This window comes from Acidovorax cavernicola, assembly GCF_003581445.1.
In genome coordinates this window covers 56178-112891 of sequence record NZ_QXMN01000005.1, presented here as the reverse complement: position 1 = coordinate 112891, position 56714 = coordinate 56178, and the positions used below count along the sequence as shown (strand labels likewise).

The following is a 56714-nucleotide window of genomic DNA, read 5'->3' as shown; positions in this document are numbered from 1 at the left end:
AAGGTCAGGTCGGCCGAGGGATTGAACGCCAACCTGTCGTACAGCAGCGGCAGCAGCGGGTCGCTGGTGCCACCGACACCAACGGTGTAGCCATCGGGACGGGACCGCGCCAGTTCGCCAAGGCCGATGGTGGTGCCGGCGCCGGCCTTGTTGTCAACCACGAAGGGTTGCCCCATGAGCGTGGAAACACGCTCGAACACGGCGCGGGCCACGGTGTCGGTGCCGCCGCCGGGCGGATACGGCACGATCAGGCGCACGGGCTTTGACGGGTAGTTGTCTGCCCGCACGGATGCCGCCGTTGCCAGCAGCGCGGCGGCAGCTGCCAATGTGAACTCTCTTCTTTTCATGTTGTCTCCTTTCTTGCGGGGTCGGTGTCAGACCGATGCGCTGCTCAGGCTGCGCCCGCCGCACACGTACAGCACCTGCCCCGTCACGTAGCTGGACGCCGGCGACGCGAAGAAACGCACCGCGTTGGCGACATCTTCGGCCTGACCGATGCGCTGCATGGGAACAGTGCGCTTGAGGTCTTCCTGGGCCTGGGCTGCGAGCGTGCCGAACAGCGGGGTTTCCACGATGCCCGGCGCAATGGCATTGGCCGTGACGCCGCTGCGCGCGAATTCCAGCGCCAGGCTGCGGGTCAGGCTGACGACGCCGCCCTTCGACGCCGAATAGCTGGCCTGGCCGCGATTGCCCAGCCAGGCGCGCGAAGACAGGTTGATGATGCGGCCGAACTTCTGCGCGACCATCGTCGGAAGCACCGCCTTGCAGCAGATGAATTGCGAGGTCAGGTTGGTCTCGATGACACGCTGCCAGAAGTCGAGCTCCATCTTCGTGACCAGCTTGTCGCCGCCGATGCCCGCGTTGTTGACGAGCACGTCGATGCGGCCATTGCGCTCCAGGAGCTCGGCGGTGGCGGCCTGGACATCCTCTGGCGACGTCACGCTCACGCGGCGTGCGGAAACCTCGGCACCCTCGGCCCTCAGCGCTGCGGTCGCGGCATGGAGTGCGTCTGCGTCGATGTCCCAGAGCGCGATGCGGCACCCGGCTTCGGCCAGGCTTCGGGCGATGCCCAGGCCGATGCCGCGGGCGCCACCCGTCACGATGGCGGTCAGGCCGGTGAGTCCACTGGGGATGATGTTGTCTGTCATGCGGGCTCCTTCGTCAGGCAGCGAGGATGTGAATGGAACACGCGGCATGGTCCACACCCCAAATGCCGCCGCCCGTCACCTGGCTCAGGCCGATGCGGGCGCCCTGCACCTGCCGCTTGCCGGCCCGCTGCTGCAGTTGCTCGCACAGTTCGACGATCTGCGCGACACCCGTGGCGCCCGGTGGATGCCCCTTGGCCAGCAGACCGCCGCTCGCGTTCACGGGAATGCGCCCGCCGAGCGCCGTGGCGCCGCTGGCCAGCAACCCCGGCCCTTCCCCGGGTTCGCACAGGCCGAGTGCCTCGTAGTACAGCAGCTCGGAAATGGTGAAGGCATCGTGCAGCTCGATCAGGCTGAGATCGCCGGCGCCGACACCGGCCTGCTCATACGCCAGTCGCGCCGCGCGCCGCGTGATTTCCGCCTCGGTCATGTCCACCTGGTGGATCTCGAACAGGCCCGACTGGACCACCGAGGCCAGCACGCGCACCGGCTTCGCCGCGCCTCGGGACGGACGTGTGCTGAGCACCAGCGCGGCAGCGCCGTCGACCACGCCCGGGCAGCACTGCAGCAGCGTCAGCGGATCGGCCACCATGCGCGAAGCCAGCACCTCTTCGCGCGTCACGGGGCGGCAGAAGGTCGCGATGGGATTGAGCATGCCGTGGCGCCGGTTCTTCACCGCGACGTCGGCCAACACTTCGGCCGGAACGCCGCGCTCGTGCATGTAGCGCTTGGCGCGCATCGCGTAGAGCGCGGGCATGATCATTCCGCGCCGGTTGTTCCAGTCGCGCTCGTTCATGGGCAGCGCGCCACCACCGAGACCGCTCAGGTGGTCCATGCCGAAGACCAGCACCGTCTCGTACTGTCCTGCGCGCAGTGCCTGCAATGCCAGCTGGAAGGCGGTGGCGCCGCTCGAGCAGGCGTTGTCGATGTTGTAGACGGCTTCGCCGCCGGTGCCCAGTTCGCGCAGCGCACGCTGGCCGGGCAAGTGGCCGCCGAGGGCGTTGCCGCAATAGAAGGCCTGGACATCGCGCACGCCCACACCCGCATCCTTCAGGGCGGACAGGATGGCGGCTTGCGCGAGCGCCTCTTCGTTGAGGTGGGGAAAGCGGCCGAAGTCGGAAATGCCGACGCCGGTGATCAACGGCGCGTTCACGCGGCGGCTCCCTTCAGCGGCGCGAAGGCGTAGTCCGGCGTGCCATCCGGGAGCGCGAACGCGACGGCGTGCACCACGTCGCCGATGGCGGGCCCTGCGCCCTCGGGCCAGGCCAGCCGACCGAACACCCGCAGGCCGTTGTCGAAATCGACCATGCCCAGCGCGTACGCGGGCGCCTTGGCGGGATGCACCGTGGTGAAGGTGTACAGGCGCCCGCTGGCGCCCATCGAGACCGGCTCCGCGACTTCTCCGGCCTGCAGGAACTCGGGGGGCGGGAAGCGCAACCCACCGGTGTCGCGGTAGCGCGCCCCCAGCAGCGTCATGCCGTTCGCGTCGTTGCGCACGTGTGGTTCCGGGTACTTGGTGATTTCCATGTATTGCCTCGTCGTTTTAGATTGGCTAGATTTCAGTTTAGGTAGCCTCCCCTCCAGTAACAAGGCAGTTTTTTCCTCGATTCTTTTTAGAAGCACTAAACAAAATGAACCGTAGCCGCCTCCCCCTGCTCGGCCTGCGCGCCTTCGAAGCCACGGCGCGCCATCTGAGCGTTTCGAATGCGGCGGCGGAGTTGTTCGTCACGCCCGGCGCGGTGAGCCAGCAAGTCAAGCTGCTCGAGGAAGTCGTGGGCGTACCGCTGCTGCGGCGCAAGGGCCGCTCGGTCGAGCTGACGGACGCGGGCCAGGTGCTGCGGCCCGCGCTCACGCAGGCCTTTCAGACAATCGAGCTGACGCTCAACGCCATCGCGCGCGGGCCGCGCCACGACACGCTCAAGCTGTGCCTGCTGCCCACGCTCGCGGAGAAGTGGCTGGTGCCCCGCCTGTCCCGCTTCCACGGGGCACATCCCGAGCTGGACATCCAGCTCATGACGAGCTTTCGCGAAATCCGCTTCGAAGCCGAAGACGTGGACATGGCCTCCTTCATGGGAACCGATGTGCCTGCGGGTCTCGACGGCCTGCGGTTGTTCGACGACGCGTTCCAGCCCGTCTGCAGCCCCGCGTTCCTGCGCGACACGTGCCCGCTCGCGACACCCGCCGACCTGTCGAAGGCGACGCTCCTGCACTCCGTGCGCCGCATGGACGACTGGCAGCGCTGGCTCGACCACGCCGGATTGACAAAGCTCAAGCCCAAGCGCCGCCTGTCGTTCGAGAACTCCTCGCTGGCGATCCAGGGGGCCATCGACGGACTGGGTGTGGCCATCGTCCAGCGCGCCTACGCTGCAGAATTGCTCAAGGTCGGCACACTCGTCGCGCCCTTCGACCTGGTCGCGCGCAGCGACAACGGCTACTACCTCGTCTGGTCCACCGCGCGCGCGGCCACACCAGCCTTCGCGTCCTTTCTCCAGTGGATCCAGCAGGAGATACGAAGCAGCGCTCTTTGAGTGCTAAGGCGCGATCGTCCGGGTGATGGCAGTGAGCATCGCCTCGCGATGGCGATCCAGCAACCGGTCGTGGTTGGCGTTGAAGTTGCGCAGCGCAAGCGCGAGCAACCGGGGTGCATCGGCCACGGGGATTGCGCAGTCGTGCAGGTCGGTCCGCCACCCTTGCGCCTGGAAGTTGCGCGCCACTTGCGCTGCGACCTGCGCGGCCAGGTCGGCACCGCCACCGTCCGCCGGCAATTGAAGGCCCAGCGCCTCGCCCAGCGCGCGCGTCACCTCGGGCACCGCCGCGCCCAGTTCACGGATCATGGCAGGCGCAAACGCGGCATAGCCTCGCGACTGCGTCACACCTTCGTAGTGGTTGAAGACACCGACGGCGGACGCATAGGCCGCGCGCGCCAGCAACTGGCATGACCAGGGCCGACCGCCATCTTCCTCGTCGCGGTTCTGCAGCAGCGCGGCGGCGCACAGGTCGATGCGGGCGGCGGCGTCATCCGCTTCACCCAACTTCGGGTAGGCAAGCCGCGCCAACTCCCATGCATGACGGCGGCTGGCCTGGACCAGCGGGTTGGCTGTGCGCACGGCCCCCATGCACATCAAGGCCCACCAATAGACCTCGAAGCTTGTGGAGCGCGCCAGCGTCGCGGGCGCCGTGGCCAGCGCCCGCGTGTCCCAGAACACCGCGCGCGGGCGGGTCTTCGGATCGAAGAACTCCAGGTGATGCGCGGACCCGCGATAGCGGGCTGCAGAACCACCACGGTTCTGCGCCGAGGTCGGCGAGGTCAGCACATTGAGGATCGGCATCTTCGGCGCAGCCAGACGCCGGCTCATCGGTGGTTCGTCATCGCGATGGACCGTTGCCATGTCCAGCAGGGAACGGTTCTCCCCGAGCAGCATGGCAACGATGCGCACGCCCTTGATCACGCTGCCAGCACCGACGGCAATGAGCGCGTCGGCCTGCACCTCGCGTGCCTTGGCGGCGGCCTCCTCCAGGCATTCCGCAGGCGCGCCTTCGGAGATGCCCGAGAAGATGCCGACGATGCGGCCTCCCGCCAAGGTCTCGATCACCTGAGTGAGCCCGGTGCGCTCGCGGACGCTGCGCCCGCACAGGATCAGCGCACGCGAGGCGCCGGCGCGCTGGAGTTCCCGGGGAAGTTCAATCAGCGCGTCCGTCCCAGAGTAGATTCGCAGCGGATAGGTTCGGGCGCGGAAGTCATGAATAGCAGGTTCGTCAAAGGACATGTTGGAGCTTTGGGCAGTAGAGGGTTTCGCTCGAGGTTAGAGACAGTCATGCAGGGCCACAATGCATATTCCATCGCCGGATCATTGAGTTCATCTAAGGATTGCCTGGCGGTCCGGCCTTAGATGCGGATGGCAGAACGGCACGGAGTGCGGCAGTTGCCTATGCCGAAACTTTCCATCTCCGCTGAGCCGCCTGACATCAACTCGATATTTCGGCGCAGCGTCGATCTTCGCGAAAGCACCGGGCATCACAGACGTTGACGGCCAGAGAACTGAACTTCTGGCGAGGGATCGTTCCAGTTTCTCGACTGGAATGGCCGCTTTCGCGATACGCTGATGTCGGCCATTGGCGCGTTAAGGTCGTCCAAGACTTCGATAAGCGGTCATTCAACATGCCCAAGCCGACCGACTGGTTTGGGGAAGAGCGGCTGGCGGCTACGCGCCCGAAGCGGCCATCAGGTTTTCTCGTGAGCGGTCATTCGAGCATCTGGAAATCGAAGATTCGGGAGGCGTACCCACCGCTGTCGGATGCCTGACCCACGGCAACTGCCATTCGGGCATCGATGGGCAGCCGGGTCTCAGTCATTGGCGTGCTTCTAGCGCTCGTTGAGCGTTTTCGACGACAAACTTGCGACCATCCTCCTTGGCCAATCGCACGTATTGGTCGAGTTTGCTAGGTGCGACATCTTTGAGAACCCACAACGCAGCGATGCGTTGGTATTCGTGTCCTGTGAGCCATGCCCTCTCTGCAAGGGACTCGGCATGCACCGACTTCAAAGTTCCAAGCGCAAGCAACGAACGCCTGCTGACGTACTCGTCTTCATCATGTACCAAGCGCAGCAGGAGCGTTTCTGCTTCCTCTTTGCCCGTAGCAAGTGCACCGAGTTGAACAGCCAGTTGCCACTTTGCATCTCGCTCTGATGACTCAATCGCTAGCCGTGCGAGTTCAAGGAGGGCATCTGGTCTACCCGCAAGTTCATCTGCGATGCGCTCCACCTCATTGTCGCGGGCGATTGCGTAGAGCAGGTTCTCACAACACTTCTCGGTCCACGCGCTTGACGGAATGGATTCCAATACCGCAATCGCGGCGGCCCACAATGGTTGCCACTGCTCATAGTCACACTCCCATTCACCGGTCCGCTGATGAGCTGGGTATGAGGCCGCCCACTCTTTGAATCTTTCGACTTCTTCGTGCAGTGAATCAGATGCATTCATGGGGATGTCTTTTGTCGGCTGCCGGATTGTTGATGCTACCGAGGTCGAGAACCTGCGACCGCTTCTGGTTGCGTGCGCTGCAAGGTCGGCTATGGGGAGAACTGGACGCGTCAGCCGAGCGTCGGCTTGTTGGCCGACTGTAGCCGGTCACACAGCCGCCGCGACGAACTCGTTGCCAACTTTTTCTTCGCGCAAGAGCAGCACCCGCTCGGAGCGTCAGCGTAGCCGTTGCGCACTACACGAGGCGCAGAAACTTGCAGCCGGTGTGCGAAGCGGTTTACCGCACTCATGGCACGGTGGGCCGTAAAGACTCACCCGGTGATGAAGAAGGGCATTGGGATTAGTCTCCTTGAAACCGGTGATGCGCTCATACGCGGCCAAGGACAGATAGCCAAGACCGGCTTTCTGCGCCTCCGCCAATGTGCATCCCGTCTCTTCTCGATACCTCTTCACCTGCTCGATGTAGCTGATCGGGTTGACTGCTTGCCATTCTTCCTCGGTCAGCATGGGCATGTCAGCCTTGCAGCGCCAACAATACATCGTGATCGCCATTGAATCCCTCCCTAACCGTTCTCGAAAGTCTGCTTGGGAGCAATTGGGGCGCCCCAGCGAGCAGCTGCTCTTGGCCGAACTGCGCCACATGCGCAGGCGTTCGGCACGCGCCCAAAGCAGCCCCCCACCAACCGCACCGAAAGAATTTGAGAGGGAAAAGCTCTTCCTCGGCAATGAGCACGTGCTCAACCGACGATAACGACAGGCACGTAAACGCCCAGTTATCGGCGGTTGCACGGCTGGCAACAACGCAAGGCAGCAGCCCGGGGTCACCCTGCCCCTCCTCTTCAATCATGATCGCCAGCGAATTCGCCTCGAGGAAGATGTAGTGCGTGGCATGACAAAAGCCCACCACAACCTGGCAAGTCACCTACGCCGCGCTCGCGCATCTTTTGGTCCAACGCGGCCATGCCGTGAGCGACGATACCGCTGGGCTTCTCGCCTACACGATGTCGAATTGCACGAGGCCTCGAGAAGACTCCTTGCCTGCACGCTGTCCCCCGGCTGCAATTGTTTTCACCCGTTTTAGCGAAACTCAACGGTAGATCGATGGAATATGCATTGCCGTAGTGGGGGACCGCTTCTACCCTCAGACAGGCATCCAGGCACCTCTTGGGCGCCTTCAAGAATCCGCCGACCACGCCATGCCCGAACTTCTACTGCACCAAGAACTGCGCCCCGGCCGCGGTCCGTTTGCTCTTCTCATCCATGGGTTACTGTCCAGTCACGTGCAGTGGCAGCCGAACACCGAGGCACTGTCCCGTCACATTCGCCCGGTGCTGATCGATCTGTGGGGACATGGACTCTCTCCCTCCTCGCCCCATGACGAAGCCTACACCGTCGAAGCCTATATGGAGCAGTTCGAACGGATTCGCCAATCACTGGGCGCATCTCAGCTCGTGCTCATCGCGCATTCCTTTGGCGCTGGGCTTGCGATGCAATACGCCATCCGCTACCCGCAGCATGTCAGTGCGCTCGTCGTCACCAACTCCATAACAGCCTTTGCCGACCCGGACGACCCCAGCATGCGCGAGGCCCGCGAACGCATGGCGCAAGACATCTCAGCTCACGGCCTTGAAGCGCTCCAAGCACTCCCGATGCACCCGCGTCGCGGCAAGCGGCTGCCGGCGAATCTCCGGCATGCGCTGACAGCTCAGGCAGATCAAATCCCGCCTGCATCCATCGTCCGTGCCACACGCATCACGGCCTCGGGGCTCTCTGCACGACACGACCTCACACGCATCCTGTGTCCGATGTTGCTAGTCAACGGCCGTCGGGAAGCCGCCTTCCAGAGGTACCGAGACATCGCCAAAGACAAGATCCCATCTTGCGAAGTCGTGGATCTCGACGTCGGCCATGCGGTCAACCTTGAGGACCCTGCAGGGTTCGACCGAGCCGTCACGATCTTCCTGGCCCGAGTTCTAGACGGCGCGAATCCGTTCGTACGTCCGACCGCAGGCCCGTAGGCACTGTCCATTTGTCTGTTCGCAGATCTCCGGTCGCTTTCCAAGCCATTCCGTCAATCACTTCACCGGTCGTATCCAAAGCTCACGTAGCTACCCCATCAAGGAGATAAGTATGCAAATCAAGAACAACTGCTTCATCGTCACAGGCGGCGCTTCGGGCCTCGGCGAAGGCACGGCGCGCATGCTGGCCGCCAACGGCGCCAAGGTGGTGATCGCCGACATGCAGGCTGAAAAGGGCGAAGCCGTTGCCAAGGAAATCGGCGGCGTTTTCGTCAAGTGCGACGTGAGCCAGGAAGCCGACGGCCAGGCAGCCGTGGCCGCCGCGCTCAAGCTGGGCAAGCTCGTCGGCCTCGTGAACTGCGCCGGCATCGCGCCGGCCGAAAAGACCGTGGGCAAGAACGGCCCGCACGCGCTGGCCACCTTCAGCAAGACCGTCACGGTCAACCTGATCGGCAGCTTCAACATGATCCGCCTGGCGGCCGACGCCATGGGCAAGAACGAGCCCGAAGCCACCGGCGAACGCGGCGTGCTGATCTCGACCGCCTCGGTCGCGGCCTACGACGGCCAAATCGGCCAGGCCGCCTACAGCGCCTCGAAGGGCGGCGTGGTCGGCATGACCCTGCCCATCGCCCGCGACCTCGCGCGCAGCGGCATCCGCAACATGACCATCGCCCCCGGCATCTTCGGCACGCCCATGCTGTTCGGCATGCCGCAGGAGGTGCAGGACGCGCTGGCCGCCAGCGTGCCCTTCCCGTCGCGCCTGGGCACGCCCGAGGACTACGCCAAGCTGGCCAAGCACATCATCGAGAACGACATGCTCAACGGCGAGGTGATTCGTCTGGATGGCGCCATCAGGTTGCCGCCCCGTTGAGCATAAGTAGACGCAACATGTTGGAAGCTTTCGCTCGTCAGCGCTGCTGCACGAGCCTGTGGCGTATCAACAGCCGCAATCAGTCACGAATGAATACGACGTCTGCCAGAGATGCTCGCTCGGTACGGGCGCGATTCACCGGAGCCGTCGTGTCCGAATAGCCGAACGACATTCCAAAGAGAATGCCAAGCTGGTCCGATACATTGAAGGCCATCCGCACGGGAGCCGAAAAACTCCCCAGTGCTCCCTGCATGCAGCTCGAGATCCCCCGCTCCGCCATCAGCAACGCCAATGTCTGGGCATATATCCCGACATCCACGGCGGGCATCAGACCGAATCGCCGGTCCATGGCAAAAAAGGCCACATGCGGGGCGCCAAAGAAGCGCCAGTTCGCGAGCATCGCATCGACGCGACCTTGCATGTCGGCTCGCTGCACGCCGAGTGCACCATAGAGAGCCCGTGCAGCGCCGTACTGACGCTCCTTGTAGACGCCATCGAGTTCGACATATCTGCCCGGGAAATCTCCCTGCATATTCGGATCGCTTCCGTTTCCGCGAACAGCTTGCAACGACGTTGCAGCCATGTCGACAAGTTGAGCCTCCAGTTGAATGCGCGTCTCCCCTGATGCGATAAAGACATGACAAGGCTGGCCATTCTTGTTGGAAGGCGCGCGTTGCGCGTCCTCCAATACTTTGCGCAGAATCTGAGGATCAACGGGCTGCGGCAGAAAAGACCTACAACTGATCCGCTCACGCAGTATTCCGGATATTGGCAATGAATCGCCGCGGTTCATGTCTTCTTCGTTGCGCATGACAGCATTCTGCGTATCCTGAGTAGCGGGACACGACCTCCAACTCGAATATCACACACATGATCTCCTGATGATGTCCCCGGGATCCGTACACCGACGCGCCTCTCAGGTCAGCTTCACGTTGGCCTGCCGAATGATGCGGCCCCACTTCTCGAACTCCGCCGACGCGTAGGCCTTGGCAATCGAAGGTGTCGAGTTCGGCGTGGGCTCTATGCCGGATTGAATCAACCGCTCTCGCATCGACGGATCGAGCTGGCACTTGCCAAGTTGCAAGGCGAGCTTGTCGACGATACCCCGCGGTGTTCCCCGCGGCACTGCAACCGCAGCCCACGCGGTGGCGTCAAATCCAGAGTAAAACTCCGCCACGGCGGGAACGTTGGGCAGCTCCGAATAGCGGGTGGGCGAGGTCACGGCCAACGCGCGCAAGCGCCCGCTGCGCACATGAGTCAACGCGGCCGAGGTGGTTTCGAACAACGTATCGATCTGCCCACCCATGAGGTCATTCAACGCGGGAGCCGCGCCCTTGTAGGGCACATGTACCAAGCTTATGCCCGAGACGATCCTGAACATCTCCAACGCCAGGTGATTGGTCACGCCGTTGCCTCCAGAGCCGCAGTTCAGCTCTCGCCGACCGGCAAGTGCCACAAACTCGGGCAGTGTCCTGGCCGGCGAATCGGATCGCACCAATAGGATCAACGGCGAACGGCCCACCAGAGCCATGGTGTCCAGTTCCCTCATCGGATCGAACCCGAGGTTGGCATACAGATGCGGAGCGACCGTCAATGGGCCACTCGACGTGAACAGCAAGCTGTAGCCATCCGGTGGTGCCTTCGCCACATCGCGCGCGGCCAGCGTTGCGCCGGCCCCCGGCCTGTTGTCCACCACGAAAGGTTGGCCCAAGGCCTTGTTCAATTCGGCCGCGTAGAGGCGCGCGGCCACGTCGCTGCCTTGCCCTGCCGGGAAACCCAAAATGATCTTCACGGCTCTGTGGGGCCAGTCAGCCGCTCCGTCGTCAGCCCGGGCTCCCTGCGAGAGCGCCCCCACTGCTGCTGCGAGCATGTGCCTGCGATTCAACATGTGCTTTTCTCCATTCAATGCCAGTCATCGCACGGGCACATTCAACATCCCGCACGTCGCGTCGTCATTACAGAACCGGTAATCAAAGACCACAAGAGAACTGACCGCCCATGATCAGAACATCATGGACGTGATGCCGGAACCAGCAACCGACATCAGAACCATGATGGATATGCACGCCGCATTGCGATCCGGCGCTGGCCCCAGACAATGTCGCGATGACCATTCCAGCCCTTCTTCGTAGCGCTCTCTATGCCCCCGGCGCGAACTCCGCCGTCCTGCTGAAGTCCGCGCGCTCCGCGGCCGACGTGCTGATCTTCGACCTCGAGGACGCCGTGGCCCCGGAAAGCAAGACCACCGCGCGCGCGGCCGTGAGCCGCGCGCTGGCGGACCCCGTGGTGGCCGCGCGGACCGTGGTGGTGCGCGTCAATGCCATCGGTTCGCCCTGGTGCGAGGACGACGTGAGCGCCGTGGCCGCGTTGCGCCCTGCGGGCATCCTCTTTCCAAAGATCAACACACCCGCCGACGTGAAGCTGGCCGAGGCGATGCTGAGCTTCTACGGCGTGCCGCGCAGCACCGCCCTGTGGTGCATGATCGAAACGCCGCAGGCCATCCTCAACGCGCAAGCCATCGGCCAGCTCGCGCAGCAGCCCAATGCACGCATGACCACCTGGGTGCTGGGCACCAACGACCTCATCAAGGAAATGCGTGCACAGCACACGCCGCTGCGCGAAGGCGTGGTGCCGATGCTGGCCATCGCGCTGATGGCCGCGCGCGCCTGCGGGCTGTACGTGCTCGACGGCGTGCACAACGACATCCAGGACACGACCGGCTTCGCCGCCACCTGCGCGCAAGGCCGCCAGATGGGCTTCGACGGCCGCACGCTAATCCACCCCGCACAGATCGAGGCCTGCCACCATGCGTACTCGCCCTCAGCCCCAGAGGTAGAGGAAGCGCGCGCGGTGATCGAAGCCTTTGCCCAACCCGAGAACCAGGGCAAGGGCGTACTGCGGGTCGGGGGCCGGATGGTCGAGCTGCTGCACGCGCAGATGGCGCGCCAAACGCTGGCAATGCACGAGGCCATCGCGCGGGCACAGGCCTGAAGCCTGCGGGCGCCCCCACGCCCCTCACCGGGGACTGAGGCCGCTGCGCGAAACCTCAGCGTCGCATCACAACCGCACCGTCACGCACTTGAGGTGCGTGTAGTGGTGCAGCGCCTCCAGTCCCTTCTCGCGGCCATAGCCGCTGTGCTTGTAGCCGCCCAGCGGCGTTTCCACCCCGCCGGCCATGTACTCGTTGACGTAGACCTGCCCGGCCTCCAGCTGCGCCGCCACCCGATGCGCTCGAGCGAGGTCGCGCGTCCAGATGCCAGCCGCTAGGCCGTAGTCGGAGTCGTTGGCAATGGCGACGGCATCGGCCTCGTCGTCGAACGGAATCACGCAGGCCACAGGGCCAAAGACCTCCTCGCGGGCGATGCGCATGCGGTTGTCGACGCCGGTGTAGATCGTGGGCGAAACGAACCATCCCCCGGCCAGCGCCGGATCGTCGGGCAGGCCGCCACCAACAAGCGCCACCGCGCCCTCCGCGTGCGCGATCGCGTAATACGACTGCACCTTCTCGTACTGGGCCTGCGTGGTCATCGGCCCTATGGTGCCGTCGGCGGCACCGATGCGATACGCCCCCATGGCCTCCTTCAAGGCCTCGACGAAAGAGTCGTGTATCGAGCGTTCGACCAGGATGCGCGTGCCGGCCAGACAGACCTGCCCCGCATGCGTGAGAAAACCCTTGAGCACGCCGGGCGCGGCCTGCGCGAGGTCAGCATCGGCGAACACGATATCGGGCGACTTGCCGCCCAGTTCCAGCGTCAGCGGCAGCACGCGGTCTGCGGCCAAGCGCCCGATTTCCTGCCCCGCGCGCAGCGACCCCGTGAAGGCGATCTTGCGCACCGCAGGATGCAGCACCAGCGCCTCGCCGGCCTCCTTGCCCAGGCCAGTGACCACGTTGAACACGCCGGCCGGCACGCCGCAGTCCACCATGAGCCGCGCGAGCGCGAGCACGGAGCCCGAGGTTGCCTCCGAAGGTTTGACCACGACGACGTTGCCCGCCGCCAGCGCCGGCGCGCACGCCCTTCCCGCCTGGTTGAGCGGTGCATTCCACGGCAAGATGGCACCCACCACGCCGTAGGGCTCGCGCACCGTGTACGAGTGATACCCCCCGCCCAGCCCGATCGTCTCGCCCTGCAGCGCGGTCGCCAGGCCGCCGTACAGCTCAAAGTACTGCGCCACGCCCTCGATTTCCCCCAGCGCCTGCACCGGCGACTTGCCGGTCTCGCGCGACTCGATGGCGGCAAGGTCGCGCGCGTTGCTGCGGATCGCGAGTGCCACCTGGGTCAGTAGGCGGCCGCGCGCCAGCGGGCGCATGTCGCGCCACGCGGCGAACGCACGCTGCGCCGCATCAACGGCCAGGGCCACATCTTGCGCGTCACCGCGCGGCACCCGCGTGATGGCCTGGCCGGTGCGCGGGTCGAAGCCCTCGACATGACGTCCCTGGAGCGGCGCGCGCTCGGCGCCGTCGATGAAATGGTGAAGTGTCTGCAGGCTCATGGATGATTTCCAGAAGGAGAAGGACGCTCAGCGTCGGGCGTCTTCGAGGATCAGGTCCGAAGCCTTCTCCGCGATCATGATGGTGGGCGCATTGGTGTTGCCGCTCACGATAGTGGGCATGACGGAGGCGTCGACCACGCGCAGCCCTTGCACGCCATGCACGCGCAGCCGCGCATCAACGACTGCGTCGGGCCCGCGCCCCATGCTGCACGTGCCCGCGGGGTGGTAGAGCGTCTGGCTGTTGCGGCGCACAAAGGCCATGACCTCCTCATCGCTTTCCACCTGCGCACCGGGCAGATCTTCGCGCACCACGAGGTCGCCCAGCGGCTTGGCCGCGGCGATGCGACGTATCCAGCGCAGCGTGGCGATCATCACGCGTTCGTCGTCCGCATCGGATAGGTAGTTCGCATGGATGGCGGGCGGCGCATGCGGGTCCGCCGAGCGCAAGGCGATATGCCCGCGCGAACGCGGCCGCAGCATTGCGCTGGCGAACTGCACACCCGGAAAAGGATGCATGCGCAGCTGGTTCTTCGAGTCGAACGCGAAGCTCAATGGCCGGAAGCTCAGCTGGATGTCGGGCACCGCCACGGCAGGATCGCTGCGCACGAAAGCCACGGCGTGCGAAGCGCCCACAGCCAGCGGTCCGCGCCGGTTCAGCAGATAGCCCGCACCATGCACGAACTTGCGCCAGCCCGACAGCGCGGCGTTCATTGACGCGCCGGCGCGCACCTCGTAGCCCGCGTTCATCGCCAGGTGGTCCTGCAGGTTGGCGCCCACGCCGGGCAGCGCCTGCACCACAGGCAAGCCATGGGCTTGCAGCTGTGCCGGGGCACCGATGCCCGACAGCATGAGCAACTGCGGGGAGCCGATCGCCCCGGCGCACACCAGCACCTCGCGGCGTGCCCGCGCAACCTGGCGCGTGCCTGCGCGGAAGAACTCCACGCCCGTGGCACGTCCGTTCACGACGTCGATCCTCGCAGCCGTCGATTCACCCGCAACGCTCAGGTTGGGCCGGCTGCGCACCGGTGCGAGGTAGGCACGTGCGGTCGACGAACGCATGCCGCCGCCGATCGTGTGCTGCAGGTAACCCACACCTTCCTGCGTGGCGCCCGCAATGTCCGGATTGCGCGGAATGTCGATGGTCGTGCCGGCCTGCACGAAGGCATCGGTAGTCGGATGCTGTTTGTGCGGGAACGACACGCGCAGCGGGCCGGCGCCGCCGCGGTAGGTGCTGCCGCCGCTGTCGCTGGTTTCCGATCGCTGGAAGTACGGCAGCACGTCCCGCCACGACCAGCCCTCGTTGCCCAGTGCCTGCCAGTGGTCGTAGTCGGCGTCGAAGCCCCGCACATAGACCATGCCGTTGATGGCGCTTGAGCCACCCATGACCTTGCCGCGCGGCCAGTACAGGCGTCGCCCGTCCAGCCGGGATTCGGGCTCGGTCGAGAATTTCCAGTTGATGCGTTCGTCGAAGAAGACATTGCCCACGCCGGCGGGCGTGCGCACCCAAAAGGGTTCCCTGTCGGGGCCGGCCTCCAGCAGCAGCACGCGGATCTCCGGGTCGGCGCTCAGGCGATGCGCCAGCACGCAGCCGGCAGAACCGCCGCCGACGATGACGTAGTCGTATTCGAGGCTCGATGTATCCATGGATGTGGTGGTAGTTAACGAAAGGTCTCAGACCGCGAGGTAGCGGCTGGCGACTTCGGGGTTGGCGCGAAACTCCTGCAGGCTGCCCGTGAAGACGATGCTGCCGTGGTCGATGACAGCCACGCTGGAGGCGATGTCCAGGCAGAAGCGCATGTTCTGCTCGGCCACCAGCAGCGTCATGCCCTGGGCACGCAGCTGCAGGATCAGCGCCTGAATCTGGTCCATGATCACCGGCGCCAGGCCTTCGCTCGGCTCGTCAAGCAGCAGCAGCTCGGGGTTGCCCGCCAACGCGCGCGCAATGGCCAGCATCTGCTGCTGGCCGCCCGACAACAGGCCCGCCGACTTGTGGCGCGCCTCGGCCAGCAGCGGAAAGAGTTCGTACAGGCGCTCCAGCGGCCAGTCGTCGCGCCCCTGTGGCCCCTTCTTCATGCCCAACCGCAGGTTGCCTTCCACGGACTGCAGCTTGAAGACCTGCCGGTCCTCGGGCACGTAGCCCAGGCCGATGTGGGCGATCTGGTCGGGCCGCAGGCGGCTCACCTCCTGCCCCGCCACTGCGACCGTGCCATGCCGCGGCGGCGCAATGCGCATGATGGATTTCATGGTCGTGCTCTTGCCCGCGCCGTTGCGGCCCAACAGCGCGACCGACTCACCTCGGGCAACCTCCAGGCTCAGGTCGAACAGGATCTGGCTGCTGCCGTAGAAGGTGTCCAGCCCGCGCACGCTCAGAAGCGGTGGTGATGATGATCTCGTCATGCGGCCTCCTTCGCGTAACTGCCCAGGTAGGCCTGGATCACGCCGGGGTCGGCGCGCACCGCGGCAGGCGCACCGCGCGCAAGAATGGCGCCGTACGAGAGCACGGTGACGTCCTGCGCCACCGAAAACACGATGTCCATGTCGTGCTCGATGAACAGCACCGTGAGCCCCGTCGACTGCCACAGCCTGCGCACCGTGTCGACCATGTGCCAGCGCTCTTCCGGCCCCATGCCGGCTGTCGGTTCGTCGAGCAGCAGCACCTGCGGGCGGGCGCACAGCGCGATGCCGATGTCCACCATCTTCTGGTCGCCGTGACTAAGCTGAGCCACCGGCGTGCGGGCAACGGCGCCCAGCCCCAGCAGCGCGATCACCTCGTCCGCGCGGTGGCGGGCCGACGCCCGCGGAAAGCCCGAGAACAGGCCGGCGATGCCCAGGTGGGCCGGGGCGGCGGCGGCGCAGAAGCTCTCCCACGGCGTGAAGGTCGGGAACAGGCTCGCGACCTGGAAGGCGCGGGCCAGCCCGCGCGCGGCCACATGGCGCGGCGGCAACCCCTGCAAAGCGCGGCCCTCGAGCACGATCTCGCCGTGGTCGGGCCGCACGGTGCCGCAGATCAGGTTGAACAGCGTGGTCTTGCCGGCGCCGTTCGGGCCGATGATGGCCGAGAGGCTGCCCTTGGCGAATTCGAGCGACACGTCCTGGATGACGTGGTTGCCGCCGAAGGACTTGGACACATGGCGCAGCGCCAGCATCACGAGGCCTCCTTCAGCACGACGGCGCTCGGTGCGTGGCGCGAGTGGGCGCTGCGCCGTGCCTTGCGCGCCTGCCACCGCTCGGCCAGCAGGTCGACCGGCCCCTTGCGCACCAGGAGCACGATCGCCAGGATCAGCACGCCCAGCACCAGGCTGGTATTGCCGGTGTAACGCACCGTGCCGTCGGTCAACAGGCGCAACAGCAGCGCACCGGCCAGCGGCCCATAGAACACGCGCGAGCCGCCAAGCAGGATCGCGAAGATCGCATCGCCCGAGGTCGACCAGAACGCCATGGTCGGGTAGGCGCCCGACACCAGCAGCGTCGCCAGCACACCGGCCACCGCCGCAAACAGCGCCGACACGACAAAGGCCGCGAGCTTGGTGAGGTACACGTTCACGCCCAGGTAGCCGCAGCGCGGTTCGTTGTCGCGCACCATCCGCAACGTGGTCCCGAAGGACGAACACACCACCGCATACATCGCGAACACCGACGCGCAGAACACGGCCGCAATGAACTGGTAGCGCGCCACGCCCGCCGACAGATTGGCGCCGAACAGCGTGGCCTGGCGAACCATACCGGTCAGTCCCTGGTCGCCGCCGGTGAGCGGCGCCCAGATCTCGATCATGTTGTAGAGCAGCATGGCCATCGCCAGCGTGATGAACGAGAAGTGCGTTTCGTGCAGGCGCACGCAGACCGCGCCTACCAGGCAAGCCAGCAGCCCAGTCGCGCTCACCGCCGCGAGCAACGCGGGCAGCGTGCCCCAGCCCGCCTGCAGCGCCAGGCAAAAGCCGTAGGCACCGAAGGCGAAGAACATTGCATGGCCAAACGACACCAGCCCGGTGTAGCCCACCAGCAGGTTCAGCGACATGGCAAACAGGCCATACACCAACACGAAGGTGATGAGGTCCAGCATGCCGCCGGCCGTGGTGAACCACGGGACTGCCAGCAACAGAAGCGGCAACAGGTGCAGCGCCGGCTGCAAACGCGAAGCGCTAGCGGAGGAAGAAGACGTCGTGGTCATCATGCGTCTTCCCTCAGTGTGTGCGCACGGCTCGTGCAAACAGGCCCTGGGGCCGCAGCACCAGCACCGCCACCATAAAGAGGAACATCAGTCCTTCGGTGAACAGAGGAAAGCCGATCGAGCCGAACGAGCGCGTGAAGCCCAGCAGCAACGCCGCGACCAGCGCCCCGGGGATGGAGCCCATGCCGCCTATCACCACCACGACGAAGGACTCCAGCAGCACGGACAGTCCCGTGCCCGGCAGCACAGCGCGCATCGGCGCCGCCAGCGCGCCCGCCACGCCGGCCAGCCCGCAGCCCAGCGCCAGCACCACGCCGGCATAGAGGTTCACGTTCTTGCCGAGCGCAGAGGCCATCAGCGGCAACTCGGCCACGGCGCGCATGGTACGGCCGAAGGGAGTGTGCGCTAGCAGCAGCCAGATCGCCAGGCCGATGCAGGCCGACAGCGCCATCAGCGCGAGGTAGAACACCGGGATCACGCCGCCCTGGAACTGCACTGGCGGCACGCGCATTGAGGCGGGAATTCCTAGCGAAACCGCGGCCGGCCCCCAGATCAGCTTGGCGGCGTCGTCGATGATCAGCACCAGCGCGAAGCACGCCACCAGCTGCATCATCACGTCAGCGCCCTTGAGCCGGCGCACGATCCAGCGCTCGAACACCGCGCCACATGCCGCCGCGAACACCGCCGCGGCAGCCACGGCCAGCAGGTAGCTGCCCGTGTTCGCATAGACCGTGTAGGCCATGTATGCGCCCAGCATGTAAAACGCGCCGTGCGCGAAGTTGGCGATGCCCAGCACACCGAACACGAGCGTGAGCCCGGACGCAGTGAGGAACATCAGCAGGCCGATGACCAGCCCGCTCGTGGCCTGCGTCACGACGCAGGAGGCGGATGAAAAGCACTGCTGCAGTGCGTCGAATTCCATAGGATGCTCCGAGAGAAGAGGCGTTCTGCGGCTCAGGCGTAGCCCTGCTTCTTCTTCCAGGCAGCTTCCTGCTCAAGAATCAGCTTCCAATCGGCCGTCACCCAATCCTTGACGAAAGGCTCCGCCGCGATGGCCACGCCGTAGGCCATGGGGTAGTTGATGAGCGTGTTGTCCTCGGCGCGCAGGCTAACCTTTCCGTCCAGACCAAAGGGCACCCGCACCGTGCTGCCGCGCACCGCCGCCGCGACCTTGGTTGCATCGGGGTCACCCTTGGTGGCGCGCAGCCCGTCGACGATGAACTGCGCGGTGGCGCCGGTCTGCCAGGCCCAGTTGTGCGGCTTGGCGCCGCCGCCGAGCTTGCGGTAATCGTCGTACCACTTGCGGTTGTCCGGCGTAGCCGGATAGCTCCAGTTGTAGCGGTTCTGAACGATCACGTTCGGCGGCTGCTGCTTCACCGTGTCGATCACGCCGTAGTCGGAGTACAGGGGTAGCACCGCGAGCTTGTCCTTGAACAGGCCGTAGAGATTGCCCTGCTCCACCAGCGAGATGAGGTCTCCGCCGAAGCACAACGAATAGACCGCCTGCGGGTTGGACGACAGCAGCCGCGTCACGACCTCGGTGAAGTCCGGCGCGCCGAACTTGGGCCAAGCCTGGGCCACGACCTCCATCTTGCCTCCGAAATGCTGGAAGTAGTCGATGAATTGCTGCGTGGTCTCGCGGCCGAAGGCATAGTCTGGCGCGGCGGTGGCCCAGCGCGTGATGCCGCGCTCCTTCGCCATGCGCGAGACGATGGCACCGCCGGCAATTGCATCGTGAATGCCCTGGCGCGCCACGCGGAACACCAGCGGGTTGAATTTCTTCGGATCTGCGGTGAGCGACGAGGCTTCGGAGTTCATCTGGAAGCACGCCACCTTGGTGTCGCGCAGCCCCTCGTTGATGGCCGCGGCGGCGGACGACGACTCCGCGCTCATGATGATCGTGCAGCCGTCGGCGCTGATGAGGCTGCGCACGTTCTTCACGGCTTCCTCAGGCAGGTTGCGCGAGTCGCGAACGATCAGCTCGAGCTTGCGGCCCTCGATGCCACCAGTTGCATTCACCTGCTCGAACAGCAGCTTCGTCGCAACCACCTGGCCCAGGCCCGCGTAGGCGAAGCGCCCGGTGGTGACGGCGCTCATGCCGATCTTGATGGTGCTCGGCTGTGCGCGCAGCAGGCCGGGCGCGCTGGCCATCGCGGCCACTGCGCCGGCCGATTGCAGCAGCGTGCGCCGCGTGAAGGAATGGGATCCGCGTGCCGATGGGCGATTCATTCTGTGTCTCCGTTTTCTTGGACGCATCCGAGGCCGGATGCGTTGGTTCGTGCGCGCCATGACGGGTCAGCCACGTTGCGCCGGGCTTTGAAAGCCGCGCAATGTTCCAAGCCGCAAGAGGGCCTGTAAAGCGGCTGCGGCAAACAACACATACGTGATGCGCAGGCATCGCGCGGCGCGGCATCACGTACGTGCTATCTCCACACGAACGGCCCGTGTGCGGGTCTTTTGCCGCATAGTCAACAGCACAAAAGACACGGAGACACGTCAGCGTGACAAACGATCCGAACGAGACATCGCAGCCCACGGCGGGCGTCCCCCTCACGGCAAGCCTGGTAGCCCGCGCCGCATCGCTGGCCGAAGCGCCGCTGCCCGACGACGTACGCGAGCTGGCACGCCAATGCGTGCTCGACTGGGCGGGCGTGGCTCTGGCCGGCGCCAACGAACCGCTGTCGCGCATCCTCCTGGCCCAGGCCCGCGAAGACGGCGGCGCCCCCATTGCCTCGCTGGTGGGAACACCCTTACGGCTGAGCGTGCGACAAGCCGCGTTGCTCAACGGCGCAGCCGGTCATGCGATCGACTATGACGACGCCAACATGGCTGCGCAAGGCCACGTCACAGCGGCAGTGTTGCCGGCCGCGCTCGCGGTGGGCGAGTCGCGCGCGGCGAGCGGCGACGTGCTGTTGCGGGCCTTCGCTGCGGGCTACGAGATGACCGGCATGGTCGGGCAGTACCTGGGCCGCGCGCACTACGAACGCGGCTTCCATGGCACGGCCACCGTGGGAAGCTTCGGCGCGGCATGCGCGGCGGCCGTTCTGATGGCGCTGGATCGCGATTCCACTGCCGTGGCGCTCGGCATCGCCGGCACACAAGCCGGCGGGATGAAGGCGCAGTTCGGCACCATGTGCAAGCCACTGCATGCGGGCAAGGCGAACGAGAACGGCGTGACGGGCGCGCAGCTCGCGGCGCGCGGCTTCACCGGTCGCGCCGATCTGCTGGAAGCCGCACAAGGGTTCGCTCTGGCGACCTCGCCAGCGCCCGACGCACAGGCTGCGTTGGCTATGCCGCCAGGCGGCACGCATCTGCACAACAACCTCTTCAAGTACCACGCCGCCTGTTACGGCACGCATTCCTCGATCGAGGCCGTGCGCACACTGTGCGAGGCGCACCAGCTCACCGCCGCGGACATCGAACGCATCGACCTCGATGTAGAGCCCGGCGCACAGCGCATGTGCGACATCGTGCAGCCCGCCACCGGCCTGCAGGCCAAGTTCAGCCTGCGCCTGAATGCCGCGCTCGCGGTGGCCGGAGCAGACACCGCGTCGCCCGCCACCTACATCGATTCCACAGCGCAGCGCCCCGATCTCATCGCCCTGCGCGAACGCGTCGCCGTGCACTTCATGCCCGACGGCTGGCCGCTGATGCAGGCCGCGGTGCGCATCTTGACGCGCGACGGCCGCACCCTGAGCGCGCGCCACGACAGCGGCGTACCCGAGCGCGATCTCGCACGCCAGCGCGCACGCCTGGCGCGCAAGTTCATGGCGCTGGCCGCACCGGTGGTCGGCCCCGACCGCGCCGCCGCCATCGAACGCGCCATCGGTGCGCTCGACCATATTGAGGACATCGGCACGCTGATGTCCATGCTCAGCCAACCCACGGGAACCACTTCATGAGTCAAGACGTCATCGCGCGCGCCAAGGTGCGCGACAAGGGCCACTGGTACGAGGACTTCGAGCCTGGCCGCGTGTTCGTTCACCACTGGGGCCGCACCCTCTCGCAAGCCGAGAACGCGCTGTTCACCACGCTGACGCTGCACTTCAATCCGCAATACACCAATGTGGAAGTGGCGCGCGCCATGGGCCACCCCGACACACCGGTCAACCCGCTGCTAGTGTTCAACACGGTGTTCGGCCTGTCGGTGCAGGACCTGAGCGAGCACGGCACGGCCTTCCTCGGCGTCAACGCACTGAAACACGCGGCGCCCTTCTATCCGGGCGACACGCTGTTCGCGCGTTCCACCGTTCTGGAGCGACGCCTGTCCGGCAGCCGCAAGGACATGGGCATCGTCGGCTGGCACACGCAGGGCTTCAACCAGCGCGACGAGCCGGTCTGCGAGTTCCATCGCTCCAACCTCGTCTTCCTGCGGGGAGACGCGGCATGAGCGCGTCGTACATGACCGACGAGCGCCGAATGATCCAGGAACAGGCGCGTGAATTCACCATGCGCGAGGTGCTGCCGGTTGCGAACAAGCTCGACCCCGAAAAGGGCGACATCCCTATGTCGTTGCGCGAAAAGATGGCCGAGATGGGCTACTTCGGCATCCTGATCGACGAGGAGTACGGCGGCCTGGGCCTGGGCGTGTTCGAGTACTGCCTTGTCACCGAGGAGCTGGCACGCGGATGGATGAGCGTGGCCTCGCTCATCGCCCGCGCCAACAACCTTCCGGGCATGGAGAAGCTCTCGAAGGAGCAGAAGAAGGAATTGATGCCGCGCGTCGCGCGCGGCGAGTGGCTGGGCGCCTTCGCGCTGTCGGAGCCCAACGCGGGCTCAGACGTGGCCAACATCAGCTGCCGCGCCCGACGTGTCAGTGATGGCGACGGCGACGGGTGGGTGATCCACGGCAACAAGTACTGGTGCACCTTCGCGGACGGCGCCGACTACCTCGTCGTGATTGCACGCACCAGCCCGCCACAACCAGACAAGAAGCACAAGGGTCTGTCGGCCTTCATGATCCCCAAGAATCGTGGCGAACTGCCCGCCGGCGTGCAGGGTGCGCCCATCCCGAAGATCGGCTACTTCGGCTGGAAGACCTGGGAGCTTTCGTTCGACGAATTCCGCGTGCCCACCGATGCACTGCTGGGCGAGGAAGGCGAAGGCTTCTACCTCGCCACGCAGGGGCTGGAGAAGGCGCGCGCCCACACGGCCGCGCGTGCTATCGGCCTGGCGCGCGGCGCGCTGGAAGACGCCATGGCCTACGCCAACGAGCGCGAGCAGTTTGGCTCTCCCATCGGCCAGTTCCAGGCGATCCGCTTCAAGCTCGCGCAAATGGCGACCGAGATCGAAGCCGCGCGCCAACTCAACTACCACGTGTGCACACAAATCGACAACGGCGGGCGCTGCGACCTCGAGGCCTCGATGGCCAAGCTGTTCGCCACTGAGATGGCCGAGCGCGTGACGACCGAGGGCCTGCAAATTCACGGTGGCGCCGGCTACACCACGTTGCACGCGGCAGAGCGCTACTGGCGCGATGCGCGGCTGACCAAGATTTTCGAGGGCACCTCCGAGATACAGCTGCGGATCATCTCGGACCGCCTGCTGGGCAAGTGAAGAAAGACAGGCCATGCAATTGAACCAACTGACTGAACGCGACAACTACTTCGAGGACTTCACCGTCGGCGAGGTCATGAAGCACGTGCGCAGCAAGACACTGGAGCCGCTGGAACAGGTGCTGATCACCAACATGGTGATGAACACCGCCTCGGGCCATTTCGACGAAGAGGTGATGAAGTCGCACCCCATGGGCCGACGCCTGTCCTTCGGCGGCGTGAACATCGCGATGTTCGTCGGTCTCGCCAGCCAAGACACGGCCGAGAATGCCATCGCCGAACTCGGCATGGACAAGATCCGGCTGCAAGGGCCAGTGTTCCACGGCGACACGCTCACCGCCTACACCGAGGTGCTGGAAGTCGGCCCCGCCGAGCGCGAGGACGCGGGCGTCGTGCGCTTCAAGCACTACGGCACCAAGCAGGACGGCAGCATCGTGTTCGAAGGCGAGCGCACCGTGCTTATGAAACGCCGTTCGCACTGGGGAGCGCGCTGATGGCCGCGAGCGGATTCGGCGCGCTTGAAGGTGTACGCGTGGTCGACTTCACGCAGATGCTGGCTGGACCCTACTGCACGCAGCTGCTGGCCGACCAGGGCGCGGAGGTCATCAAGGTCGAGCCGGCCGAGGGCGAGGAAACGCGCATTGCCGGCCCCTTTCGGCCTGAAGACGAGCTGCGCGCCTTCGGCGGCTACTTCGCCTCGGTCAACCGCAACAAGCGCTCCATTGGCCTGAACCTGAAGGACCCGAACGCTCGCGAGCTCGCGCTGCGCCTGGTTGAGACAGCCGACGTGGTGGTGGAGAACTACCGCGCCGGCGTGATGGAGCGGCTGGGCCTGTCGTACGAGACGCTACGCGAGCGCAACCCGAAGCTCGTGTACGCAGCCATCCGCGGCTTCGGCGATCCGCGCACCGGCAAGAGCCCGTACGCGGAATGGCCCGCCTACGACGTGGTGGCGCAGGCCATGGGCGGCCTGATGCAGATCAACGGCCCCGACCGGGCCACGCCGCTGAAGGTCGGCCCGGGTGTGGGTGATCTGTACCCCGCAACGCTGTGCGCCTTTGGTATCACGGCGGCACTGCTGCGCGCGGCACGCACTGGACAGGGGCAGTTCGTCGACGTGTCGATGGTCGATGCCGTGCTGGCGCTGTGTGAACGCACGGTGCACCAAAACTCCTTCCAGGACCTGATCCCTCATCCCGAGGGCAACCGTCATCCACTGCTGTCGCCTTTCGGTCTCTTCAAGGCCAAGGATGGCTTCGTCACGCTGGCCGCGCACTTCGACGCCTGGTGGGCCAAGCTGTGCGGTCTGATCGGCCGGCCCGACCTGGTGACCGACCCGCGCACCGCCACGGCCGAGGCCCGCGTGACGCACCGCGACTACGTGTACGACCAGTTAGAGCTGTACACCTCGGTCCACACCAAGAAGGAACTGGCGGCCGTGCTGGGCGGCAAGATTCCTTTCGGCCCGGTGAACAACGTCGCCGAGATCGTGGCTGACCCGCACTTCGCCGCGCGCGAGATGGTGGTGCATGTGGACCACCCCGGCGTCGAGCGACAGATGGCCATCGCCGGTATTCCGGTGAAGATGAGCGAGACACCCGGGCGCATCGTGCGCCGCGCGCCGCTGGTCGGCGAACACACCGACGAGATCCTGCGCGAGATCGGCATGGCCGATGCGCGCATCGCCGAACTGCGCGCAAAAAGCGCCATCGGCTGAACAGCCCTACTCCAGCATCCGGGTATTGATACGAGGAAACGAACATGAGCATCCCCCCACGTCCGCGCCGCCCACGGCGCATCCAGCTGTCCACTCCCGGCTCGTCGGAGAAGATGATGGCCAAGGCCGCCGCGAGCGAGGCCGACCACGTCTTCCTCGACCTGGAGGACGCGGTCGCGCCCAACCAGAAGGTGGCCGCGCGCCAGAAGATCGTCGAGGCGCTCAATACGCTCGACTGGAACGGCAAGGTGCGCTGCGTGCGCATCAACGACCTCTCGACCGAATACGCCTACGAGGACATCATCGAGGTGGTCGAGGGCGCGGGCCGCAACCTCGATACGATCATGATGACCAAGGTTACCAGCGCAGCCGACATCCTGTTCGCCGACCGGTTGCTGAGCATGATGGAGAAGAAGCTCAAGCTCGAGCGGCGCATCGGGCTGGAGGCACTCATCGAAGAAGTCGAAGGCATGCAGAACATCGAGTCGATTGCGCACGCGAGCCCCAGATTGGAATGCCTGGTCTTCGGCATGGGCGACTTCTCGGCCTCCATGGGCATCAGCCTCGACGCGGCCATCGGCAGCGACGGCGGCTACCCAGGCGACATGTGGCACTACGCACGCTTTCGCCTCGTCATGGCCTGCCGCGCCGCCGGGCTCGACCCGGTCGACGGACCGTATGCCGACTTCCGCAACGAAGCCGGCTACCGCGAAGAATGCCGCCGCGCCAACACGCTGGGCATGGTCGGAAAGTGGGCCATCCACCCGAGCCAGATTGCCGTGGCACGCGAGGTCTTCAGCCCAGACGCCGCGCGCGTCGAAAGCGCGCGCCACCTAGTACTGGCCTACGCACAGGCCGAGGCTGAAGGCCTGGGCGCGATCAGGGTGGACGGCGTCATGGTCGACGTCGCCACCGTCCGGCTACTGCGCAACGGCATCCTGCGCAAGGCCGAACTCTACGGAATGTGAACATATGAGCACGGGCAAGAAGGCACAGGTCACCGACGGCACCTCGGCGCGCGAGATCGAAGGCGTCATCAAGTCCGCCAAGCGCGTGCTCGAGCTCTTCGAGTACTTCGCGGAATGCCGTCGTCCCTTGTCCGTGACCGACCTAGTACGGGGGCTGAACTACCCACAGTCCAGCGCGTCGGCGCTGCTCAAGAGCCTGACCCGGCTGGGCTACCTCGACTACGACCGGCAAAAGCGCTTGTACGTACCCACGCTGCGCGTGGCACTTTTCGGCGGCTGGGTGCAGGACCAGCTGTTCAGCCAGACGAGCCTGTCGCACCTGATCGACGAGTTGCATGCCGCCAGCGGCGGCGAAGCAGTGATCCTGGGTATGCAGAACGACATCTACGTGCAGTACATCCATCTCGTACAAGCGCCTCAACAACAAGTACCGTCGTGGTACATCAAGCCCGGCTCACTGCGGCCGCTGTGCCGCTCTGCAGCAGGGCGCATCCTGCTCAGCCGAAAGACGGACGTAGAGGTTCAGCAACTTCTGTGGCGCATCAACGCAGAAGAGGAGCCGCACCTGCGCATGCAGGTGAGCGATCTGCTCAAGGAATTGGACCGCATCCGACAAGACGGCTACGCCTACACCGAAGGCACGGTGAATCCAGGGGTCGGCGTGCTGGCGGTGGAAATGCCCACGCCGCCAAGCCAACCCCCCATGGCGTTGGGTATCGGGGGAAGGATCGACACCCTGCGCATGGACCGCGAACGATATCTCGCGCTACTCAACGAGGCTTTGCAACCCTATCGCGCACGCACACCCTCTGGCAGGCCTTGAACTTTCCCCTGCGCCGGATGGCCCGCACGACTCACCAAACGACCGCAACCAAGGAGACACCATGTCAGCGCTCAGTCAATACTCTGCGAACGATCTTTCCGCTCGATGCCGTGCCGATGGCGAGTTCGCGCTCTGTGCCCGCCACTGGACCGGTGGCCTGCGATTGGAAGGCGATACCGATGCGGTGGCGATATTTGTCGATGACGGGAGACCGTCAGCCGATGGCGCCGACGAGAAATTTCCGACCATCACGCTGCGCGCGTCGGACGAGGTCTGGACGGCGCTGCTCAAGCCTCTACCGCCCAGATTCATGAACGACATCTGGCCCTTGATCCAGACAGGACAGATGCATCAAGGTGGTGATGCACTGATCTTCGCTCAGTATCTGCCGGCCATCACTCGCGCGGTCGAGCTCATGCGAGCGTCAGCTACGCTGCGCCCGACGCCTCCGGTGGTAGAGGCAAAGCCGAACGGCACGTACGACAGCCCTGTCGGGCGCTACATTCATCTGACGCTCGAAGGGCAGGACTACCGGGTCTATTTCGAGGAAGCAGGCTCGGGCATTCCGCTGCTACTACAGCACACGGCGGGCTGCCATGGCGGGCAGTGGCGCCATCTCTTTGAGTGCAAGGAGATCACAGATCATTTCCGTCTCATCGCCTATGACCTGCCCTTTCATGGCAAGTCCATTCCTCCCGTTGGTCCTCGGTGGTGGGCCAACGAATACAAGCTTGCCGGAGGGTTCCTGCGGTCGGTGCCGCTCGCCTTATCACGCGCACTGGAACTCGATCGACCCGTATTCATGGGCTGCTCGGTGGGAGGGATGCTCGCGCTTGATCTAGCGCGCTACCATGCAGACGAACTGCGTGCCGTCATCTCCCTGGAAGGCGCACTGAAAGTGGACTTTGATGTCAATAGTCCGGCGCTACGACCATTCTGGCATCCACAGGTTAGCAATGAACACAAGGCCAGGGTCATGGATGCTTTGATGTGCCCTGCTTCGCCCGAGGCCTATCGCAAGGAAACAACACAAGTCTATGCAGCAGCTTGGCCTCCAGTTTTTATCGGTGACCTGAACTACTACATGAGCGACTATGACTTGCGCAATGAGGCATCGAAGATCAACACGCAAAAGGTCGCAGTGCACATCCTTTCCGGCGAGTATGACTGGAGTGGCACGATGGAAAAGGGCAAAGAAGCGCACGAAGCGATCATTGGATCGACTTGGCAGGGGATGGAGGGGCTAGGTCATTTTCCGATGACCGAAAACCCCGAGAAATTCTTGAAATACCTGCTGCCTGTGCTCGAGAGCCTGAGATCTTCAGATACTGCAATCAGGTCCACATGACGCACCAGTTAGGGCTCCGAGACTGGCGAGGCGGACCTGACTGTAACCATGGTCTCAACGATCGACTGCGAGTAGCGAGGCGACCAACTTCGCGTGCTCCGCCGTCGCCTGTGTGCATTGCGTACTCTCACGAGCAGCCCAGGCGTTGAACTTGGCCCAGCTGACAACACCCATTGCGCCAAGTTGCCGGCTATGTGCATCGCCGGCACTGACCTGCTTGTAAAGCATCAGCAAGCTATCGTTGTCCGGCCCCCTTTCTGCGTCCTTGACGCACCGGCCGCGTCTTCAAGGGCCCTCCCCCCAATGGTCGGTTTTTCTGGCACGGGCTTCCCATCGAAATGCGCCTCCTGCAGCTTCATGGTATCGGCAAACCAAAGCAGTTCAGTAAGGCGGGTGCCGACGAGCACCTGGGTCATGCGGCGGATCTTCAAGTTCGCTCAGCGCTGAAACATGTCTCGATCACGTCGACCTGCTGGCAGCATTCATCTATTCATGCGCCGGGAAAAATTCAATGCCCCAGCGGCTTAGGCGCCAAATATCCGATCTGCGGTCGAACGGTCTCGTTAGTGAAGCAATCCCCGGTGGGGGCATAGCGAATGACCTTGCCTCCCTGGATGTAAAAAATGTTATTGCACACGATGCGGCTCTCGGAACACGAGGTGAAAGCACTGTGGCTCACGTACTTGCTGTCGTTTCTGTGGGCGCCCATGCGAGTAAAGCATTGCTCCACTTCCTGACCATTGACGTAGTTCCGCGTCTCGATACCGCTCTCGGTCTGCGTGCGATACATGGGCATCGTGAGAAAAAGCGGATGGATTTCCAAGGCGTTTACAGGAACGCCGACCCATGCATCCAAGTCTTGCTGACGTACCGTCGCGCATCCGCCGATGGTGCCAACGATGATCGCTGCGGAAGTGACAGATCGGAAGATCGACTTCATTTCCCTCTCTCTTTCATGTTTGATTTTGCGAGCCACATAGCAGTTGTCGGGCAATGACATGCCACGATTCGACGAATTTAGCGTGACTGACCATAGTCACCAACTACAGGCATTGCATCAGCAGTGCCAGCCTAGAGATAGAGGGGAGTTCCCAGAGCCAGCTAAATTTTCAGCACCGATCGCAAGTTACATCCCAAGCAACTCTTTCCCAACCAGATTTTTCGAAATCAATCAAAAAGCCCAATCCAATATGAATGCATTGAGCAAACTCTTCAATCAGGCTTCTTTAATTCAATCAGCCGCCCCTGATTCTCCCACCCCCAACATCGAAAGACAATGTAGATTTTCTTCCAGATTCTTATAGTTTCCCTAAAGTATTCTAATTTTTCGAGCCATGCGCGAGAATGCTGAGACACGAAAATTTTTGACGCCAGGCCCACTCCCCGAAGAATGTTGATAGTCTGCTCAACTTTTCGTACCGCGCAATTTGATTTTTGCTCTAAGATTTTTTGAATCTTCTTGAGAAAATTTGGAGGTGAGCGTTGCTCAGGAAACCTCTGGACGCTTGCTTCGATCGACGATCAATCGCCGTAGTCATCCCAAGAACTCAATGCGTATCGCTATCCTCGAAGACGACCCCCACCAGTTGTCGCATCTGATGCAAACACTGGAGCACGCCTTGATCGCAGGCGATTCAATCGTGACCATCATCGCGTTCTCGAATGGGACTGCTATGCAGCAGGCACTCCGAAGCGAGACCTTCGATCTTCTAATACTCGACTGGAACGCACCGGGATTGACGGGCATCGACCTCCTGCAGTGGCTACGCAAGTGGCAAACGGACCAAGTGCCAGTGCTCATGCTAAGCGCTCTCACTTCAGAGCAGGATGTGGTCCGGGCGCTCGACCTTGGAGCTGATGACTACATCGTCAAGCCATTTAGGCCCATGGAGCTTCGAGCGCGCGTGCAGCGCCTTATGGCTAGACGAAGGCCGGTCGCGAAGTCGTATCGCGAGCGCTTCGGTCGATGCGAATTCGATCACCTTTCACAAAGCGTACGGATACATCCCGCCCCAGGGGACGACGAGACAGCAGAACGCCCCACCCTGACGGACCGAGAATTCAGGCTCGCGCTGACCTTGTTTCAGCATATGGGCGATATCGTGTCCCGCTCGCATCTGCTGGAGAGTGCTGGATACAGTGATCAGGAGGTGTCGTCCCGCACATTGGACAGTCACATCTATCGATTACGCGGCAAACTTGGACTTGAAGCGGAAAAAGGGCTGAGCCTGCGCGCAGTCTATGGACGCGGCTACAGGCTCGAATCCTCTCAGCAAGATTGCACCTGAGCAACTGCTTCAGTAGCTGACTCGTCTGGATCGGCGGATGCCACCAACTAAGGATCTCTGACTCAAAGAATGAATGGCCGCAATGTCAGCCCAGCGTGTCGAAGAACCGGAAGATCCATGAAAGCTGATAGCTCAGCATAGCGGCCACAAAGGCGACGTGAAAGCGCGAGCTCTTCGTCCGAGCCGCCACGACACACAGGGTAACCAGGATCGGCGTCCGAATCAGGTACTCGAATGCGAACTTCGCGAAGTGTGCTTCTCCCTTGATCAACGTATCAACCACATCCAACAGGTAGGTCGCCGCCAGCAAGCCGAAGAACCACGCGCGACGCGCATAAAAATAGTCTTCGTAGCTCGCGTAGTCTTGCATGCTGTCGGGGAAAAGCAATGCGCACAGCAGAAACAATACGATCGCATAGCTGACGATAAATGCGTAGGTCCCGAAGGTCCAAGCCTCAATCTGATACAGACCAAACTCCCACCACCAGAAATGCACCAGAGCCAGCAGAACAGAAGCGACCCATGCCAGATGTACAGCATAAAGCCGGTACTGTTTCGGGTGTTGCACGATGCGCGCGACGCCCGACAGCAACCGCGTGACGCCGAGGCCGATCACCATGCCCATGACGACGCGGATGTGCGGAAAAATCTCGTGTGCGGAGAGAACTTGTTGTTGCATTCTGAAGTTTGGAGAGAGCAAAACCAGGGAGTCTCTGCGTTTCTGAATGGATACGCACTGACATCATCGAGCAAGCAGGGAGCAAATTCGAGTCTATGGCAATGTGCGTCCGTTGCATTCCGCGGGAGAGATTCCGATAGCGGTTCTCAACAAAACGCCGATGGCGGCCCGAATTGTGGAGCACCCCATCTCTTCTTGTTTTTCGAAGTGGACGCCACAACCTCTCGTTGTGGTATTGCCTCCTCGCCACGACATGGGACCTGAATTGCGATGACTGCATTCGCTTCCACATCGAAAGCGGCGCGAGCTCCGCGGGTCACCACAACGCTACTGGGCCGCGTCCGATCAGGAGGGCTTCAATATCCCCTTCTGGAAAAGGTTCGCGCTGGTTTGTTTCCCGCAACCCGCAGCACCATCCGATCTGCGTCGCCGCCAAGCCTCACCCCACGGCTCTGCCGCTGCTTGAGTGCAGCCCTCCTTGCCCTTCTGTTGACAGCTTGCGCCGGCTTGCCGTCGCCAGTGCCGCGCACGCTCAGCACAGCCCTGACGAATACCGGTGATACCGCAATCGGCCGCGCGGTGGCCCCCATGGCCGCACCGCACCCTGGCCTGTCCGGCTTTCACCCTTTGACCGAGGGCCCCGATGCCTTCGCCGCCCGCATCGCTCTGGTGCAGGCAGCGCAGCTCAGCGTGGACTTGCAGTACTTCATCTGGCACCACGACACCACCGGTCTGATGCTGTGGGAGGCACTGTGGCAGGCCGCCGAACGCGGCGTTCGGGTACGTGTGCTGCTGGATGATCATCACACCGTGGGTCAAGACGCCTTGTTGGCTGCGATGGACGCACACCCGAACATCGAACTGCGCCTGTTCAATCCCTACGTCCATCGAGGCTTCCGCACTGCCGACCTGGCGCTCGACTTCTCACGAGTGAATCGGCGCATGCACAACAAGTCGCTGACCATCGATAACCAGGCGACCATCGTTGGCGGGAGGAACGTAGGCGACGAATACTACGGCGCCAACCAAGGCGTCGCCTTTCAGGATCTGGACATGCTGGGCATTGGTCCGGTGGTCAAGGACGTATCGTCCGAGTTCGATCTCTATTGGAACCACGACGTCGTCTACCCTGCCAGCACAGTGCTACCACCACCGGCCCAAGACGCCATGGCGCGGGTGCGGGCGGCCTGGTCCCGCGTGCATGCCGATCCGGCGGCGCAGATCTATATCAACGCCGCGCGCAACACAGAGGTCGCCCGCCGGATCGCGGCACACGATCTGCCGTTCGAATGGGCCACGGCCCGCGTGGTCTACGACAGCCCCGAAAAAGGCCGCCGCACGCTCAAACGTGAGGAGCTACTGGTCGCACGGCTCATAGAGTTGATGGGTGATCCCCGCAAGGAACTCGACCTCGTCTCGCCCTACTTCGTGCCAGGCAAAGAGTCCACCGAGATGTTGATCGGTTTCGCCAAGCGGGGCGTGAAAGTCAGGGTGCTCACCAATTCGCTGCTCGCCACCGACGTGCTGCCAGTGCACGCCGGCTACTCGAAATACCGGCTGCTCCTGCTGCAAGGAGGTGTTCAGCTGTACGAACTGAAACCGCAATACACGGCGCAGCGCTGGGACGCTGCCCGCGCGCTGGCAAAGAAGCTGCGCGGCCAAGAGGGTCGGGAAGTGCTACAGGACACAACTCAGGTTCAGTTCGACGACACCGATCTAGACCCGGCGTCTCGCCCCAGATCTAGTTTGGGGCTGGGCTTGGGCTCTGGTGGTTCCGCTGGTTCCGGCTCCAGTATCGGCAGTGGCAGCATCTCGGCCTCATCCCTGCATGCCAAGACATTCGGAACCGATCGGCGACTGCTGTTCGTCGGCTCCTTTAATCTCGATCCGCGCTCGGAGCAGCTGAACACCGAGATGGGGGTGGTCATCGACAGCGCGGCGATCGCAGAGGAAATGACATCGCTGATGGACGACGTCGTCCCCGAGCGTGCGTATGAAGTACGACTCCAACCCGACGGCCGCAATCTGGAATGGGTCGAGCGCTTGCCTCAGGGCGAGCAGATCTGGCGCGTCGAACCAGGCAGCACAGCCGGGAAGCGATTGCTCATGAATGTGCTGCAGGTGCTCCCGATCGAATGGCTGCTATAGGCATATTCAGCCAGTCGACGTAAAACACCAGGCACGGCCAAAGCGGAAATCCCATGCTCCGCGCTCGACATCCTGGTCGCTACCCCCTAAATAGGCGGCCGATCTCCAACATCCTAGATTGCGTCCCAAACCGTGGAGCTACATGCGGTGACTTGCGTCGTCAGCAACAAGGAGATCAACAGGGCCACACCTGCGAGATCATTGCCCCGTCGCAGATCCCGCACCGTCCAGGCGCTCGGATCACCGCCCCTTCCCTCTCCGCAAAGAGTCTAGTAGTTCCAAGGCTACGGTGTTCTTTGGATCTATTCTTATTGCACCTTCAGCGGCTTTCAAACTGTCACCCGCCCTACCAGCCGCACGGTAGAGTTGGCTCAACCGCACGTTCGGTTCGGCGTTCATGGGCGCCAACTCAACTGCTTTCAGGAAGCTCTCCTCAGCTTTTCCGGCTTGACCGTCCTCTTGAAACGCGGCCCCCAGTTCGACGTAACTCTGAGCCGTGGACTCGCCATTCTTGATCGCCTCAGTAAAGGCCGACACGGCTCTCCAGTATTCCTTTTTCTCCATGTAGTGAACGCCTTGCCACTTCCAGGCGACGCCGTTGCCTGGATCAAATGCCGTCGCCGCTCGATAGGCTTTCAATGCTGCGTCTGGCTGCTGGGCCGATACATAGGCCTCGCCTAAGCGCGCCCAAACCTTTCCGTCACGCGGATTGATCTGCAATGCCATTTCGTAGGCCCCAATCGAACGTCTCGTATCGCCGATCTTCCCCCACGCACTTCCAAGGTTCTGCCAGGCTAAAGCAAATCGATTGTCGGCCATCACTGCTTCTTGAAGAGCTTGAATCGCCTTTCGATCATCACCATAGAGGGGCGCCAAACCGACCAGAGCCAATGCACGATCGTTGCCGACACCTGATCTAGCCGCAAGATTGAACGCCTCCATTGCTCGTTCTCGCTGATCATTTTTCTTGTATAGCTCGGCGAGGCTTCTCCAAGCGGCGCTATCGGTTGGGTCAACACGTGTCGCAGTCTCGAATGCTCCTATTGCCTGCGCGGTCGTGGTGCTCAGACGATAGGCATTGCCTAGACCGCTCCACGCCATCCCGAGTTGAGGATCGGCTTCAATAGCTCGCTGATAGGCCGAGATCGCCTTGGTTCCTCGAGTCCAAATGCTGGTACCCATGTGTGCGTTGCCAAGCTCATTCCAAGCCCAAGCGCTCTGCGGAGAGGCCTCGACCCAACCCAGACTGTTCTGCAACCGCCCGTCGCGATTTCCCTTGGCGTCAAGGGCTCGAGATTGATTCATCCAAGGGACGGGAGAAAGCGATTGTCGAGGCCCCGGCTTTCGTTCTTGGACATGCTCGATCCATTCGACCGGCAACGCCATACTCAGTGCATGAGTTTCGCTTTGCTCCATAACGATCAATCCAACGAGCCGGCCTTGTTCGTCGTAGAGCCCAGTTCCGTCGCGCAATTGAAAAGGTACTTCGGTCAAGGATTGCGCCACTGCGAGATACAAGCCTCCCATCACTTTTCCAAAGTAGCCAACCAGCATATCGCTTCGGCGCAGCAAGCCATCCTGCTGCGACCGCACATGGACCTTGGTGAGCCTCGAACTGTCACGGGTGCGCCCAAACTGCGTGACTGGTGCCTTCAAGCCGGTGACCTGAAGTAGGCAGACGTTCCGATCCTCGTCTGCTGCGACCAACTCGGCAGAGAATTTGTTCTCAAGCAGTCGTACGCTCAATGGCGTTGGTGCATCAGCCAGCCGATGGCATGGGGTTGCTACTTGGTCGACAGCAACAACCACGCCTTCAAAAGTTGTGGGACCCACGCCAATCTCTACGGCGCTGCTCACCAAGAACTCAGAAGGTCCTCGACCGATCTGAGCCGTGGCCGAGCCGAGCGAAAAAAAGATCATGCAGCCGAGGCAGATGCTCCAGATGAAACGCGACGCATCAGCTATCTGCCATTTTCTTGGTTCCCCCGCGACCTGAGAATGCGTCGAGCCTTCTCGCCTCGGAATTCTCCATTTCTGCCAATACGATGGCAGTTCCACCTCAACCATGAAATGTGTATTCAAGAAGGTACTTTCCAGTAAGGTAATGGTGGATGGAGGAATCGCTGGACGCTTTTGGTTGACTTTGGCCCGAACTTTCCGATTTGAGTTCGGCATTCAGGGATCTCCGGTATACGCAAAAATCCAATCCGCGTAGGCATTTATCTGTTGTCCGGCAACCAGCGCTTCCGTGGGCATGCTTGTACGAATAGGACGCTCTTTCGACGAACTGGCGACGCCCCATATCCCGCCTTGAGGTGCCAGCAATACGGTGAAGGCCCGCGTTGTCATGGGATCCAGATAGAGCTGACGCAGATACCGCCTCGTGACGAGGTGCCGCGAGTCCTTCAAAAGGTCCTCCAGCCGGTCCGGATACCGATGCTGCCCATTCGGCGCACTCAGGTAGTAGTCCTTGATGGCTTCGCGATACAGATTTCCCACATGCACAAGCTCTTCTTCCCGCGCCCTCTGCACGCTGTTCGCATACACCTCGACAGCCTTTCCCAGTCCCAAGGACAACAGAAACACCAGCAGCAGCATGAAGAGATACCCGACGCCTCGCTGGCGGCGCGTCGGCCTCTGCCTGGGCCGATGCCTACCAGGACCTGAACGGTGTTCCATCAAGCCCATTCCCGGCCGCACCACTGCGCACGTCGTGGATCACCTTCTTACCGCCTTCCTCCTCCCGAATCGACACGATCCAGGAGTCGCGGCGCTCCGTCACCGGGTCGATCGGCAGCGCCCGCAGGTAGCGCTGACCGACCAGGTCCGTGAGCTTTTCCGGATAGGTTCCTTTGTCGCTGTTGTACTGGTCCAGCGCCACGCGCAAGGCATTGAGGTTTTCCTTCAACGCGGCCTCCTTGGCCACATCGACCTTGCTCATGTAGCGCGGCACCACGATGCTCAGCAACGCCGAGACGATCGCCATCACGACCAGCAGCTCGATCAGCGTGAATCCCCTTCTTCCTGCAACACGTTGCTTCATGGGATTCACCATTGCGCGTACGGCAGCCCGTTCAAGCCGGTACGCTTGCTTGTTGAATAGACGTCGTACACGTCGTCCCCTTCCTTGGGCCGGTCCGCTTCGCTTGCGTAGGCCCGCTTTCCCCAGGTGGCCGCCGGCGCGAGCTTGATGTCCGAATTCATGGGATCGCGCGGCACGCGGCGCAGGAAATAGATCTTTCGCTTGGCCGGGTCTTTCAGGTCGGGTTCACCCTCCACCAGCACATCCAGCGTCGCGGGATAGCCCGTCGTCGTCGCCGAACGATAGATCCGCCCCTCGTCGCCCGCGCGCTTGTAAGCGTCAATGGCTCCCCGAATCTCGCGCAGCGCCATGCGCAGATCCTGCTCGCGCCCCCGCTGGATCGACATCTCCGTCAGCGGCACAACCACCGAGGCGAGGATGCCCACGAGCACCACAGTGACCATCATCTCGATCAGCGTAAAGCCGGGCGAGGCCTTCATTTCGCGCCTTGGCCGGTCCCTGGCTGCGATGGCGCGGCGCTGGATGCTGCTCCTGCCGACGGCTGCGGCTGCTCAGTCGAGGACGATGCAGGCTGCGTCAGTTGGGCATCGCTGCCGCTGTACTGGCCCGCCGGTGTCAGGCGCATCGGCCGTACGGACGCACTGTCCGCTGTGCCGGATGGGAACTCGACGACGTGTGCAGCCGGCGTCGGCATGGACCGCACAATCCGCGGCGTGATCAGCAGGACAATCTCCGAGCGCCCGTTGGTGCTGGTCTGATTCGAGAACAGCCGCCCCACACCGGGCACTGTGCCCAGACCCGGAATGCCGGCGGAGTTGTTGTTCTGCTCATCCTTGAGCAAACCTGCCAGCACCTGTGTCTCGCCATCGCGCAGGCGCAGCATCGTGCTGGCATTGCGCGTTCCGATCTGGTAGGCCAGAAGTCCGGTGGTCGACCGAACCTCCTTGACCACATTGCTGACCTCCAGGTCGATGGCGATCGTGACTTCGCTGTTGACGTGGATCTCGGGAACCACCTCCAGCTTCAGGCCCACATCCAGGTAGTTCACCGACTCCATCGACGCGCTGGAGGTCTGGTTGGTGGTGGTGGTGATCACCGGCACTTTGTCACCGATCAGCACCTTGGCCTTCTGCCGGTTGGTGACCCGGATGCGGGGATTGGCCAATGTCTTGGCATCGGTGCTCGTCTGCTTCAGGTTCAGCGCGAGTAGTGGATCGGGCAGGAACAGTTCGAAGTTGTTGCGGTTCAGATTGCGCAGTTCGTTGACGGTCAGCTGCCCCGGCTGTCCGGCACGACCAAAGACGCTGGCGGTGATGCGGTCAGGGTATTGAATGCCCAAGTTGAGCAGTCCGTTGGAGTTGACCTCCAGGATTTCGACTTCGAGCAACACCTCCGGGTCGGCGATGTCGTAGGTCGCCACCAGGCGTTCGATGGCGGCAATGACGTCTAGGTTGTCGCGCACCACCATCATCTTGAACCTGTCGTCCACGTACATCGACTTCGGCGCGATCAATGTCTTGACCATCTCCTGCATCCTCTTGGGATCCGCGTTCTTAAGGTAGAAGGTGCGCATCACCAAGTCTTCGTAACGCTTCTTCTTTTCTTCGGTGTCGGCGTAGATCAGCAGCGTCGATTCGTTGAGGATCTTCTTGCTCAATTGGCTGGTGCGAAGCACCAGGTTCAAGGCATCCTCCACCGACGTGTTCTTCGCAAAGATCGTGGTCTTGATGTCGGTCTTGACATCCTTGTCCAGGACGAAGTTCACGTTGGATGTGCGCGAGAGAATTTCCAGCACGGTCTGGATGCCCACGTCGCGCAACTCCAGCGTCACGGGCCTTCTGAGTGCATCGGACAACAGAGGGTCTGCCGTCAGCCCTCGGTTCCGCTCCAACTCGATCCCCTGAAGCAGTCGTTGCGCCTCCGGTTGCGAAGCGTTTTCCGCGAGGACCGCCGACAAGGACCTCATGGCCCCTGCCGTATCGCCGTTCTTCAACGATTGACTGGCTTGCGCCATCGTCTGCACTTCGCGCGCCTCACCCTCGAGCGCTGCCAGGCCTGCGAGCGCCGGCTCGTTCTGCGGGTCGAGCCGCAAGATTGTGCGGTAGCCCTCTTCTGCGGCGGCGGTTCTGCGCTCAGCCGCGGCCCGCCTGGCCTTCTGCAGCAGGTCGCGCAGGTAGCCATCGCGCACCTGGAGATGCTTGAGTCTGTAGCCCGTCGGATCACTCTTGGCCAGCTGCGAGAGCATGACCAGCGCAGCTTCGGTGTTGCCTTCGGCGAGCAACTGGTCGGCGCGCCGTTCTTCAAGGTAGGTCGCACACCCGGACAAAATTCCGAGCAGCAGGACAAGCACCGTCAGCTTCGGTAGAACGGGAGGGACCACTGTTTTCTTTTTCATTGCACGGCCGCCACGGGAAGAGAGCGGACCTCGTTCAGAGGTAGGTATCGCAACTGGACCTGGGTCGCAGTGGCTTTCTCGACTTTCCATTGGGGATCAACCAGACCACCGATTTCGACCACTTGCGGATCGGCGCCGCGTCCCAAGAAAACATAGCTGCGACCGTCCTGTTCGATGCGGCCGAGGTAGGTCAAGGCTGGATCGGGCGCCGTGGGCTTCGGCTGCTCCACAGGCGGCGGCGCTAGGGCAACGGGCACAGCGGCGGCCGCCAACGCATCCGCGGCTTTTTGCTGCTCGGCATCTGACGGCTTCCACTCCTCGCCCGCCAGGCGCACCCAAGGTGCTTGCGGACGGTTGGCATCGGCCGACTGGCTCGATGCAACACGCACGGCCGCGCCATCCGCGGAAGAAACGTCCAGCGCCTCGGGTTTGAGCAAGGCGATGGCTGTCAGCGTCGTGGTCATTAGCAGCGCTGCCTGCAGCGGCTTGGAAAGAGAAGGCGCTTTCACGAAGGCCTGCCTTCCGCTGGTGCCGTTCGATAGTAGAGACTGGTTTCGATGCGGACGTTGAGCCTCGAGGCCAATCCGGCCTGCCCAGGCACTCGCTCCATGGTGACGCGGTCGATGCTCAGGTTGGGCATCGCCACGAGCAGGTTGTGAAGGAATTTTCGGTAGGCAGGGTATTCGGCCTGCACCGTGAGTTGCATCGCCAATCGGCGTCCGGGCAGGTGCTCCAGGTTGCTGTGTCCGTACTCCACGCGCGACAACACCGCGCCGCTTTCGCCGGCCAGGCTGTGCAGCGTCTGCAGTTGCTGGTCGCGCATGTCCGCCGCGGGCAGAAACGCCATGAAATCTGCAACGAACCCTGCGCCGCCACGTGCAGGCTCGGCGCCCGTCGATGAAGAATCCGCTGGGGCCGTCGTCCGGTCGACCCGGTCGCGCGTCGCGGCCGCCACACTGGCTTGAAGATCGCGCACCTCATGGTGCAACGGCCAGTTCACCCAAAGCGCAAGGCCGAGTGCAAAGCAAACTACCGAGACGGCCAGAAATTCCGGCCAGGCCGCCTCCTCCCAGGCCAGGCGCACCGTCCAGCGTGCACGTACCAGTGCGTCGTTCCAACGCATGCCTTTCGCGCTGGCGCTCACGGACGCCTCCACTCTGCGGTCAGTTGGAAGGCCACGGGCTTGCCTTCTGGCACAGCGTTGTCAACCTGTTTGGACTCCGACACTGGCTCGACCACTCGCCACAAGGCGTCGCCTTGCAAGCGCTGCACAAATTCCACGAAGGCCTGGCTGCTGTCGGCCTGCCCGGCAATGCGCAATCTGAAGGCATCCGTCTCCGGCTGCACGCGATTGACGATCACGTCGTCCTTGAGAGCGGCCTGCAATGCGTTGAGCATCGGCTCCCAGGGCCGTTGCAGGCTGGCGACCAGGCGATCTGCTTCTTCCACGGCCTCAGGCTTGGATCTGGTTGGCCGTGACGATGTTGCGCCGGTTGCCGGCCGTTGCAGGGCGTCGAGCTGCGACACCGCATGTGCTCGCTGTTCAAGCAGATGGTGTCGGTGCCACAGCACCGCGATGCTAGCGAGCACGCCGAACGCCATGCAGGCCACGGTGGCTTTTCGCCACGGCGATCTGGGCGCGAAGTCCAAGCCGAGCTTTGGCTGCCTCACCATCAGAACACCCCGCACAGCGCGAACGCATAGCTGGCGTCCTGTTTCGACAGAAACCCTTCGCCATCCACCAGAGACAGTGCCATATCCGTGCTGCCATGGGGCAAGGGGCTGGCCGAGAAGATGCGTGCACTGCCGTGGGTTTCGGTCTCATGCACCAACGGTGCGGTCTCCCAGGACGCCGTATCGAAGGGGCGGAGCAGGACATCGGTCATCTGCCCCTGTGCATGTCGAACGACGATCTGCCGGTCGCCGTCGACCATGTGCACCGCGCCGCGCTCCTTCTGGAGCACAGTGCGAAAGCGATCCCAGACCACTGCGAGGGCCGGCGCGATGCTTCTCAAACGGATCTTGGAGACCTCGGCGTGTGCCTCGAGCTCCGCCAGCAGCGAATGCGGGACGAAAGCTGCGAGTTGCGCGCTGCCGTAGGTGGGCGTAGCAAAACGAATGGCGTAGAGAGTCGGGTCTTGCTTGAATTGCAGCTCAAACGAAGCTGCTGCAAAGGCCGAACGCAAGGCCTGGTCGGCCAGGTCTGGAACCCATGGAAGAAGCTGATAGCGCACGTCGGCAATGCCAAGCACCCACTCCTGCGATGTTCCACGCGGGGCGTCCCCCATCCATTCGCGCATCGATTGCATGGCCGTGGGCCGCTCCGCTGGCGCTGCAAAGGGGAACAGGGCCTTGCGGACGACGCGTCGGCTGTTGCGGCGCGTATGCACCTCGCAGACCGTCAATGCATCCGCGGCCAGATGCACGCGGTACAAGGACAAGGGGCGACTATTCCACGAAGGTGACACGATTGATTTCCTGCAGGGTTGTCTGCCCCTGCTTGACAGCCTCGATCGCCTCCTCACGCATGGAACTCATTCCATGCATCCTCGTCACCTCTTTGAGCCTGGAAATCGGTGCCTGCTGCAGGATCAACTCCCGCAACTCGTCATTCATGACCAGCACTTCGGTCAGGGCCCGGCGGCCCTTGTAGCCGGTGCCGCGGCAATGGGCACACCCCCGGCCTCGCTTCAACGCAAAGCCTGTGAACGCGCTGCGCTCCACGCCGGAAGCCCGCAGCACGTCGTCATCTGGCTCGCTCGATTCCAGGCAATGCGAGCAATTGATTCGCACCAGCCGCTGAGCAATCACGCCATTCAGGGCTGTGACGAAGCTGTAGGCGTCGACGCCCATGTGCCGGAAGCGGCTGAGCACGTCGAACACATTGTTGGCGTGCACCGTGGTGAAGACCAAATGCCCCGTAAGCGCGGCCTGCACCGCGATCTCGGCGGTCTCGCGATCGCGGATCTCACCAACGAGGATGCGATCGGGGTCATGACGCAGGATGGATCGCAATCCCTTGGCAAAGGTGAGGCCCTTGCGCTCGTTGACCGGGATCTGCAGCACGCCTGGCAGCTGGTACTCGACAGGGTCTTCGATGGTGATGATCTTGTCATCGCCGTGGTTGATCTCGCTGAGTGTTGCGTACAGGGTGGTGGTCTTGCCGGAGCCTGTCGGCCCGGTGACGAGCAGCATGCCGTAAGGCTGGCTCGCGAGCCTGCGGATGGTGTCCTGCGCGCGCGCCTCGATGCCCAACAGGTCCAGGCTGAGTTGCGCGAGCTCAGCCGTCAGCGACTGCTTGTCCAGGATCCGAAGCACGGCATCTTCGCCGAACAGGCCGGGCATCACCGAGACGCGAAAGTCGATCTCACGCCCACCGATGTTGACGGCAAAGCGGCCGTCCTGCGGGATGCGCTTTTCTCCGATGTCGAGCTCCGCCATCACCTTCACGCGGGAGATCACTTGTTCGGCCAGGCTGACATCGGGCAGTTGCCGCGCCGCGCCCAGCACGCCGTCGACGCGGTACTTGATGACCAGTCCCATCGGCGTGTTCTCGAAATGGATGTCGCTGGCACCGCTCTTGTGGGCGTCGTAGAGGGTCGAGTTGACCAGCCGCACCACCTGGCTCTCGTCGCGGGCGATGGAGCGCAGGGAGATTTCTTCGCTCTCGCTGCCGGCGTCACGGGCCGCGCTCGCTTGCTCCAGGCGGATGACCTGGGAGATTGCTTGCTGGTGCGCCTCCAGGCGCGCGAGCATGGCCTTGAGTTCGAGGGGATGGGTAAAGGCCAGCCGGAAGTAGCCTTCGATCCGGTAGGTGGCCCAGGTGTAGAGAGCCTCGTCCAGCGGATTGCTGCTCACGAAGTAGCGCATGCCCTGGCCGTCGGCTGCCACCAGGCATTCACGTTCCAGGCACTCGCTGTAGCTCACGAGCGAGAAGTCCGGGGTCATTGCCTCCAGTTCGGGCAAGGTCAAGGCCGCAAGTCCACTGCGCTGCGCTGCAGCTCTCAATACTTCATCGGGTGTGCGCTGGCTCAGGCGCTGCAGTGCCACCAGCATCGACTCGCCTTGTGCGGTTGCCTCGGCCTTGGCCTGCTTCAACAACACGGGGGTCAGCCATTCGGATTCCAACGCGGTTGCCACTGCGTTCATCCCAGGCTCCCCGCGAGCTCGAAGATGGGCAGGTACAGCATGATCACGATGCCGCCAATGGCCAAACCGATGACCAGCATCAGCACGGGTTCGAAGAGCTTCGCGAAGCGGTCGATCCAGTGGGCGATCTCTTTGTCGTGGAAGGATGCGGCTTGCTCGAGCATCTCAGCCATCTGACCGTTGCGCTCCCCCGCTCGAAGCAGGCGCAGCGCGACAGGGGTAGTCAACGCAGCAGTCTGCAAGCTGTCGCTCAGGCTTCGGCCTTGCGTGACTTCGAGGGTTGCGGACATGGCGGCGGGCTGCAGCCGCACGGGCAGGAGACCCTGAGCCATGTGCATGGCCCGCGTGACAGGAATACCACCACCGAGCAAGAGCCCAAGCGACCGATAAAACCGGGACAGTTGCATCAGCTTGATTCGCCCTCCGATCCAGCGGTTGGCTTGCAAGGTCGCTCCCATCCACGCGCGTGCATGAGGTCGGGTCAGCATGACCGGCAGTGCTACCGCGATAGCAATCAGAAATGCTGCGATCAGAACCCAGTGCTCACTGGCGAAGATCCCCCAATGCATGAGCCATCGCGACGCGAGAGGCAACCGGTCCTCCATGCCTTCGTAGACGCGGCTGAAGCGCGGGACAAGGAAGCACAGCAGGAACAACGCCACGGCAGCCCCCACTGCGCAGAGCATGGCCGGATACAAGGAGGCGCTGATGATCTTCTGTCGGATGACGCCCAGTTGCTCGTGATAGCGCAGGTAGCGCTGCAGGGCGGGCCCCATTTCGCCGGTGTGCTCGCTTGCGGCAATGGACGCGATGAACAGTTCGGGAAAGATGACTGGGAAGGTCTTGAGTGCGCTGGAGAAAGCTTGGCCCTCCTGCATGCGGCGCACTAGGTCGTTCAGGACGGAGCTGGCACGGCTTGCGCCCTCCTGGCGTTCTGCCAAGGTCTCAAGGGTTTCGATGAGGGACAAGCCGGCGCTGAGCAGGGCGACGAGCTCATGAGCGAACAGGGCGAGGTCGAAATTGCCGGAAGCGGATGCAAAGAGCGTCGGGCGACGGAAGCTGTCGCCCTGGACATCCAACACGCGCAGACCACCCCGTCGCGCAGACTGCTCGGCTTCGACACGGCTGCCGGCAGTGATCAGGCGCAGTTGCAACTCGCCTTGGGCGGTCAGTCCGCGCACCTTGAAAGTGGCCATGCGGAAAGCTCGAAAGGCGCCTCAGCGCCCGATGTCCGCGTTGTCGCCGCTGCCGCCCGGAGCCTTGTCGGCGCCGAAAGAGTAGAGGTCGAAATCGTCGGGCTGCGTGGCGCCGGGGTACTTGTATTGGTAGGGCTGGCCCCAGGGATCGGGGGGGACGTCCTTGCGCAAGTAGGGGCCGCGCCAGCGGGACTCGCCGGGAACAGGGGAAGCCAGAACCGCCAAGCCTTCCTGGCTGCTGGGGTAGCGGCCGACATCGAGACGGAATTGATCGAGGGCTTTGCTCAGGATGTCGATCTGGGCCTTGGCTGTGGTGACTTCGGATTTGCTGACGTTGCCGAACAGACGCGGCCCCACGATGCCAGCGAGCAGGCCGATGATGACCAAAACAACCAGAAGCTCCAGCAAGGTAAACCCACAAGCGCGATGCTTCATTTCCATCGCCCTTCCATTTTCGATTTTTTTGAAATAAAACGCAAAATTCTGAATTGAATATTTTTGCGGAAATTATTTCCAGCCAAAACTCAATCGAGCCAAAAAAAATACAGCTCTCTCAGCCCACTCACTCACTTAAATAAAAAATCAAGAAGCCCATCTACAAAATGAATGTGCACTTGCAATTTTTTTTGAAGATTCGATCATAACCGCAATATTTTTAAATTTCGGATCCGACGAAGAGAGTCCAAAGCTAAAGAACAATAGTGATTCATCCCGCTCTCGAAAATACGCCTCATAGCTCACATGACCAATTTCTTCGTAGTTCAAAAAAATGGCCGCAGCTCGCACTAAATAATACTCTCGCCCTCCCTCAAGAGAAGCTTGAGGCTCTCGCCCCAAAGAAACCGCCTCTATAGAAGACAATTTTCTCACTCGAGAGCTCTCAAGCATCTTTTTCGCCTTTTCCTGAAACTCTGGACTCACTATCTTTACAAATTTTCCATCTATTTTTTTAAATCCAGAATCATTAAAAACCTCACCAACATCGCACCACTCACTCCTTTCATGCTGCCCTCTTCCTATGGAGCATGCGGCAAGACAGAGAGTCAAAAAGAGAACAAGAATTTTATTCATTTAGCGCAATACTACTTAAATAATCCGCTTCCACTACCGAGACCACCTACAGGAGGGCTGGGATAAATTCCATTCCCTTGCTTAAATCCAATAGAGTTCAAGAATTTAATATTAGAAATATCTTGTTCATCTGGTTTCCCTGCAGCGTTCCCCATAATGTTTGACCCATACTGCGGCAAAGGAAGTCCCGGTGCCACCCCATAGGAATCGCCTTCATATGCGTATGCATCAGGCAGCCCCATAAGATGTCCCGCTTCATGTGCTGCAGAATAAAGATTGAATGCGTCACCAACTCCAGTGAATGGATTCAACTTTGCGTAGCTTCCACCAACAGCACTTGCGAATGCATTTCCCTTATTAACTGAATTGTTTCGCGGTCCAACCTCAATAATATTAAATTTATCACGAGGCGTACCTGGTGCAACAGCAGTCACATTCAAAGTGACGCCATATGCACCGCATGTGCAATTGGACCAAGTTTGTTGTATTGCTTGCGTATAGGCCGCTATAGCCGCAGGAGTCGCCCCCTCCCCCATCCACATTACAGGAAGATTAATAGTCACAGAATTTCCCGACGTAAGAACTTCTGCATATTTTCCTGAGCGATCGATTGCATTTGAAGAATTATTCTTCACATACGCGTATAGATTTTGATCGTCCTTATATCCAATTGGATCCACTTGCAGGAACCTACCCAATTTAGGTGAATAGAATCGCGCTTTGTAGTAGTACAGGCCCAACTCGTTGACGAGTTGCTGGCCGGTGTAACGGAATCTCAATCCCGTCGCTACATTTGGCTCTCCAAAGGGCCCATAGGTATAGGCCGCTGTGCTGGCACCTGCGCCGTTCGCAGTCGCGACGATGCTGCCCAGATGATCCGTATACAGCCAATTCTTGGCTGCGACCGTTGTGCCCTCATACCAGACGATAGGTTCGTCCAAACCTGGTCCGTGAACGTATTTGCGCAGCACCACCGCACCGGCCGCGTTGTACTCCGCCACCAGCGCCATGTTGTCATACAACAGATTAATGGTGTTGGCTCCAATTGCCGTCTGGCGCAGCCGGCCCTCTGCATCGTAGGCCAGCGCTGCGCTCACCGCCGGCGCCACTGTCTTGCTCGCCGTCTTCAGCCGGTTGTCCAGGTCGTAGCCATAGGTCCAGGTGCCATCCGTCTTCAGGTTGCCGTTGGTGTCGTACGTCAGGCTCGCCCCGGCCGCCGTGGTGTACTGGTTCAAGCCATTGGCCGCGTAGCTCTGCGTGCCCGGTGCCGCTCCCGCCCACTGATAGATGTTGTTGCTCCAGGTCACGCTCTTGAGCTCGCGAATCTGGTTGCGCACATAGGTGTATTGAACTTCCTGTGCGGTGGACGACAGGAAATTCTTCAGCGTCGCCATCGCGCCCTGGGTGTCATAGGTGCGCTGCACGGTCGTGCTGTTACCCAGCGTGACCGTGGTGCGCCGGCTCAGGTCGTCGTAGGCGTAGGTGGCCAAGTTGACGCTGCCGTTCTCCTTGATGATGCCCGGACGGTTGAGCGCGTCGTAGCTGGTCGTTGTGTAAAACGCATCGGGCCATGTGGTGCGAATGCGGTTGCCAGCCAAGTCGTACTGGTAGGCCAGCGTCTTACCACCCGCGGTGGTACTCAGTTGGCGTCCTGCGTTGTCCCAGGCATAGGTAATGGCATGACTGCCATTGGCGTACTGCGCCAAAGTGCGCAGACCTCGCAGGTCATAGCCGAAGCTCACGTTGTCGGCCGTTGTCGGATAGGTCCGCGCCGTCAATCGGTTGAGGTTGTCCCAGGTCTGAGTAACGCTCTGCCCGCTGCGCTTGCGGATCGCCGTGACATTGCCGTTCGGGTCGTAGGTGTTCTGCTCGTAGTCGTTTGCGTTGGCCAGGTTAACCGTGGCTGGCAGCGGGTAGTGCGTTTTGCTCAGCCTGTCGAAGCCGTCGTACAGATAGACGGTCAAGTTGTTCTTGGCATCCTTGCTCGAATCGAGGTTTCCGTTGGGGGTGTAGGTGTAGGTGGCATAGTTCTGCACCAACGCCGTGCCCACGGCTTTCTTGACGATCTGGACTGTATCGTCGGCGTTGTAGACGGTCTCGGTGACGCGGTTGCCGCCATCAGCTGCAGCCACGAATTGGGTCGTACGGAAAGCACGGTCCAGGTCGTCGTAAGCGGTATCGGTGATCGGCACCGGCGCGGCCTCGGTCGGGCACGTGGTGGCTGCCGCTGTCAGCGCAGGCCCCCAGGCGCGCGTGACCTTGCCGGTCTCGCTGTAACGACTGCAACTGACCAGCCACTGAGTGCCAATCTGCGCGCCCGTGATGGTGGGACGCCCATCCTTGTCGTAGGTTGTCTTGGTCAGTTTTCCTGCGGCGTCGGTGACTTGAATGGCGCGCCTGCCGGCGTCATAGGCTGTGGTGACGGTATCGGTGACATCGGTGCGCGGCCCGTTTGCTACGGTCAAGTTGCCTGTTGCGTCAAAAGTGAATGTCGACGTCAGGTCGAGCTTGCCGGTGCCGAAGTCGACGACGCTGGTTGCCGGCACGTACTTGTTCGCGGTGTTGTACGTCGTCGCCGTGATCACCGAGTTCGCGGAGGTGGTTTTCACCGTCTGCGTCGCCGGCAAATAGAAAGTCGCGAACCCAGTGGGTGTATAAGCCACATACGTATAGCTCGTTTGCGGAGCTACGCCTGCAGCATCTACTGGCGACGTGACGGCCAGCGGCAGCCCTTGCGCCGTGTACGTGTAGCTGGTGACCTTGCCGCGCGCGTCTGTGGCTGTGGCAACCTTGTTGAATGCTGTCTCGTACGCGAAGCTCTGCACCCGATTGGGCAACCCTGAGCCAGACTTCCCGACACTGGTGATCGTCTTGACGTTGTGAGTGCAGCGCTTGTCCACGCTCGCGCAAGTGGCGTCGTCATAGGCGTACTGGTTGTAGTTTCCTTCGGGCAGCAGCTTTGTTAATAGTCGGGAATGCCCGTCGTAGGTATTGACCGTCCAGTTGCCCACTGGCGTGCTGGACTGAATAACATTTCCCGAGGCGTCGATGTAGTTAGTCTTGGCCACCCCACCCGGTCCGACCTCTTCAGTGCGAGAGCCGGCAAAGTAGTAGTCATAGAGTTTTCCTCGGGCGTTGGTCTGGGTCTTCACCCGTCCCAAAGTGTCATAGACGTTGGTCACCGCCGCCACGGTCGGAAAACTTGGATAGAAGAGCTTGGTCATTTGCCCGACCAAACCATAGCCATAGGTCGTGTTCTGTGCCAGGCTGTCCGTGAACGTGGTCAGGTTGGAATTGGCGTCGTAGACGAACTTGACCGTGCGGGTTCCATCGCCTACTTGGGTGATTTTTCCACCGCTATTCGTGAAGGTCAGTGCGCGGCCAAGGCTATTGGTCACACTCGCCAGATCAGCACCGGTGTACGCGTACTTGAGCTGAAGGCCACTCGAATCGGTGAACGCCTCGGCCTTGCCTGCCGCGTTGAACTTCAGCATGGCCTTGTTCACCGTTTGGTAGCTGTAGGTTCCATCAGCATTCTTCGTCAGCTTCGCCGAATTACCCGGTGGCGGGTTGTACGTGCCGTCGGGCAGCTTGACGAAGACCTCTCCGTTGAGACCTTGCTTCACGATGACGGTGTTGTTAACCAACTGATCGCCAAACCAGCGTTGTCCTACGGCGGCCACCACTAGTTGCCCGATCGGCCGAGCGGGATTCAACATGAGGTCATAGGAAATTTTTTGCTCGACAAGAGTGCCTACAGCATCCAGCGCAGAATCCTCCCCCATCGCCTGAAATCCATCGGAGTTCACGGCCACGCTCGCGTTGAAGTTGTGTGTCCACCCTTTACCCATTGGACCGTTCTGGGTGCGCAAGCTCGAGCTGTAAAGTCGCCTGAAAGAAAGGCTCTGCGGAAAACTCCCGACTCCCACATTGATGTCTTCGTGGTCGTACAAGAAAGCGCCCGACACCATGTCGATGGGATCGTTGTAGTAGGTTCCCGAGTTGGGAATCAACCCGGGCGTAGCGATCATGGCCGTGCCAGAAAATACATTCGCCAGCAAAGGAGTCTGCGACGCAGTGGCGAGGCCACCGGACAGCCCATCACTGACGATCGATCCCAGGTACAGACCTGAACCAATCGTGAAGTAGCCCGCTCCATGCCAATTCCCCTCTCCGTTATCGCAACGCGTCGGCAAGATCAAGCGCTGACCCGCGGCGATGTGGCTGTCGAAGACAGCCAGAAAAGGAGCGCACGCATCAAGGCGAGGCCTGATGCTCTCGGCATAGATGCTCGAAGTAGCATCGTAGATCGTCTGGCCAGCTTCCACGGCCATGTCGATTATCTTCACAGTCGAAACGGCAGAGACGCCTGTCGTTTGCTGAACTACCGTCGACTCCAAGATACTTTGGTGCATTGCCCAATTGGTGAACGCCGCACTTTCTTTATCCGTTTGGCCGGCAGGATTGGCAACGGTCACCATGCTCCCAGGAAGATCGACGTAGGCATTATTAAGAAAGCCTGCAATGCCAACTTGATGCTGGTGAAGGATCACCGCCCCGGAGAGTCGCTCGTTGATGTGGGCGTTATGCGTACTTTGAGCGAGCCACTGCGCCCCCAACATTGCCAACGTTGATCCAAGCACGGGTTCAGACGTTTCCGCGGCCCCGGAGGCGCGAAGATCGCTTTGTATGCGTCGATGGTTCTCCACAGGTCCCCGTCCTGCTGGACCCCATGCATTGGCGATCAAGAAGGTGTTGGTTCCGCCGGCCTTCAAGCGTTGGCTGAAACTTTGGTTGCTTGAGGAGCCCGCTGCGTACGCGTTGTGCGTCACAGTGAAATTGATCGTCGTATATGTTCCAGCAGTCGCAGCAGTCCCAGGACTGCCAACTGCCACGCCGTCCAGTTTCAGGATAGGCTGATTGGATGCGTTGTACGTGATGGTAAGTCGCTTGCCATAGATGGCATCCGATGTATAGGTCTGATCGATCCCCTGATACTGGATGCGCAACGTGGGCTTGTAATTACTGGGAATAGCGGAAATTTCGTTCGCGACCCATCCCGTGTTCTGGTACGGCAATGCGGTTTGGCGAAGGACGTCGTAGAACGGCACGATATTTTTTCCACCGATCACATCGTCCAGCGTGGCCGCAGGCTTGTTGGCACGTAAATAGGTGGCCAACTTGTTGGCATACGCCGTTAAGTTATTACGGATATTTGTGCGATTGATGTTTTGTGCATAGAAGCCATCAGACACGTTTGCATCGGTGTATGCGGACGTGAGATAGACACCTCGGCTGTATGCGATGGCATTGTCCAAATCAATGCCAGTCTTGAGGGTATGCGGCTTGTAGCTGGGATCAAAGACATAGTTGGTCCCGCCGATGTTGACCTTGACCCAGATATGCTCGATGGAAACATCGGTCATGGCTGCAGACAGCCCGGGACAACTTCCTGCGGTGGTTGCGTTGATCTCGTACAACGGAATCTGACTTTGGCCGATCAAACCAATCACACCACATACGTTTGATGTTTCTATCCCGTACCACTCCTTCAACTGGGCTGCGGTGACCTTGATAACGCCCTGCACATAGTTGGCCGTGTACCCTGAGGCGCGCAAGAGTTCAACCATGAGCATGGCTTGGTCGTATGCAGTGCCTTGGTTGTCGAGTACGGTGCCCAGTGCACCTTTCTGGACCCCGAACAACGGATAGAACTCGATATTGTTGCGTACGTACTGATAGATCAGGTCTGGGTTGTTGCGTAAGGAGCGTGCTAGCTCCGCAATAGAGGCCGGTCCTTGAGGACTGCCATCTCCCCCGATTCGCATGGCCGATGTTTGCGAAGCCGATGCTTTACTCAGATCACTGCTGACAGTACTGACTGACGGAACGCCTTGGTTCAGATTCGCGGGGAATGTCCTCGTTTGCAGGACTCGCTGAGCATCGACCCCAGAGACGGGAGGCATGTTGGCTCGAATGGTTCCAGGCGCAGGAACAAAACTCTGCGCCGACGGACTTGCACTGCGCGCCGAAGCAGCCTGACTTGCCTCTCGCCGGATTGGATCATTCGATCCCGGCAGGTCTTCAGGGCGGTACTGCAACGCAGGCTTTCCGCTTACGAATTGCACCGGACTTCCCACGCTCGCAGTTCGGGCAGTTGAAGTTGCGCCGCCCTGTTGCGCTGCCACAGAAATTCCCACTCTCACGGCTGAAGTCGTCGAACTTTGAGGGGTCACACGCTGCAACCCGCCCTGCATCTGGGCGGAGGCCAATCCGCTCGCCGCAAGCACGCCCACGCAAAGACCGCTCACCAACGTTCTCGTTGCTTTGACTTTGAACATCTGATTCCCCGATTTTTTCTTAGACGCAAAAACGCCAGCCCTTCGGGCATCCGAGGGGCAGAATTCCAAAAACCTTGGATTGAAAGAACTAGGGCGAGGTGGTAACGACCGACGATCGATTGCCCGCAGCGTCGTAGCTGTAGTTGATCGTGGTGGTTGTGGTGCCGTTGTTGTAGATGACCTTGGCCAAACGACCCAGGGCGTCATAGGTGTAGTTCACCGAGCCGGCAACCGCGGCAACGGCCGCGAACATCAACAAGCCGGCGAACACCCCTCGAATGGCTCGCGCACGTGGCGCCCCTGCGGCACGTTGGTGCCGCGACTCAACACTTGAATCCGTCATGATTCCCTCTCCTAAGTGCCAGTACAAACCACATTGAGACGTGGTTTTCGAAGCTCAGCTTGCAAACATCGACTCTACGGCCAATTATTCCTAGCTACCTTTTATGCCTGCGACTCTACCTGTATCCGAAGATAGTGAGCACTGAAGAATCGATAATAAAAACCCTGATAGACGAAAGAACTAAGTTGCAAAGCAAAAATGTTAATTCCCAACAAACAAAACAGAATCTCATTAACATTTGAGATGATGAATCAATATTTCGCGCTCGATGCGCTTCAGCATCAGATCTACATTTCATATTGGTGCTGGCATGTGGACCGACGAAGCATTGAGTGCGATGGCGGCGGAGTGACGCAAGGAGGCACTCTAGAAAAAGCGTCATACCGACGGGAGAGCCTATGAACCCGAAACTGCATTGCTAAGGCGTGCCGGTGCGCCATTCGCCAACTACCACACACCTTGATATGCGGCTGCTCGAGATGAGGGCTGCGCGCTCCCGTTGGCGGCGATTCTGACGGTCAATCTGATGGTCATTTTCTTCACCTGATCACTCGAAGCCAGACTCCGCGAACCCAACCGACGATAACCAAAGGCACGTAAACACCCCATTACTGTCGGCTGGCCAAGGCCATAGCTGCGCAAAGCTCGGGGGCACGCACGGGCCATATTGCGGTACGAGCCTCCCCCTCCGACGAGCAACCAATCAGCGGTGGTTCTGCCCGTCTGGCGGCCTCAAGGAATAGGTACTATCGGCCAAGTGCGGTCTTTAAGACTGCGCTCACAGTCGAAATGGGGATGCCTGTTTGGGAGCGTACTTCTCGTTCGTCCGTGTCAGGTCGGCGGCAAGTCAGACTACGTAAGGAGAGGAAATGGAGCCTGAATCTCTGTCGGATGAATCCATTGAAGCGCAGTGCTTCCCTGGAACTATCCCTCCTGCTGGACCGGCTTCGCTGCAGTACCGCATTGCAGACGGTCGACCAGATGGCGCGGGCAACTACTTCTTCAACGCAGTTGGCGGCATCGAGATCCTCTTGCCTGAAAGCAACGGACAGCCGACCGACGATGCGGTCAATCTCCTGAGCTTAGTAGCTGAGCATTTCGAAGACACGCGGAAAGCAGCCATCCGACTCGCGAAGTCGTTTACTCGAGATGCAGGAAACTGGAGCCTTGACTCCATTGACATGGGGGCAGCTGCTGTCGCGGACAGATGCGATTTCCAAATCCACCTGAGCCTTACCCCTGACGATGGCAGTGACTCGTACGGCTACACGGATTTTGTCGCCTGTTTTCGTCGGCACGAGCGACCAGAGCGTGAGCCGTTCTCAGCGTTCAAGCTAGTAATCGAGTTTCTTTGAACGCTGGTCAGACAGCCGGTGCCACCGGCACAATCCGGCCAAGAACCGGCCTCTCGTATCAGATGCGCCCGCCGCGCCAGCGTCCTCGGGCTTGACACTGCGGCCCCTTGGAAGCGCCTCAACTCGAAGCGGAGTGCGATAGCAGTTCCGCGGGCCACACCTGATAATCGGGCACATTGTCACCATAGGTGGGCTACTTGAAGGCGACCACAACACAGGCCCAAGCGGCCCTGCAAGAGCACTGCACGCGCGAGGCGCTGCGCATCTGGCGGGTGTACGCGCACCAACATCCAGGTGCGCCAGGCATGGCCTTGATGCCGCTGTTGCTTGACCACTATCACATCGGCACCGACATCCTGTTTGTGGGCATGAATCCCTCATTCTCGCAGGGCGCCGTGCGACGCATCTGGGCCAACGCCGAGCACGGCATTGTCGAAGGCGTAAACCCGTTTGAATGGGATGCGGAACTGGACGATGACATGCTCATGCGGCGCGTCCAGGACATCCTTCAATTCGAGAAGACCGCGAGAGCCGAGTACGCCCCCTACTTCCGGCCGTTGCAGGAATTCGCCGGAGAGGCAGGAGCAAGAAGCCATGGACACATCGACATGTTTGTCGTGCGCCACACCACGCAAGCGGATGTGCACGCGGCCTACGGCAAGCGATTTGCGGAGCTGATTCCTATCGCCACGGCGCAGTTCCAACTGTTCCAGCATACGCTGAAGGCGATGGCGCCCAAGACGGTAGTCATTGTCAACGCCGGAGCTAGCCATCTCGCACGCGAGGGCCTTGGCCTGAAAACTGAAGATAGAGGGCGAACGTACTTCTGGGAACAACTGCCCGGCACGCCGTTCTTCTTGAGTAGCATGCTCTCGGGCCAGAGAGCGCTGGACGTTTTTTCGCGGGACCGGCTCACGGCGGACGTACGGCAAGCGTTAGCACACACCTGATGGCCGTCAAATCCACGCATGGTCATAGTGCGCGGCATACACGAGGCCGTCTATGAGTTACTTGGGAAGCGGTGTCCCTGGACACAGGAACGGCGCCACGGCAGGACCAGTAGGCAGATAGCTTGGCGTCAACTTACAGCAAGGTATAGGCGACGAGTGACCGGTTTCTGCCAAGTGCGATGTCCGCTCAGGGCGCAAAGGAGTCGAATGGAATCGCCGAGACCGGACACCCACAGACTCGGTTGCTGTGCAGCCCGAAAGCGGTGGTCGATGAGAGGCAGAAGATCGCACTCTACTCGTCCTCTGGACGAAGTTCCTAGGTCCGGATTGATCACGAGAGGCTCCAAGCAGGTTAAATGTTTGAATGTTTGAATGTTTGCGCTGCACTGAACTCGTAATCGACCTCTACCTGCTACTTCGCCTCGCAGGTCACCAGGCACCTTTCGAGCGCCGCGCCTCAGTTGCCCGTGAAGCCTGGCACCGAGCCAACATGCAGTGTGCCGGCGGGCAGCCGGATATTTCGTGCTTCTGAATACTCGGGCGAGTTCCAGAAAGAAAGAAGCTGCCCTTCATCCTCGAACTCGATGATCGTCATGCGCTGTGGTTCATGCGCCCCTTCAAGCACGTTCTCATTGCTGCCACGAATGAGGTATTTCCCACCGTATCGAGCAACGATTGGAGCTGCCACTCTCCGGTATTTCTCGTACTGAAGAGGGTCGGTGATAGAGACGGTGCGAACGACTAGGTATGCGGGCATGATTGCTTCCTCGGTGGACTACCGGCATGCGACAGTTGCATTGCAACTAGGACGCCTGCCACGATGGCCCACCTTGTTGCTCGCAGAACTGGATCATGTTGCCGTCGTCGTCATAGAACAGAAACGACTTCCCGGTTTTGGCCCAGCGCCAGACGTAGTTCGTGTTGGGCTCATACCCGGCCGCCTTTACCTTTTCGAACCAAGTTTCGATATCCGTCACTTGGAAACCCAACTCATGAAATCCCGTGTGTGCATAGCGCAGCATGTCCGGCGGAGTCTTTTGGATCTTTGGTACCTCGCACTGTTGAAGTTCGATCATTGCGCCGTCCGGCGACGTCAACAGCACCATCTCGGAACGAGCACCTTCGACGCCGAAGATATCCTCAAGAAGCTTGGGCGAAACTCGAGTATTTGGATCCTCCGCGGGCCCATCCGGGATGGTGGCCCGATGCGATACCTTGAAGCCCAGAAGATCAACGTACAGCTTGAGGGCCTTATCCATATCGCTGACGAATACGCCCATGTGGTGAAAGCGCATCATTTCCTATCTCCTTGAAACGGTTGTGGCAATGGTCAAATTGAGTGCTGCGTCGGCGCAGCTCGAATACGAGCGGTAAGAGGTAGCCACCTATTTGGCGGCGAAACTACTCAACACATAACTGGGCATGCTCAGCGCGCCGTCAATCACAACGTCTTGACCTGTCACATAGCTCGACACGTCGGATGCGAAATACAGCGCAAGGTGCGCCACTTCCTCTGAAGTCCCGGATCGCTTCATTGGAACGCTGTCCCGAAGAGCGTTGACATAAGGCTGGGTCTCGTTGAACTCATTCAAGATGAAGCCTGGACATAGCGTGTTTACGCGAATGCCATCGGCGGCAAACTCTCGGGCCGCCACTTTTCCAATCCCCCGCATGGCCCATTTGCTAGAGCAGTAAGCGGCAAATGGCGTGCCCGTGACACTGGACGTGGAACCGATATTGATGATGGAGCCGCGCTTGGCTTTTCTCATCGTAGGGACCACTGCCCGAATACCGAGGAACATAGTCGTCGAGTTGGTCTCGAAGGTGCTATTCCAGTCTGCAAGCGAGGTGCTCATGATGTCATTGCGGTCGTTAGTGCCAACGTTGTTGACCAGTACGTCGACAGTGCCGCGCCAGGCTACCAATTCGGATACAGCGACTTGCCAGTCACTCTCCCGACGGGCATCGAGGTGGATGTAGCGAGCGTTACCACCGTTCGCGTTGATTTCATCCACCAACTGTTGGCCACGCTCGTCGAGTATGTCGGCAACCAGCACATAAGCCCCCTCGGCCGCAAAGAGCTTCGCCTCCGCCGCACCGATGCTTCGGGCAGCTCCGACGTTGAGTACAGCCTTGTCTTGCAGAACTTTTCCCACGGTCATCTCCTTATGAAAAATCCGATTCGATTGCCTCGATCTTCTGCACAAAAGGTAAGTGCACAGTTGATTTTGATAAGTATACTCATCATAAACCTTGGGACACCGCGGGTAATCCCGAGTTTTCCTACCTATAGAGAACGGATTCTCGGGAGGTTTTCTTCGCCAATGATTGGTATACTCATCAAATGCCTCGCGATGCGTATTTCTGATGACACTTTTCGATATCTACAGCTCCCCAGGACACCTCATTCGACGGTCACAGCAGATCCTGGTCTCACTTTTTCTTGAGCAGACAAAGGGTGTCATCACACCCATACAGTTCGGGGTCCTCGCCGTACTGGAGTCCCAGGGTGAGCTGGATCAGGTTACGCTGGCACAGCGACTCGCACTAGACGCTTCCACATCCGGGTCTACGCTTGAACGACTCGAAAAGAAGGGATGGATCTCCCGACGCATGCACGAAGGCGACAGGCGGCGGCGGATGGTGAGCCTTGCCAGCGACGGCCGCGCA

55 protein-coding genes (2 of these 55 cut by a window edge) are annotated in these 56714 nt (G+C 61.5%); 17 read left to right on the top strand and 38 right to left on the bottom strand.

Translation table 11 applies throughout. The features are described 5' to 3' along the window. The 4 genes in view from D3H34_RS07355 to D3H34_RS07340 are tightly spaced (at most 27 nt apart) and all read right to left on the bottom strand, a layout consistent with a single transcriptional unit that may run on beyond the window. Positions 1-347, bottom strand: partial view of a Bug family tripartite tricarboxylate transporter substrate binding protein gene (locus tag D3H34_RS07355; protein WP_119552784.1) — the start only. The gene continues 625 nt to the left of window position 1, outside the view; only the first 347 of its 972 coding nucleotides appear in the window; its start codon is at positions 345-347; the stop codon falls past the left edge of the window. Positions 348-374: 27 nt separating this feature from the next. Next, on the bottom strand, positions 375-1148 hold the full coding sequence (locus tag D3H34_RS07350; RefSeq protein ID WP_119552783.1) for an SDR family NAD(P)-dependent oxidoreductase: 774 nt from the start codon (positions 1146-1148) through the stop codon (positions 375-377). 13 nt (positions 1149-1161) lie between these two features. Next, entirely contained in the window at positions 1162-2298 is a 1137-nt protein-coding gene (locus D3H34_RS07345; protein WP_119552782.1) for a thiolase family protein, read from the bottom strand. Beyond that, complete coding sequence (locus D3H34_RS07340) at positions 2295-2672, bottom strand: Zn-ribbon domain-containing OB-fold protein (protein WP_119552781.1); 378 nt, start codon at positions 2670-2672, stop codon at positions 2295-2297. Before D3H34_RS07340 ends, D3H34_RS07345 begins: the two co-directional genes overlap by 4 nt. A gap of 104 nt (positions 2673-2776) precedes the next feature. On the opposite strand from D3H34_RS07340, the gene gcvA reads away from it, so the two are divergent. Beyond that, entirely contained in the window at positions 2777-3673 is an 897-nt protein-coding gene (gene gcvA / locus D3H34_RS07335) for a transcriptional regulator GcvA (RefSeq protein WP_119552780.1), read from the top strand. Positions 3674-3676: 3 nt separating this feature from the next. On the opposite strand, the gene D3H34_RS07330 is transcribed toward gcvA, so the two are convergent. The 3 genes from D3H34_RS07330 to D3H34_RS33890 all read right to left on the bottom strand — a co-directional run bounded on the left by D3H34_RS07330 (position 3677) and on the right by D3H34_RS33890 (position 6679). After that, positions 3677-4912, bottom strand: coding sequence for an iron-containing alcohol dehydrogenase (locus D3H34_RS07330; RefSeq protein ID WP_119552779.1), 1236 nt, complete (start codon positions 4910-4912; stop codon positions 3677-3679). 582 nt (positions 4913-5494) lie between these two features. Beyond that, positions 5495-6127, bottom strand: coding sequence for a hypothetical protein (locus D3H34_RS33895; protein WP_147400403.1), 633 nt, complete (start codon positions 6125-6127; stop codon positions 5495-5497). A 216-nt stretch (positions 6128-6343) separates the two neighbouring features. After that, positions 6344-6679, bottom strand: coding sequence for a hypothetical protein (locus D3H34_RS33890; RefSeq protein ID WP_147400402.1), 336 nt, complete (start codon positions 6677-6679; stop codon positions 6344-6346). A 644-nt stretch (positions 6680-7323) separates the two neighbouring features. On the opposite strand from D3H34_RS33890, the gene D3H34_RS07315 reads away from it, so the two are divergent. Further along, positions 7324-8145: an alpha/beta fold hydrolase gene (locus D3H34_RS07315; protein WP_119552776.1), complete on the top strand. Its 822-nt coding sequence runs from the start codon at positions 7324-7326 to the stop codon at positions 8143-8145. Between the two features lie 112 nt (positions 8146-8257). Continuing rightward, the gene (locus D3H34_RS07310; protein ID WP_119552775.1) at positions 8258-9016 is read left to right on the top strand and encodes a 3-hydroxyacyl-CoA dehydrogenase; all 759 of its coding nucleotides are present in this window, start codon (positions 8258-8260) and stop codon (positions 9014-9016) included. Between the two features lie 79 nt (positions 9017-9095). Here D3H34_RS07310 and D3H34_RS07305 read toward each other — a convergent pair whose 3' ends face one another. Beyond that, the gene (locus D3H34_RS07305) at positions 9096-9827 is read right to left on the bottom strand and encodes a nitroreductase (RefSeq protein ID WP_205736685.1); all 732 of its coding nucleotides are present in this window, start codon (positions 9825-9827) and stop codon (positions 9096-9098) included. A gap of 105 nt (positions 9828-9932) precedes the next feature. Next, a complete protein-coding gene (locus D3H34_RS07300; RefSeq protein ID WP_167481142.1) occupies positions 9933-10808 on the bottom strand; it encodes a Bug family tripartite tricarboxylate transporter substrate binding protein in 876 nt (291 codons plus the stop codon). Between the two features lie 314 nt (positions 10809-11122). On the opposite strand from D3H34_RS07300, the gene D3H34_RS07295 reads away from it, so the two are divergent. Then, the gene (locus tag D3H34_RS07295) at positions 11123-12007 is read left to right on the top strand and encodes an HpcH/HpaI aldolase/citrate lyase family protein (RefSeq protein ID WP_119552773.1); all 885 of its coding nucleotides are present in this window, start codon (positions 11123-11125) and stop codon (positions 12005-12007) included. 66 nt (positions 12008-12073) lie between these two features. On the opposite strand, the gene D3H34_RS07290 is transcribed toward D3H34_RS07295, so the two are convergent. The 7 genes from D3H34_RS07290 to D3H34_RS07260 are packed head-to-tail and all read right to left on the bottom strand — an operon-like array spanning position 12074 to position 19904. Beyond that, a complete protein-coding gene (locus D3H34_RS07290; RefSeq protein WP_119552772.1) occupies positions 12074-13507 on the bottom strand; it encodes an aldehyde dehydrogenase family protein in 1434 nt (477 codons plus the stop codon). 27 nt (positions 13508-13534) lie between these two features. Beyond that, positions 13535-15151: a GMC family oxidoreductase gene (locus D3H34_RS07285; RefSeq protein WP_119552771.1), complete on the bottom strand. Its 1617-nt coding sequence runs from the start codon at positions 15149-15151 to the stop codon at positions 13535-13537. A 27-nt stretch (positions 15152-15178) separates the two neighbouring features. Next, the gene (locus D3H34_RS07280; RefSeq protein ID WP_119552770.1) at positions 15179-15904 is read right to left on the bottom strand and encodes an ABC transporter ATP-binding protein; all 726 of its coding nucleotides are present in this window, start codon (positions 15902-15904) and stop codon (positions 15179-15181) included. Further along, positions 15901-16653: an ABC transporter ATP-binding protein gene (locus D3H34_RS07275; RefSeq protein ID WP_119552769.1), complete on the bottom strand. Its 753-nt coding sequence runs from the start codon at positions 16651-16653 to the stop codon at positions 15901-15903. The genes D3H34_RS07280 and D3H34_RS07275 overlap by 4 nt, the downstream gene beginning before the upstream one ends. Then, positions 16653-17678, bottom strand: a complete 1026-nt coding sequence (locus tag D3H34_RS07270) for a branched-chain amino acid ABC transporter permease (protein WP_119552768.1) — start codon at positions 17676-17678, stop codon at positions 16653-16655. Before D3H34_RS07270 ends, D3H34_RS07275 begins: the two co-directional genes overlap by 1 nt. Before the next feature lie 10 nt (positions 17679-17688). Continuing rightward, on the bottom strand, positions 17689-18597 hold the full coding sequence (locus tag D3H34_RS07265) for a branched-chain amino acid ABC transporter permease (protein WP_119552767.1): 909 nt from the start codon (positions 18595-18597) through the stop codon (positions 17689-17691). Between the two features lie 32 nt (positions 18598-18629). After that, positions 18630-19904 carry an ABC transporter substrate-binding protein gene (locus tag D3H34_RS07260; RefSeq protein WP_167481141.1) on the bottom strand — a complete coding sequence of 425 codons (1275 nt, stop codon included), beginning with the start codon at positions 19902-19904 and terminating at the stop codon, positions 18630-18632. Positions 19905-20176: 272 nt separating this feature from the next. On the opposite strand from D3H34_RS07260, the gene D3H34_RS07255 reads away from it, so the two are divergent. The 8 genes from D3H34_RS07255 to D3H34_RS07220 all read left to right on the top strand — a co-directional run bounded on the left by D3H34_RS07255 (position 20177) and on the right by D3H34_RS07220 (position 28086). Then, positions 20177-21577, top strand: a complete 1401-nt coding sequence (locus D3H34_RS07255) for an MmgE/PrpD family protein (RefSeq protein ID WP_119552765.1) — start codon at positions 20177-20179, stop codon at positions 21575-21577. Beyond that, entirely contained in the window at positions 21574-22065 is a 492-nt protein-coding gene (locus tag D3H34_RS07250; protein WP_119552764.1) for a MaoC family dehydratase, read from the top strand. Before D3H34_RS07255 ends, D3H34_RS07250 begins: the two co-directional genes overlap by 4 nt. After that, positions 22062-23231 (top strand): acyl-CoA dehydrogenase family protein, encoded by a 1170-nt coding sequence (locus D3H34_RS07245; protein WP_286185505.1) that lies wholly within the window; start codon positions 22062-22064, stop codon positions 23229-23231. Before D3H34_RS07250 ends, D3H34_RS07245 begins: the two co-directional genes overlap by 4 nt. Positions 23232-23244: 13 nt before the next feature. Continuing rightward, the gene (locus D3H34_RS07240; protein WP_119552763.1) at positions 23245-23724 is read left to right on the top strand and encodes a MaoC family dehydratase; all 480 of its coding nucleotides are present in this window, start codon (positions 23245-23247) and stop codon (positions 23722-23724) included. Further along, positions 23724-24947, top strand: a complete 1224-nt coding sequence (locus tag D3H34_RS07235; protein ID WP_119552762.1) for a CaiB/BaiF CoA transferase family protein — start codon at positions 23724-23726, stop codon at positions 24945-24947. Before D3H34_RS07240 ends, D3H34_RS07235 begins: the two co-directional genes overlap by 1 nt. Before the next feature lie 44 nt (positions 24948-24991). Then, a complete protein-coding gene (locus D3H34_RS07230) occupies positions 24992-25915 on the top strand; it encodes an HpcH/HpaI aldolase/citrate lyase family protein (RefSeq protein WP_119552761.1) in 924 nt (307 codons plus the stop codon). 4 nt (positions 25916-25919) lie between these two features. Further along, complete coding sequence (locus D3H34_RS07225; protein ID WP_119552760.1) at positions 25920-26738, top strand: IclR family transcriptional regulator; 819 nt, start codon at positions 25920-25922, stop codon at positions 26736-26738. A gap of 61 nt (positions 26739-26799) precedes the next feature. Next, positions 26800-28086, top strand: coding sequence for an alpha/beta fold hydrolase (locus tag D3H34_RS07220; RefSeq protein WP_205736684.1), 1287 nt, complete (start codon positions 26800-26802; stop codon positions 28084-28086). Between the two features lie 54 nt (positions 28087-28140). Here D3H34_RS07220 and D3H34_RS34905 read toward each other — a convergent pair whose 3' ends face one another. The 3 genes from D3H34_RS34905 to D3H34_RS07205 all read right to left on the bottom strand — a co-directional run bounded on the left by D3H34_RS34905 (position 28141) and on the right by D3H34_RS07205 (position 29026). Further along, complete coding sequence (locus D3H34_RS34905) at positions 28141-28314, bottom strand: acyl-CoA-binding protein (protein ID WP_119552759.1); 174 nt, start codon at positions 28312-28314, stop codon at positions 28141-28143. After that, on the bottom strand, positions 28314-28502 hold the full coding sequence (locus D3H34_RS07210) for a hypothetical protein (RefSeq protein ID WP_119552758.1): 189 nt from the start codon (positions 28500-28502) through the stop codon (positions 28314-28316). The genes D3H34_RS34905 and D3H34_RS07210 overlap by 1 nt, the downstream gene beginning before the upstream one ends. Positions 28503-28594: 92 nt before the next feature. Further along, a complete protein-coding gene (locus tag D3H34_RS07205) occupies positions 28595-29026 on the bottom strand; it encodes a hypothetical protein (RefSeq protein ID WP_119552757.1) in 432 nt (143 codons plus the stop codon). Between the two features lie 535 nt (positions 29027-29561). Here D3H34_RS07205 and D3H34_RS07200 point away from each other — a divergent pair. After that, positions 29562-30374, top strand: coding sequence for a response regulator transcription factor (locus D3H34_RS07200; protein ID WP_286185504.1), 813 nt, complete (start codon positions 29562-29564; stop codon positions 30372-30374). An 85-nt stretch (positions 30375-30459) separates the two neighbouring features. On the opposite strand, the gene D3H34_RS07195 is transcribed toward D3H34_RS07200, so the two are convergent. Continuing rightward, positions 30460-31053 (bottom strand): hypothetical protein, encoded by a 594-nt coding sequence (locus D3H34_RS07195; protein ID WP_119552755.1) that lies wholly within the window; start codon positions 31051-31053, stop codon positions 30460-30462. 462 nt (positions 31054-31515) lie between these two features. Between D3H34_RS07195 and D3H34_RS07190 the strand changes: the two genes are divergently transcribed. Next, on the top strand, positions 31516-33201 hold the full coding sequence (locus D3H34_RS07190; RefSeq protein ID WP_167481140.1) for a phospholipase D family protein: 1686 nt from the start codon (positions 31516-31518) through the stop codon (positions 33199-33201). A 240-nt stretch (positions 33202-33441) separates the two neighbouring features. Here D3H34_RS07190 and D3H34_RS07185 read toward each other — a convergent pair whose 3' ends face one another. The 15 genes from D3H34_RS07185 to D3H34_RS34500 form a co-directional block, all read right to left on the bottom strand. After that, on the bottom strand, positions 33442-35376 hold the full coding sequence (locus tag D3H34_RS07185) for a tetratricopeptide repeat protein (protein ID WP_119552753.1): 1935 nt from the start codon (positions 35374-35376) through the stop codon (positions 33442-33444). Next, the gene (locus D3H34_RS07180; protein ID WP_119552752.1) at positions 35377-35799 is read right to left on the bottom strand and encodes a hypothetical protein; all 423 of its coding nucleotides are present in this window, start codon (positions 35797-35799) and stop codon (positions 35377-35379) included. Between the two features lie 55 nt (positions 35800-35854). Then, positions 35855-36244 (bottom strand): type II secretion system protein, encoded by a 390-nt coding sequence (locus D3H34_RS07175; protein WP_119552847.1) that lies wholly within the window; start codon positions 36242-36244, stop codon positions 35855-35857. Positions 36245-36249: 5 nt separating this feature from the next. Next, a complete protein-coding gene (locus D3H34_RS07170; protein ID WP_119552751.1) occupies positions 36250-36723 on the bottom strand; it encodes a type II secretion system protein in 474 nt (157 codons plus the stop codon). Next, on the bottom strand, positions 36720-38639 hold the full coding sequence (locus tag D3H34_RS07165; protein ID WP_167481139.1) for a secretin GspD/PilQ domain-containing protein: 1920 nt from the start codon (positions 38637-38639) through the stop codon (positions 36720-36722). Before D3H34_RS07165 ends, D3H34_RS07170 begins: the two co-directional genes overlap by 4 nt. Beyond that, positions 38636-39148, bottom strand: a complete 513-nt coding sequence (locus D3H34_RS33885) for a hypothetical protein (protein ID WP_147400401.1) — start codon at positions 39146-39148, stop codon at positions 38636-38638. Before D3H34_RS33885 ends, D3H34_RS07165 begins: the two co-directional genes overlap by 4 nt. Beyond that, positions 39145-39783 (bottom strand): GspMb/PilO family protein, encoded by a 639-nt coding sequence (locus D3H34_RS07160; protein ID WP_147400400.1) that lies wholly within the window; start codon positions 39781-39783, stop codon positions 39145-39147. Before D3H34_RS07160 ends, D3H34_RS33885 begins: the two co-directional genes overlap by 4 nt. Continuing rightward, the gene (locus D3H34_RS07155; RefSeq protein WP_167481138.1) at positions 39780-40289 is read right to left on the bottom strand and encodes a PilN domain-containing protein; all 510 of its coding nucleotides are present in this window, start codon (positions 40287-40289) and stop codon (positions 39780-39782) included. Before D3H34_RS07155 ends, D3H34_RS07160 begins: the two co-directional genes overlap by 4 nt. 23 nt (positions 40290-40312) lie before the next feature. After that, a complete protein-coding gene (locus D3H34_RS07150) occupies positions 40313-41080 on the bottom strand; it encodes a hypothetical protein (RefSeq protein ID WP_119552747.1) in 768 nt (255 codons plus the stop codon). 7 nt (positions 41081-41087) lie between these two features. Further along, positions 41088-42788 (bottom strand): GspE/PulE family protein, encoded by a 1701-nt coding sequence (locus tag D3H34_RS07145; RefSeq protein ID WP_119552746.1) that lies wholly within the window; start codon positions 42786-42788, stop codon positions 41088-41090. Beyond that, complete coding sequence (locus D3H34_RS07140) at positions 42785-43984, bottom strand: type II secretion system F family protein (protein ID WP_119552745.1); 1200 nt, start codon at positions 43982-43984, stop codon at positions 42785-42787. The genes D3H34_RS07145 and D3H34_RS07140 overlap by 4 nt, the downstream gene beginning before the upstream one ends. A 21-nt stretch (positions 43985-44005) precedes the next feature. After that, entirely contained in the window at positions 44006-44425 is a 420-nt protein-coding gene (gspG, locus tag D3H34_RS07135) for a type II secretion system major pseudopilin GspG (protein ID WP_119552744.1), read from the bottom strand. Between the two features lie 141 nt (positions 44426-44566). Beyond that, the gene (locus D3H34_RS33880; RefSeq protein ID WP_147400398.1) at positions 44567-45055 is read right to left on the bottom strand and encodes a hypothetical protein; all 489 of its coding nucleotides are present in this window, start codon (positions 45053-45055) and stop codon (positions 44567-44569) included. Between the two features lie 11 nt (positions 45056-45066). Beyond that, entirely contained in the window at positions 45067-51396 is a 6330-nt protein-coding gene (locus tag D3H34_RS07130; protein ID WP_119552743.1) for an RHS repeat-associated core domain-containing protein, read from the bottom strand. A gap of 88 nt (positions 51397-51484) precedes the next feature. Then, complete coding sequence (locus D3H34_RS34500; RefSeq protein WP_205736682.1) at positions 51485-51739, bottom strand: RHS repeat domain-containing protein; 255 nt, start codon at positions 51737-51739, stop codon at positions 51485-51487. A gap of 869 nt (positions 51740-52608) precedes the next feature. On the opposite strand from D3H34_RS34500, the gene D3H34_RS33875 reads away from it, so the two are divergent. After that, positions 52609-53094 carry a hypothetical protein gene (locus D3H34_RS33875; RefSeq protein WP_147400397.1) on the top strand — a complete coding sequence of 162 codons (486 nt, stop codon included), beginning with the start codon at positions 52609-52611 and terminating at the stop codon, positions 53092-53094. Positions 53095-53291: 197 nt separating this feature from the next. Continuing rightward, the gene (locus D3H34_RS07120; RefSeq protein WP_147400396.1) at positions 53292-54044 is read left to right on the top strand and encodes a hypothetical protein; all 753 of its coding nucleotides are present in this window, start codon (positions 53292-53294) and stop codon (positions 54042-54044) included. Between the two features lie 457 nt (positions 54045-54501). Here D3H34_RS07120 and D3H34_RS07115 read toward each other — a convergent pair whose 3' ends face one another. The 3 genes from D3H34_RS07115 to D3H34_RS07105 all read right to left on the bottom strand — a co-directional run bounded on the left by D3H34_RS07115 (position 54502) and on the right by D3H34_RS07105 (position 56200). Continuing rightward, entirely contained in the window at positions 54502-54801 is a 300-nt protein-coding gene (locus D3H34_RS07115) for a DUF1330 domain-containing protein (RefSeq protein ID WP_119552741.1), read from the bottom strand. A gap of 46 nt (positions 54802-54847) precedes the next feature. After that, a complete protein-coding gene (locus tag D3H34_RS07110) occupies positions 54848-55342 on the bottom strand; it encodes a VOC family protein (protein WP_205736681.1) in 495 nt (164 codons plus the stop codon). 87 nt (positions 55343-55429) lie between these two features. Continuing rightward, positions 55430-56200, bottom strand: coding sequence for an SDR family NAD(P)-dependent oxidoreductase (locus tag D3H34_RS07105; RefSeq protein ID WP_167481137.1), 771 nt, complete (start codon positions 56198-56200; stop codon positions 55430-55432). 211 nt (positions 56201-56411) lie between these two features. Here D3H34_RS07105 and D3H34_RS07100 point away from each other — a divergent pair, with 211 nt between their 5' ends. Next, positions 56412-56714: the 5' portion of a MarR family winged helix-turn-helix transcriptional regulator gene (locus tag D3H34_RS07100; RefSeq protein ID WP_119552739.1), read on the top strand. Its footprint extends 153 nt past the window's final position; 303 of the gene's 456 nt are visible here — the first part of the coding sequence; its start codon is at positions 56412-56414; its stop codon lies beyond the right edge, outside the window.

What these genes read in the sequence shown, in the direction of transcription:
- D3H34_RS07350 (WP_119552783.1), bottom strand. Translation starts at nt 1,148, where the DNA reads ATGACAGACAACATCATCCCCAGTGGACTCACCGGCCTGACCGCCATC.
- D3H34_RS07340 (WP_119552781.1), bottom strand. Translation starts at nt 2,672, where the DNA reads ATGGAAATCACCAAGTACCCGGAACCACACGTGCGCAACGACGCGAAC.
- gcvA (WP_119552780.1), top strand. Translation starts at nt 2,777, where the DNA reads ATGAACCGTAGCCGCCTCCCCCTGCTCGGCCTGCGCGCCTTCGAAGCC.
- D3H34_RS07330 (WP_119552779.1), bottom strand. Translation starts at nt 4,912, where the DNA reads ATGTCCTTTGACGAACCTGCTATTCATGACTTCCGCGCCCGAACCTAT.
- D3H34_RS33895 (WP_147400403.1), bottom strand. Translation starts at nt 6,127, where the DNA reads ATGAATGCATCTGATTCACTGCACGAAGAAGTCGAAAGATTCAAAGAG.
- D3H34_RS33890 (WP_147400402.1), bottom strand. Translation starts at nt 6,679, where the DNA reads ATGGCGATCACGATGTATTGTTGGCGCTGCAAGGCTGACATGCCCATG.
- D3H34_RS07315 (WP_119552776.1), top strand. Translation starts at nt 7,324, where the DNA reads ATGCCCGAACTTCTACTGCACCAAGAACTGCGCCCCGGCCGCGGTCCG.
- D3H34_RS07310 (WP_119552775.1), top strand. Translation starts at nt 8,258, where the DNA reads ATGCAAATCAAGAACAACTGCTTCATCGTCACAGGCGGCGCTTCGGGC.
- D3H34_RS07305 (WP_205736685.1), bottom strand. Translation starts at nt 9,827, where the DNA reads ATGCGCAACGAAGAAGACATGAACCGCGGCGATTCATTGCCAATATCC.
- D3H34_RS07295 (WP_119552773.1), top strand. Translation starts at nt 11,123, where the DNA reads ATGACCATTCCAGCCCTTCTTCGTAGCGCTCTCTATGCCCCCGGCGCG.
- D3H34_RS07290 (WP_119552772.1), bottom strand. Translation starts at nt 13,507, where the DNA reads ATGAGCCTGCAGACACTTCACCATTTCATCGACGGCGCCGAGCGCGCG.
- D3H34_RS07285 (WP_119552771.1), bottom strand. Translation starts at nt 15,151, where the DNA reads ATGGATACATCGAGCCTCGAATACGACTACGTCATCGTCGGCGGCGGT.
- D3H34_RS07280 (WP_119552770.1), bottom strand. Translation starts at nt 15,904, where the DNA reads ATGACGAGATCATCATCACCACCGCTTCTGAGCGTGCGCGGGCTGGAC.
- D3H34_RS07275 (WP_119552769.1), bottom strand. Translation starts at nt 16,653, where the DNA reads ATGCTGGCGCTGCGCCATGTGTCCAAGTCCTTCGGCGGCAACCACGTC.
- D3H34_RS07270 (WP_119552768.1), bottom strand. Translation starts at nt 17,678, where the DNA reads ATGATGACCACGACGTCTTCTTCCTCCGCTAGCGCTTCGCGTTTGCAG.
- D3H34_RS07265 (WP_119552767.1), bottom strand. Translation starts at nt 18,597, where the DNA reads ATGGAATTCGACGCACTGCAGCAGTGCTTTTCATCCGCCTCCTGCGTC.
- D3H34_RS07260 (WP_167481141.1), bottom strand. Translation starts at nt 19,904, where the DNA reads ATGAATCGCCCATCGGCACGCGGATCCCATTCCTTCACGCGGCGCACG.
- D3H34_RS07250 (WP_119552764.1), top strand. Translation starts at nt 21,574, where the DNA reads ATGAGTCAAGACGTCATCGCGCGCGCCAAGGTGCGCGACAAGGGCCAC.
- D3H34_RS07245 (WP_286185505.1), top strand. Translation starts at nt 22,062, where the DNA reads ATGAGCGCGTCGTACATGACCGACGAGCGCCGAATGATCCAGGAACAG.
- D3H34_RS07240 (WP_119552763.1), top strand. Translation starts at nt 23,245, where the DNA reads ATGCAATTGAACCAACTGACTGAACGCGACAACTACTTCGAGGACTTC.
- D3H34_RS07235 (WP_119552762.1), top strand. Translation starts at nt 23,724, where the DNA reads ATGGCCGCGAGCGGATTCGGCGCGCTTGAAGGTGTACGCGTGGTCGAC.
- D3H34_RS07230 (WP_119552761.1), top strand. Translation starts at nt 24,992, where the DNA reads ATGAGCATCCCCCCACGTCCGCGCCGCCCACGGCGCATCCAGCTGTCC.
- D3H34_RS07225 (WP_119552760.1), top strand. Translation starts at nt 25,920, where the DNA reads ATGAGCACGGGCAAGAAGGCACAGGTCACCGACGGCACCTCGGCGCGC.
- D3H34_RS07220 (WP_205736684.1), top strand. Translation starts at nt 26,800, where the DNA reads ATGTCAGCGCTCAGTCAATACTCTGCGAACGATCTTTCCGCTCGATGC.
- D3H34_RS34905 (WP_119552759.1), bottom strand. Translation starts at nt 28,314, where the DNA reads ATGCTTTACAAGCAGGTCAGTGCCGGCGATGCACATAGCCGGCAACTT.
- D3H34_RS07210 (WP_119552758.1), bottom strand. Translation starts at nt 28,502, where the DNA reads ATGACCCAGGTGCTCGTCGGCACCCGCCTTACTGAACTGCTTTGGTTT.
- D3H34_RS07205 (WP_119552757.1), bottom strand. Translation starts at nt 29,026, where the DNA reads ATGAAGTCGATCTTCCGATCTGTCACTTCCGCAGCGATCATCGTTGGC.
- D3H34_RS07195 (WP_119552755.1), bottom strand. Translation starts at nt 31,053, where the DNA reads ATGCAACAACAAGTTCTCTCCGCACACGAGATTTTTCCGCACATCCGC.
- D3H34_RS07185 (WP_119552753.1), bottom strand. Translation starts at nt 35,376, where the DNA reads ATGCCGAACTCAAATCGGAAAGTTCGGGCCAAAGTCAACCAAAAGCGT.
- D3H34_RS07180 (WP_119552752.1), bottom strand. Translation starts at nt 35,799, where the DNA reads ATGCTGCTGCTGGTGTTTCTGTTGTCCTTGGGACTGGGAAAGGCTGTC.
- D3H34_RS07175 (WP_119552847.1), bottom strand. Translation starts at nt 36,244, where the DNA reads ATGAAGCAACGTGTTGCAGGAAGAAGGGGATTCACGCTGATCGAGCTG.
- D3H34_RS07170 (WP_119552751.1), bottom strand. Translation starts at nt 36,723, where the DNA reads ATGAAGGCCTCGCCCGGCTTTACGCTGATCGAGATGATGGTCACTGTG.
- D3H34_RS07165 (WP_167481139.1), bottom strand. Translation starts at nt 38,639, where the DNA reads ATGAAAAAGAAAACAGTGGTCCCTCCCGTTCTACCGAAGCTGACGGTG.
- D3H34_RS07145 (WP_119552746.1), bottom strand. Translation starts at nt 42,788, where the DNA reads ATGAACGCAGTGGCAACCGCGTTGGAATCCGAATGGCTGACCCCCGTG.
- D3H34_RS07140 (WP_119552745.1), bottom strand. Translation starts at nt 43,984, where the DNA reads ATGGCCACTTTCAAGGTGCGCGGACTGACCGCCCAAGGCGAGTTGCAA.
- gspG (WP_119552744.1), bottom strand. Translation starts at nt 44,425, where the DNA reads ATGGAAATGAAGCATCGCGCTTGTGGGTTTACCTTGCTGGAGCTTCTG.
- D3H34_RS33880 (WP_147400398.1), bottom strand. Translation starts at nt 45,055, where the DNA reads ATGAATAAAATTCTTGTTCTCTTTTTGACTCTCTGTCTTGCCGCATGC.
- D3H34_RS07130 (WP_119552743.1), bottom strand. Translation starts at nt 51,396, where the DNA reads ATGTTCAAAGTCAAAGCAACGAGAACGTTGGTGAGCGGTCTTTGCGTG.
- D3H34_RS34500 (WP_205736682.1), bottom strand. Translation starts at nt 51,739, where the DNA reads ATGACGGATTCAAGTGTTGAGTCGCGGCACCAACGTGCCGCAGGGGCG.
- D3H34_RS33875 (WP_147400397.1), top strand. Translation starts at nt 52,609, where the DNA reads ATGGAGCCTGAATCTCTGTCGGATGAATCCATTGAAGCGCAGTGCTTC.
- D3H34_RS07115 (WP_119552741.1), bottom strand. Translation starts at nt 54,801, where the DNA reads ATGCCCGCATACCTAGTCGTTCGCACCGTCTCTATCACCGACCCTCTT.
- D3H34_RS07110 (WP_205736681.1), bottom strand. Translation starts at nt 55,342, where the DNA reads ATGATGCGCTTTCACCACATGGGCGTATTCGTCAGCGATATGGATAAG.